This window comes from Diaphorobacter sp. ED-3 (assembly GCF_027625375.1).
GTDB classification, from domain to species: Bacteria; Pseudomonadota; Gammaproteobacteria; order Burkholderiales; family Burkholderiaceae_C; genus Diaphorobacter; species Diaphorobacter nitroreducens.
In genome coordinates, this window is record NZ_CP115182.1 from 1224241 (window position 1) to 1279072 (window position 54832).

56 protein-coding genes, 1 tRNA gene, 1 other RNA gene and 1 riboswitch (2 of these 59 running past the window's edge) are annotated in these 54832 nt (G+C 66.5%); of the genes, 38 read left to right on the top strand and 20 right to left on the bottom strand.

All coding sequences use genetic code 11. The features are described from left to right. The 4 genes from PCQ86_RS05955 to PCQ86_RS05970 form a co-directional block, all read left to right on the top strand. On the top strand, positions 1-490 hold the final stretch of the coding sequence (locus PCQ86_RS05955; protein WP_270175078.1) for a malonyl-CoA decarboxylase. Its footprint begins 977 nt before the window's first position; 490 of the gene's 1467 nt are visible here — the last part of the coding sequence; the start codon falls outside the window, past its left edge; it ends in the stop codon at positions 488-490. 146 nt (positions 491-636) lie between these two features. Beyond that, on the top strand, positions 637-1662 hold the full coding sequence (locus PCQ86_RS05960) for a Bug family tripartite tricarboxylate transporter substrate binding protein (protein ID WP_088887419.1): 1026 nt from the start codon (positions 637-639) through the stop codon (positions 1660-1662). Between the two features lie 67 nt (positions 1663-1729). Next, positions 1730-2557 carry an enoyl-CoA hydratase/isomerase family protein gene (locus tag PCQ86_RS05965; protein ID WP_270175079.1) on the top strand — a complete coding sequence of 276 codons (828 nt, stop codon included), beginning with the start codon at positions 1730-1732 and terminating at the stop codon, positions 2555-2557. A gap of 21 nt (positions 2558-2578) precedes the next feature. Continuing rightward, a complete protein-coding gene (locus PCQ86_RS05970; protein ID WP_270175080.1) occupies positions 2579-4138 on the top strand; it encodes a malonate--CoA ligase in 1560 nt (519 codons plus the stop codon). Between the two features lie 105 nt (positions 4139-4243). Here PCQ86_RS05970 and PCQ86_RS05975 read toward each other — a convergent pair whose 3' ends face one another. Further along, on the bottom strand, positions 4244-4687 hold the full coding sequence (locus PCQ86_RS05975) for a universal stress protein (RefSeq protein WP_011804516.1): 444 nt from the start codon (positions 4685-4687) through the stop codon (positions 4244-4246). Positions 4688-4795: 108 nt separating this feature from the next. Between PCQ86_RS05975 and PCQ86_RS05980 the strand changes: the two genes are divergently transcribed. The 9 genes from PCQ86_RS05980 (at position 4796) to PCQ86_RS06020 (ending at position 12824) form a co-directional block, all read left to right on the top strand. Continuing rightward, positions 4796-7201 carry a heavy metal translocating P-type ATPase gene (locus PCQ86_RS05980; protein ID WP_270175081.1) on the top strand — a complete coding sequence of 802 codons (2406 nt, stop codon included), beginning with the start codon at positions 4796-4798 and terminating at the stop codon, positions 7199-7201. Position 7202: 1 nt separating this feature from the next. Beyond that, positions 7203-7340, top strand: coding sequence for a cbb3-type cytochrome oxidase assembly protein CcoS (ccoS, locus tag PCQ86_RS05985; protein ID WP_011804518.1), 138 nt, complete (start codon positions 7203-7205; stop codon positions 7338-7340). Positions 7341-7405: 65 nt separating this feature from the next. After that, positions 7406-8845 carry a cytochrome-c oxidase, cbb3-type subunit I gene (gene ccoN, locus PCQ86_RS05990; RefSeq protein ID WP_103737280.1) on the top strand — a complete coding sequence of 480 codons (1440 nt, stop codon included), beginning with the start codon at positions 7406-7408 and terminating at the stop codon, positions 8843-8845. A gap of 19 nt (positions 8846-8864) precedes the next feature. Beyond that, the gene (gene ccoO, locus PCQ86_RS05995) at positions 8865-9497 is read left to right on the top strand and encodes a cytochrome-c oxidase, cbb3-type subunit II (protein ID WP_011804520.1); all 633 of its coding nucleotides are present in this window, start codon (positions 8865-8867) and stop codon (positions 9495-9497) included. A gap of 14 nt (positions 9498-9511) precedes the next feature. Continuing rightward, positions 9512-9649, top strand: a complete 138-nt coding sequence (locus PCQ86_RS06000; RefSeq protein WP_011804521.1) for a cbb3-type cytochrome oxidase subunit 3 — start codon at positions 9512-9514, stop codon at positions 9647-9649. 29 nt (positions 9650-9678) lie between these two features. Next, a complete protein-coding gene (gene ccoP, locus PCQ86_RS06005; protein WP_011804522.1) occupies positions 9679-10593 on the top strand; it encodes a cytochrome-c oxidase, cbb3-type subunit III in 915 nt (304 codons plus the stop codon). Between the two features lie 84 nt (positions 10594-10677). Continuing rightward, complete coding sequence (gene ccoG, locus PCQ86_RS06010) at positions 10678-12120, top strand: cytochrome c oxidase accessory protein CcoG (protein WP_270175082.1); 1443 nt, start codon at positions 10678-10680, stop codon at positions 12118-12120. 61 nt (positions 12121-12181) lie between these two features. After that, entirely contained in the window at positions 12182-12460 is a 279-nt protein-coding gene (locus tag PCQ86_RS06015; RefSeq protein ID WP_270175083.1) for a FixH family protein, read from the top strand. A 76-nt stretch (positions 12461-12536) separates the two neighbouring features. After that, entirely contained in the window at positions 12537-12824 is a 288-nt protein-coding gene (locus tag PCQ86_RS06020; protein ID WP_015912721.1) for a hypothetical protein, read from the top strand. Between the two features lie 40 nt (positions 12825-12864). Here the strand turns inward: PCQ86_RS06020 and fnr are convergent, their stop codons facing one another. After that, a complete protein-coding gene (fnr, locus tag PCQ86_RS06025; protein WP_011804526.1) occupies positions 12865-13608 on the bottom strand; it encodes a fumarate/nitrate reduction transcriptional regulator Fnr in 744 nt (247 codons plus the stop codon). A 171-nt stretch (positions 13609-13779) separates the two neighbouring features. Here fnr and hemN point away from each other — a divergent pair, with 171 nt between their 5' ends. Both hemN and PCQ86_RS06035 read left to right on the top strand, forming a co-directional pair. Further along, positions 13780-15162, top strand: a complete 1383-nt coding sequence (gene hemN / locus PCQ86_RS06030) for an oxygen-independent coproporphyrinogen III oxidase (protein WP_011804527.1) — start codon at positions 13780-13782, stop codon at positions 15160-15162. A gap of 3 nt (positions 15163-15165) precedes the next feature. Next, positions 15166-15885: a sulfite exporter TauE/SafE family protein gene (locus tag PCQ86_RS06035; RefSeq protein ID WP_088887414.1), complete on the top strand. Its 720-nt coding sequence runs from the start codon at positions 15166-15168 to the stop codon at positions 15883-15885. 406 nt (positions 15886-16291) lie between these two features. Here the strand turns inward: PCQ86_RS06035 and ssrS are convergent. The 3 genes from ssrS to PCQ86_RS06045 all read right to left on the bottom strand — a co-directional run bounded on the left by ssrS (position 16292) and on the right by PCQ86_RS06045 (position 17106). Continuing rightward, positions 16292-16471, bottom strand: a non-coding RNA gene (gene ssrS / locus PCQ86_RS19835) — 6S RNA. A gap of 54 nt (positions 16472-16525) precedes the next feature. Then, the gene (locus PCQ86_RS06040) at positions 16526-16870 is read right to left on the bottom strand and encodes a cell division protein ZapA (RefSeq protein WP_011804529.1); all 345 of its coding nucleotides are present in this window, start codon (positions 16868-16870) and stop codon (positions 16526-16528) included. Further along, complete coding sequence (locus PCQ86_RS06045; protein WP_015912724.1) at positions 16867-17106, bottom strand: hypothetical protein; 240 nt, start codon at positions 17104-17106, stop codon at positions 16867-16869. The genes PCQ86_RS06040 and PCQ86_RS06045 overlap by 4 nt, the downstream gene beginning before the upstream one ends. A gap of 34 nt (positions 17107-17140) precedes the next feature. Then, a riboswitch (cobalamin riboswitch) is annotated at positions 17141-17384 on the top strand. Positions 17385-17464: 80 nt separating this feature from the next. On the opposite strand from PCQ86_RS06045, the gene PCQ86_RS06050 reads away from it, so the two are divergent. The 10 genes from PCQ86_RS06050 (at position 17465) to PCQ86_RS06095 (ending at position 25974) form a co-directional block, all read left to right on the top strand. Beyond that, complete coding sequence (locus PCQ86_RS06050; RefSeq protein WP_172206543.1) at positions 17465-19345, top strand: TonB-dependent receptor domain-containing protein; 1881 nt, start codon at positions 17465-17467, stop codon at positions 19343-19345. A gap of 22 nt (positions 19346-19367) precedes the next feature. Next, complete coding sequence (locus tag PCQ86_RS06055; RefSeq protein ID WP_270175084.1) at positions 19368-20726, top strand: cobyrinate a,c-diamide synthase; 1359 nt, start codon at positions 19368-19370, stop codon at positions 20724-20726. Continuing rightward, complete coding sequence (locus PCQ86_RS06060; RefSeq protein WP_270175085.1) at positions 20723-21322, top strand: bifunctional adenosylcobinamide kinase/adenosylcobinamide-phosphate guanylyltransferase; 600 nt, start codon at positions 20723-20725, stop codon at positions 21320-21322. Before PCQ86_RS06055 ends, PCQ86_RS06060 begins: the two co-directional genes overlap by 4 nt. Further along, positions 21319-22209 carry an ABC transporter substrate-binding protein gene (locus PCQ86_RS06065; RefSeq protein WP_123675174.1) on the top strand — a complete coding sequence of 297 codons (891 nt, stop codon included), beginning with the start codon at positions 21319-21321 and terminating at the stop codon, positions 22207-22209. Before PCQ86_RS06060 ends, PCQ86_RS06065 begins: the two co-directional genes overlap by 4 nt. Positions 22210-22253: 44 nt before the next feature. Further along, positions 22254-23288 carry a FecCD family ABC transporter permease gene (locus PCQ86_RS06070; protein WP_187148609.1) on the top strand — a complete coding sequence of 345 codons (1035 nt, stop codon included), beginning with the start codon at positions 22254-22256 and terminating at the stop codon, positions 23286-23288. Next, positions 23285-24067 (top strand): ABC transporter ATP-binding protein, encoded by a 783-nt coding sequence (locus tag PCQ86_RS06075; protein WP_270175086.1) that lies wholly within the window; start codon positions 23285-23287, stop codon positions 24065-24067. The genes PCQ86_RS06070 and PCQ86_RS06075 overlap by 4 nt, the downstream gene beginning before the upstream one ends. 72 nt (positions 24068-24139) lie before the next feature. Next, on the top strand, positions 24140-24391 hold the full coding sequence (locus tag PCQ86_RS06080) for a hypothetical protein (RefSeq protein ID WP_270175087.1): 252 nt from the start codon (positions 24140-24142) through the stop codon (positions 24389-24391). A gap of 37 nt (positions 24392-24428) precedes the next feature. After that, complete coding sequence (gene cobO / locus PCQ86_RS06085) at positions 24429-24998, top strand: cob(I)yrinic acid a,c-diamide adenosyltransferase (RefSeq protein WP_220638671.1); 570 nt, start codon at positions 24429-24431, stop codon at positions 24996-24998. Between the two features lie 14 nt (positions 24999-25012). After that, positions 25013-25543: a methylated-DNA--[protein]-cysteine S-methyltransferase gene (locus PCQ86_RS06090; protein WP_270175088.1), complete on the top strand. Its 531-nt coding sequence runs from the start codon at positions 25013-25015 to the stop codon at positions 25541-25543. A 170-nt stretch (positions 25544-25713) separates the two neighbouring features. Next, positions 25714-25974: an MAPEG family protein gene (locus tag PCQ86_RS06095; RefSeq protein ID WP_270175089.1), complete on the top strand. Its 261-nt coding sequence runs from the start codon at positions 25714-25716 to the stop codon at positions 25972-25974. A gap of 284 nt (positions 25975-26258) precedes the next feature. Here the strand turns inward: PCQ86_RS06095 and PCQ86_RS06100 are convergent. The 3 genes from PCQ86_RS06100 to PCQ86_RS06110 all read right to left on the bottom strand — a co-directional run bounded on the left by PCQ86_RS06100 (position 26259) and on the right by PCQ86_RS06110 (position 27599). After that, a tRNA-Ser gene (locus tag PCQ86_RS06100) sits at positions 26259-26346 on the bottom strand. Positions 26347-26418: 72 nt separating this feature from the next. Beyond that, the gene (locus PCQ86_RS06105) at positions 26419-26745 is read right to left on the bottom strand and encodes a hypothetical protein (protein ID WP_047350795.1); all 327 of its coding nucleotides are present in this window, start codon (positions 26743-26745) and stop codon (positions 26419-26421) included. A gap of 167 nt (positions 26746-26912) precedes the next feature. Next, positions 26913-27599 carry a DUF3334 family protein gene (locus PCQ86_RS06110; protein WP_270175090.1) on the bottom strand — a complete coding sequence of 229 codons (687 nt, stop codon included), beginning with the start codon at positions 27597-27599 and terminating at the stop codon, positions 26913-26915. A 277-nt stretch (positions 27600-27876) separates the two neighbouring features. Here PCQ86_RS06110 and PCQ86_RS06115 point away from each other — a divergent pair, with 277 nt between their 5' ends. From PCQ86_RS06115 to PCQ86_RS06125, 3 genes are read left to right on the top strand one after another with little or no spacing between them, the layout of a single operon-like run. Then, on the top strand, positions 27877-28443 hold the full coding sequence (locus PCQ86_RS06115) for a cytochrome b (RefSeq protein ID WP_270175091.1): 567 nt from the start codon (positions 27877-27879) through the stop codon (positions 28441-28443). Between the two features lie 47 nt (positions 28444-28490). After that, positions 28491-29069: a YceI family protein gene (locus tag PCQ86_RS06120; protein WP_270175423.1), complete on the top strand. Its 579-nt coding sequence runs from the start codon at positions 28491-28493 to the stop codon at positions 29067-29069. Between the two features lie 45 nt (positions 29070-29114). Next, positions 29115-29690 carry a YceI family protein gene (locus tag PCQ86_RS06125; protein ID WP_103737267.1) on the top strand — a complete coding sequence of 192 codons (576 nt, stop codon included), beginning with the start codon at positions 29115-29117 and terminating at the stop codon, positions 29688-29690. Positions 29691-29793: 103 nt separating this feature from the next. Here PCQ86_RS06125 and PCQ86_RS06130 read toward each other — a convergent pair whose 3' ends face one another. Beyond that, positions 29794-30519, bottom strand: a complete 726-nt coding sequence (locus PCQ86_RS06130) for a haloacid dehalogenase type II (protein ID WP_270175092.1) — start codon at positions 30517-30519, stop codon at positions 29794-29796. A 143-nt stretch (positions 30520-30662) separates the two neighbouring features. Between PCQ86_RS06130 and PCQ86_RS06135 the strand changes: the two genes are divergently transcribed. Next, entirely contained in the window at positions 30663-31898 is a 1236-nt protein-coding gene (locus PCQ86_RS06135; RefSeq protein WP_270175093.1) for an MFS transporter, read from the top strand. A gap of 73 nt (positions 31899-31971) precedes the next feature. Here PCQ86_RS06135 and PCQ86_RS06140 read toward each other — a convergent pair whose 3' ends face one another. From PCQ86_RS06140 to PCQ86_RS06180, 9 genes are all read right to left on the bottom strand, one after another. Beyond that, entirely contained in the window at positions 31972-33111 is a 1140-nt protein-coding gene (locus tag PCQ86_RS06140) for an FUSC family protein (protein WP_270175094.1), read from the bottom strand. A gap of 4 nt (positions 33112-33115) precedes the next feature. After that, positions 33116-33592, bottom strand: a complete 477-nt coding sequence (locus PCQ86_RS06145) for a MarR family winged helix-turn-helix transcriptional regulator (protein WP_103737264.1) — start codon at positions 33590-33592, stop codon at positions 33116-33118. A 96-nt stretch (positions 33593-33688) separates the two neighbouring features. Beyond that, positions 33689-35998 (bottom strand): NADP-dependent malic enzyme, encoded by a 2310-nt coding sequence (locus PCQ86_RS06150; protein ID WP_270175095.1) that lies wholly within the window; start codon positions 35996-35998, stop codon positions 33689-33691. Between the two features lie 188 nt (positions 35999-36186). After that, entirely contained in the window at positions 36187-37674 is a 1488-nt protein-coding gene (locus PCQ86_RS06155) for a nucleobase:cation symporter-2 family protein (RefSeq protein WP_270175096.1), read from the bottom strand. Between the two features lie 305 nt (positions 37675-37979). Next, positions 37980-39269 carry a M20 family metallopeptidase gene (locus tag PCQ86_RS06160; protein WP_270175097.1) on the bottom strand — a complete coding sequence of 430 codons (1290 nt, stop codon included), beginning with the start codon at positions 39267-39269 and terminating at the stop codon, positions 37980-37982. Positions 39270-39276: 7 nt separating this feature from the next. Then, the gene (gene uraD, locus PCQ86_RS06165; RefSeq protein ID WP_220638678.1) at positions 39277-41046 is read right to left on the bottom strand and encodes a 2-oxo-4-hydroxy-4-carboxy-5-ureidoimidazoline decarboxylase; all 1770 of its coding nucleotides are present in this window, start codon (positions 41044-41046) and stop codon (positions 39277-39279) included. Positions 41047-41116: 70 nt separating this feature from the next. After that, entirely contained in the window at positions 41117-42076 is a 960-nt protein-coding gene (gene puuE, locus PCQ86_RS06170; protein ID WP_047350804.1) for an allantoinase PuuE, read from the bottom strand. Further along, positions 42073-42750 (bottom strand): GntR family transcriptional regulator, encoded by a 678-nt coding sequence (locus PCQ86_RS06175; protein ID WP_011804551.1) that lies wholly within the window; start codon positions 42748-42750, stop codon positions 42073-42075. The genes puuE and PCQ86_RS06175 overlap by 4 nt, the downstream gene beginning before the upstream one ends. Positions 42751-42802: 52 nt before the next feature. Next, the gene (locus PCQ86_RS06180; protein WP_015912748.1) at positions 42803-43717 is read right to left on the bottom strand and encodes a LysR family transcriptional regulator; all 915 of its coding nucleotides are present in this window, start codon (positions 43715-43717) and stop codon (positions 42803-42805) included. Between the two features lie 122 nt (positions 43718-43839). On the opposite strand from PCQ86_RS06180, the gene PCQ86_RS06185 reads away from it, so the two are divergent. From PCQ86_RS06185 to uraH, 4 genes are all read left to right on the top strand, one after another. Next, entirely contained in the window at positions 43840-44937 is a 1098-nt protein-coding gene (locus tag PCQ86_RS06185; protein WP_270175098.1) for a tartrate dehydrogenase, read from the top strand. Positions 44938-44996: 59 nt separating this feature from the next. Further along, the gene (locus PCQ86_RS06190) at positions 44997-45980 is read left to right on the top strand and encodes a tripartite tricarboxylate transporter substrate binding protein (RefSeq protein WP_270175099.1); all 984 of its coding nucleotides are present in this window, start codon (positions 44997-44999) and stop codon (positions 45978-45980) included. Between the two features lie 51 nt (positions 45981-46031). After that, entirely contained in the window at positions 46032-47354 is a 1323-nt protein-coding gene (locus PCQ86_RS06195; RefSeq protein WP_270175100.1) for a glycerate kinase type-2 family protein, read from the top strand. Positions 47355-47677: 323 nt separating this feature from the next. After that, a complete protein-coding gene (gene uraH / locus PCQ86_RS06200; RefSeq protein WP_011804556.1) occupies positions 47678-48028 on the top strand; it encodes a hydroxyisourate hydrolase in 351 nt (116 codons plus the stop codon). Between the two features lie 185 nt (positions 48029-48213). On the opposite strand, the gene PCQ86_RS06205 is transcribed toward uraH, so the two are convergent. Beyond that, on the bottom strand, positions 48214-48687 hold the full coding sequence (locus PCQ86_RS06205) for a hypothetical protein (RefSeq protein ID WP_015912752.1): 474 nt from the start codon (positions 48685-48687) through the stop codon (positions 48214-48216). 160 nt (positions 48688-48847) lie between these two features. On the opposite strand from PCQ86_RS06205, the gene xdhC reads away from it, so the two are divergent. Next, entirely contained in the window at positions 48848-49672 is an 825-nt protein-coding gene (gene xdhC, locus PCQ86_RS06210) for a xanthine dehydrogenase accessory protein XdhC (protein WP_270175101.1), read from the top strand. A gap of 73 nt (positions 49673-49745) precedes the next feature. On the opposite strand, the gene PCQ86_RS06215 is transcribed toward xdhC, so the two are convergent. Beyond that, positions 49746-51203, bottom strand: coding sequence for an aldehyde dehydrogenase family protein (locus PCQ86_RS06215; RefSeq protein WP_270175102.1), 1458 nt, complete (start codon positions 51201-51203; stop codon positions 49746-49748). 117 nt (positions 51204-51320) lie between these two features. Here PCQ86_RS06215 and PCQ86_RS06220 point away from each other — a divergent pair, with 117 nt between their 5' ends. From PCQ86_RS06220 to dcd, 4 genes are all read left to right on the top strand, one after another. After that, positions 51321-52013 (top strand): GntR family transcriptional regulator, encoded by a 693-nt coding sequence (locus PCQ86_RS06220; RefSeq protein WP_041835929.1) that lies wholly within the window; start codon positions 51321-51323, stop codon positions 52011-52013. A 188-nt stretch (positions 52014-52201) separates the two neighbouring features. Further along, on the top strand, positions 52202-53407 hold the full coding sequence (locus tag PCQ86_RS06225) for a urate hydroxylase PuuD (protein ID WP_270175103.1): 1206 nt from the start codon (positions 52202-52204) through the stop codon (positions 53405-53407). A gap of 34 nt (positions 53408-53441) precedes the next feature. Next, entirely contained in the window at positions 53442-54725 is a 1284-nt protein-coding gene (gene guaD, locus PCQ86_RS06230) for a guanine deaminase (protein ID WP_270175104.1), read from the top strand. Between the two features lie 90 nt (positions 54726-54815). Then, positions 54816-54832 carry the start of a dCTP deaminase gene (gene dcd, locus PCQ86_RS06235; protein WP_270175105.1) on the top strand. Its footprint extends 550 nt past the window's final position, so the window shows 17 of its 567 coding nt (coding positions 1-17); the start codon lies at positions 54816-54818; its stop codon lies off the right edge, out of view.

Consider the following 54832-nt stretch of genomic DNA (forward strand, 5'->3'; position numbering starts at 1 on the left):
GCAGGACTTCCCGCGCCTGCGCACCTTCGCCACGCTCTCGCCGATCCCGGGCTTTCGTTCCTGGCTGTCCAAGAACTGCGCCGCGCAGCTGGAGCAGCTCGACGAGAAGCGCCTGGCCGAACTGGGCCGCGCCGTGGGCTTCGAGCCGCCGCAGGCCGCGCATGTGCTGGCCGCGGCCGACAAGGCGCTGGAGCTGCCGCCCAAGTCACCCGTGCGCCAGCTGCTCATGCAGTGCGCGGCGCGCTACCTGGGACGCGAGCTGCACGACGGCAAGCCGGTGGACCCGGTGGCGCGCTTTCACCTGGGCAATGGCGCGCGCGTGGAGCGGTTGAACTGGGCGGGCGACCCGTCGGCCAAGGGGCTCAAGCAGTCCTTCGGGCTGATGGTCAACTACCTGTATGACCTCAAGCGCATCGACAAGCACCACGGCCTGCTTGCGCAGGGGCGCGTGCCCGTGTCGGGCGATATCGACAGCCTGTGCCGTGACTGACGGCGCGCTGCCTCGGCGCCAGCGGGCGCGGCGGGCCTTGTATGCTCGCGCCCAGCTGCCCTCGGCGGCCTTGGCCGAGCGGGCGCGCCGCGCCTGAGCACCTGCCAACCCACCCTTTTCACAACAGAAAGACAGGAGACAACGCCATGCGAGAGAGAGAGAACTTGAGCCAGATCGCCACCGCCGCGCTGCAACGCCGTGACATGCTGCGCGCAGCCGGCGCTGCGGGCCTGGCGCTGGCCACGGGCGGTGCCTGGGCGCAAGGCGCCAGCGGCTGGCCGACCAAACCGGTCAACATGGTGGTGCCGTTCCCCGCGGGCGGCGGCACGGATGCCTTTGCGCGCCCATTGGCTGCGCAGTTTGCCAAATCCACGGGCAAGACGCTGGTGATCGACAACCGCGGCGGCGCGGGCGGCACCGTGGGTGCCAGCGTGGCGGCCAAGGCGCCAGCCGATGGCTACAACCTGTTCATGGGTGGCGTGCACCATGTGATTGCACCGTCCATGTACCCCAAGCTGGACTACGACCTGGAAAAGGACTTCGTGCCGCTGGCCTTGGTGGCCAACGTGCCGCAGGTGCTGGTGGTGAACCCGCGCAACGTGACGGCCACCAACATGAAGCAATTCATGGACTTCGTGAAGGCCAACCCCGCCAAGCTGAACTATGCGTCGGCCGGCTCGGGCACCTCGCACCACCTGGCGGGCGAGCTGTTCAAGCTGCAGACGGGGACTTTCATCACCCACATCCCCTATCGCGGCGCGGGCCCTGCGCTGCAGGACCTGATCGGCGGCAACGTGGACATGCTGTTCGACGGCCTGGGCTCGTCGGCCTCGCACATCAAGGGCGGGCGCATCAAGGCGCTGATGGTGTCGGGCTCCAAGCGCAACCCGGCCTTCCCCGACGTGCCCTGCGCGGCAGAGGTGGGCCTGCCGGACTACACCGTGTCCACCTGGTATGGCCTGTGGGCACCCAAGGGCACGCCGGCCGATCTGCAGGCGCGCATCGTCGAGGAGATCCGCAAGCTCGGCCAGGCCGAGGAGCTCAAGGCCATCTGGGCCGGCAACGGCGCGGAGTTCGGCACGCTGTCGCAGGCGGACTTCGCCAAGATGGTGAGCAGCGAGATCAAGCGCTGGGCGCAGGTGGTGAAGGCCTCGGGCGCCAAGCTGGAGTGATGTAGTCCCCCACTGCGGCGCCCCTCCAGTGGCGCCGCCGCCACCCCCACGAAGAGAGTCCGATCGCATGCCAGGTGAAGTTGTCGCGGCCATGGCCGCAGGAGAGGCCGCTGGCCGCGGCGTGGTGCGCGTGACGCTGCGCCACGAGGGCAGGCTCAACGCCATGTCGCGCGCCATGTGGCGCCAGTTGCGCACGGTGTTCCTGGACATCCAGCGCAGCGAGGGCGTGCGCTGCGTGCTCATCGAGGGGGCAGGGGAGGCGTTCTGTGCGGGGGGGGATATTTCCGAGTACCCCGCCTTTCGCTTCGACCCCGCGCAGCTGCGCGACTTCCACGAGAGCGATGTCTGGGGCGGGCTGGCGGCCATGCTGGACTGCGACGTGCCCATCGTCGCGCGCATCGCAGGCGCCTGCATGGGCGCAGGCGTGGAGATCGCCAGCTGCTGCGACATCCGCATTGCCGCTGCCGGCGCGCGTTTCGGCGCGCCCATCGCCAAGCTGGGCTTTCCGATGGCGCCGCGCGAGGCCGCCTTGGTGGCGGGCGCCGTGGGCGACGTGACGGCGCGCCAGATGCTGTTGGAGGCGGCCACCTTCAGCGCCGCCGAGATGGCGCAGCGGGGCTTTCTGAGCCGCGTGGTCGACGCCGAGCAGCTGGATGCGCAAGCCCTGGGCACGGCGCTGCGCATCGCGGCCTTGGCGCCCGGTGCGGCTCGGCTCAACAAGCAGACCTTGCGCGCTATACGAAAGAATGGGCCGCTAGCGCCCGACCAGCAAGCGCAAGCAGCTTCTGATTTGATAGCAAATAACGCACTGGCCGACCCCTACGCCTATGCCGACAGCGCCGAACACCGCGAGGGCATCAACGCCTTCCTGGCCAAGCGCGCTCCCGTTTTCTGAATCCTTTGTGTGTGCACCACCATGAGCTCCTCCTCCCAGAACCTGTTTTCCGCGCTGCGCGCTGCCTTTCCTGCTGACCTGGACCAGACCGCCGTCGAGGCCGCCTCGGCCGCGGGCGCGCCGCTGCTCTACACCTGGCGCGACCTGGACCGCGCCAGCGCCCGCATCGCCAACCTGCTGGCATCGCTGAAGCTGCCCGAGGGCAGCCGCATCGCCGTGCAGGTGGAGAAGTCGGTCGAAGCCATGCTGCTGTACCTGGCCACGCTGCGCGCCGGCTATGTGTTCCTGCCGCTAAACACCGCCTACCAGAGCGCAGAGATCGAGTACTTCATCGGCAATGCCGAGCCGGCCGTGGTGGTCTGCACGCCAGGCAACTTCGGCTGGGTGTCGAAGATCGCATTCACTGCGGGCACGCAACATGTGTTCACGCTCGGCGACGACCGCACCGGCAGCCTGCTGGAGCGCGCCGCGCACTTCGGCGACGAGCACCGCGCCGTCCCGCGCAAGGCTGACGACCTGGCTGCCATCCTCTACACCAGCGGCACCACGGGACGCAGCAAGGGCGCGATGCTCACGCATGGCAACCTGCTGTCCAATGCCCAGGTGCTCAAGGACTACTGGGGCTGGAAGCCCGGGGACGTGCTGATCCACGCGCTGCCCATCTTCCACGTGCACGGCCTGTTCGTGGCCATCCATGGTGCGCTGATCAATGGCAGCAAGATGATCTGGATGGCGAAGTTCGACCCCAAGGCGGTGATCGCCGCCATGCCGCGCGCCACGGTGTTCATGGGCGTGCCCACGCTCTACGTGCGCATGCTGGCCGAGCCGGCGCTGACCAAGGCCGCGGCCAGCCACATGCGGCTGTTCATCGCGGGCTCGGCGCCGCTGCTCATCGAGACTTTCAAGGAATGGCAGGACCGCACGGGCCACACCATCCTGGAGCGCTACGGCATGAGTGAGACCATCATGCTCACCAGCAATCCCTACGCTGCCGACGCGCGCCATGGCGGGCAGGCGGAGCGCCGCGGCTCCACCGTGGGCTTTCCGCTGCCCGGCGTGGGCCTGCGCGTGGTGGACGATGCCGGTAGGTCGGTGCCCGTGGGCGAGATCGGCAACATCCAGGTCAAGGGCCCCAACGTGTTCAAGGGCTACTGGCGCATGCCCGAGAAGACCAAGGGAGAATTCAGCGCCGACGGCTGGTTCAAGACCGGCGACGTCGGCAAGGTGGATGAGCGTGGCTATGTCAGCATCGTGGGCCGCAGCAAGGACCTGATCATCAGCGGTGGCTACAACGTCTACCCGGCCGAGATCGAGGGCTACATCAACGAGATGCCCGGCGTGGCCGAGAGCGCCGTGGTCGGCGTGCCGCACCCGGATTTCGGCGAAGTGGGCGTGGTGGTGGTCATCCCCAAGCCCGGCGCAAAGGTGGATGGCGACACGGTCATCGCATCGCTCAAGAGCCAACTGGCCAACTTCAAGATTCCCAAGCGCTGCTTCGTCACCACCGAACTGCCGCGCAACACCATGGGCAAGGTGCAAAAGAACCTGCTGCGCGACCAGTACAAGGGGCTGTTCGCCTGAGCCGGCGCGGCATTGCAATACAAAAAGGCGGCCTGGGCCGCCTTTTGCTATTTAGATGATAGCTGCTAGCGCTTGATAGTCGGGCGCTAGAGCCTAATTTGATGCTTAGCGCAGCACCAGCACCGGAATGTGCGAGTGCGTCAGCACGTGCTGCGTCTCGCTGCCCAGTAGCAGGCGCTTGATGCCCTTGCGGCCGTGCGAGGCCATCACGATCAGGTCGCACTTGTGCTTCTTGGCGGCGGCGATCACGGCTTCGGCGATCAGGTCGGACTTGGCGACTACGGTCTTCACAGTCACGCCTTCGTCGGTGCCCTGCACCTTGACCTTGTCCACCAGTTCCTGGGCCGCATCCGCCCACTGCTTCTCGATGCGCTTGATGTCCGCGGCGTCCACGGGCAGGCCACCTTCGAAATAGCTGCGCGGATACCGGGGAACGACCTTCAAGGCGACCACCGACGCACCTGTGAGCCCCGCCAGTGAGAGCCCGCTTTCCACGGCCTTTTGCGACAGGGGGGAACCGTCGGTGGCTATCAGGATGCGTTTGTACATGTGCAGTTCCTCATTTCGTTAAGAACGGTAAAAGCATAGGATAGTTCGTGGTCCATGTCTTGATTCAAGTCAATGAGTCCTTCGCGCAATCCGAATAGTCTTGAGGCTATGTCAAATCCTGATGCCGACCCGTGGGCGTCGCCCCTCTCCACGGCTGCACCGGATGAGGTCGCGCTGCTTGATGACCCCCAGGAATGGTCGGCCTTTGGCAAGCCCTGCACATCTACCCCCGCAGGTGCGGATGCCCAGGCGGGTCCGTGGGAGTCGCATGTGGTGCTCGACGGAATGCACTGCGCCGCCTGCGCCCTGACCATCGAGGAAGCCCTGCGGCGTGTGCCCGGCGTGGCGGAAGCGGACGTGAGCGCCGCCACCCGCCGCGCACGCGTGGTATGGGACCCGCGACGAGTGCGCCCGTCTCAGTTGATGGGCGCGGTCCAGAAGGCCGGTTACCGCGCGCTGCCTGCCCTGGATGCGCTGGCGCGGGAGCAGCGCCAGCGCGAGAACCGCAAGGCGCTGTGGCGCTGGCTGGTGGCGGGTTTTTGCATGATGCAGGTCATGATGTACGCATGGCCTGCCTACCAAGCCATGCCCGGCGACCTGACCATGGAAATGGAACAACTGCTGCGCTGGGCCTCCTGGGTCATCAGCCTGCCGGTGGTGCTGTTCGCCTGCGGGCCTTTCTTCTCCAGCGCGCTGCGCGATATCCGGCAGCGGCGGGTCAGCATGGATCTGCCCGTGGCGCTGGGCATGCTCATCACCTTCGTGGTCAGCATGGCGGGCACGTTCGATCCGACCGGCCCCTTTGGCCGCGAGGTCTACTACGACTCGCTGACCATGTTCGTCTTTTTCCTGCTCACGGGCCGCTGGCTGGAGCTGCGCCTGCGCGATCGCACGGCAGGGGCGCTGGAAGCCGTGATGAACCGGTTGCCCGACAGCGTGGAGCGGCGGGCGGAAGACGGCAGCTTCACGCGCGTGGCCACGCGCCGTCTGCAGGCCGGAGACGTGGTGCGCGTGTTGCCGGGGGAGGCCTTTCCCGCGGATGGCCGCATCCTTTCAGGCGGTACCCAGGCCGACGAGGCGCTGCTCACCGGTGAATCCACGCCTGTGGACCGACCCGAAGGCAGCCGCGTGACGGCGGGCAGCTACAACCTGCGCGCACCGGTCACGGTGGAGGTTTTGGCGCTGGGCAGTGAGACGCGCTTTGGGCAGATCGTGGCATTGATGGAGAGCGCGTCTTTGCAAAAGCCCCGCCTGGCGCAGCTGGCGGACCGGGTGGCCCGGCCTTTCCTGGTGGCGGTGTTGTTGGCCGCGGTGCTGGCGGCAGTGTGGTGGTGGCCGAGCGATCCGAGCCATGCCCTGATGGTGGCGGTGGCGGTGCTCATCGTTACGTGCCCCTGCGCGCTGTCTCTGGCCACGCCGGTGGCCATGCTGACGGCTGCGGGCACCTTGGCGCGGCGGGGCGTGCTGGTGCGCAACCTGCAGGGGCTGGAGGCGCTGGCTGCGGTGGATACGGTGGTCTTCGACAAGACGGGCACGCTGACCCGCGATGGACTTGCGCTGCATAGCGTACATGTGGCGCCAGGGGCCGGCTGGGGCGAAGGCGAGGCGCTGGCCCTGGCTTCGGCGCTGGCGGCGCATTCACTGCATCCCGCGTCGCGCGCGCTGGCATCCGCGGCGCAGTCTGCCGCGGCGCCCGCGGGCTGGACGGTCCATGCCGTGCAGGAGCTGCCGGGTGCAGGCCTGGTGGCCCGTGCATCGTCACCGTCACACGCCCAGGAAACGATACTGCGCCTGGGCTCTGCGGCCCATGCCCGCGTGCCCGCCGTGGACGGCGATGCGGGGCCGCAGGTCGTGCTGTCGATGGAATGCGAAGGCGCGGCAGTGGAAATCGCGCGGTTCGTGCTGAGCGAACAACTGCGCCCCGAGGTCGCGGCGGTGGTGCGCGGGCTGCGCGCCGAAGGCGTGGCGGTCGAGCTGCTGTCCGGTGACCGGGCCGAGTCCGTGCAGCGGGTGGCTGCCCAGGCCGGCATCGGCCAGGCCCGGGGAGACTGCACCCCGCAGGACAAGCTCGCGCATCTGCAGACGTTGCAGGCGCAAGGACACCATGTGGCGATGGTGGGCGACGGGCTCAACGACGGCCCCGTGCTGGCCGGTGCGCATGTCTCGTTTGCGTTCGGCCGCGCCGTGCCCCTGGCCCAGTCACGGTCCGACTTCGTGGTTATGGGCGAAAATCTCGCCCTTGTTGCGCAGGCACTCTGGCTGGCGCGGCGCACCTTGCGCGTCGTCCGCCAGAACCTGTGGTGGGCGGCTGCATACAACGCGCTGTGCGTGCCCCTGGCGATTGCGGGCTACATGCCGGCTTGGCTCGCAGGCCTGGGCATGGCGCTGAGTTCACTGCTCGTCGTGCTCAACGCCGCCCGCCTGGCGCGCCTGCCGGACCCGCTCAGCCACGAGAGTTCCGGCGACTGCGCTGGTGCCGCACGTGCCGTGAGCACGCCCTTGGAGGTCGTCTGATATGGACATCCTGTATTTGTTGATTCCGCTCTCCGTCGTACTGGTGCTGTTTGTACTGGCGGGACTGTGGTGGGCCGTCTACCGTGGCCAATTTGAGAACGTCGATCAGGAGGGGGAGCGCATTCTGAGGGACGGTTGATGTTCGTCAATAGGCCTACTGCGAGCCTGGTTAAAACTTTTTACTGCAAATACTAGAGGTGCCCGATGGATTCTTCACAAACAAGAGTTGCGCACTACGACGACACCGTAGTACGCCAGTTTTCTATCATGGCTGTCGTATGGGGGGTGGTCGGCATGCTGGTAGGCGTGTTCATCGCCGCCCAGCTGACCTGGCCTGAACTCAACTTCGGCATTCCATGGCTGAGCTATGGCCGGCTGCGTCCGCTGCACACCAATGCCGTGATCTTCGCATTCGGCGGCTGCGGCCTGTTCGCCACCAGCTATTACGTGGTGCAGCGCACTTGCCAGGCGGGGCTGTTTCTGCCCAAGTTGGCGGCGTTCACTTTCTGGGGCTGGCAACTGGTCATCGTAGCGGCGGCCATCAGCCTGCCGCTGGGCTATACCTCCGGCAAGGAATATGCCGAGCTGGAATGGCCGATCGACATCCTGATCGCTGCCGTGTGGGTCTCTTATGCGGTGGTGTTCTTCGGAACGATCGGCCAGCGCAAGGTGAAGCACATTTACGTGGCCAACTGGTTCTTCGGTGCGTTCATCATCGCCGTGGCGCTGCTGCACATCGTCAACAGTGCGGCCATTCCGGCGGGCTTCATGAAGAGCTACTCCGCCTACGCAGGCGTGCAGGACGCCATGGTGCAGTGGTGGTACGGCCACAACGCCGTGGGCTTCTACCTCACGACCGGCTTCCTGGGCATGATGTATTACTTCATCCCGAAGCAGGCTGGCCGTCCGGTGTACAGCTACCGCCTCTCCATCGTCCACTTCTGGGCGCTGATCTTCACGTACATGTGGGCGGGTCCGCACCACCTGCACTACACCGCGCTGCCTGACTGGACGCAATCCGTGGGCATGGTGTTCTCGCTGATCTTGCTGGCGCCCAGCTGGGGCGGCATGATCAACGGGATCATGACGCTGTCCGGCGCCTGGCACAAGCTGCGTGACGACCCCATCCTGCGCTTCCTGATCGTGTCGCTGTCGTTCTACGGCATGTCCACGTTCGAAGGACCGATGATGTCCATCAAGACCGTCAACGCGCTTTCGCACTACACCGACTGGACTGTGGGGCACGTGCACGCAGGCGCGCTAGGCTGGGTGGGTCTGATCACCATGGGTTCGCTGTATTACCTGGTGCCTCGCCTGTTTGGCAAGGAGAAGATGCACTCCATCAAGGCAATTGAACTGCACTTCTGGATGGCCACCATCGGCATCGTGCTGTACATCGCCGCCATGTGGATTGCTGGCGTGATGCAAGGTCTGATGTGGCGCGCCGTGAACCCCGACGGCACGCTGACCTATACCTTCGTGGAAAGCGTCAAGGCGACCTATCCGTTCTACGCGATCCGCTTCTTTGGCGGTCTGCTGTACCTCGGCGGTATGTTGGTGATGGCATGGAATGTCTGGGTGACGGCGATCTCCGGACGCTCCGTCAAGGTGGCCATTCCCGCCGTGAAACCCGCTCACGCCTGAAGTTCGGAGGGTCAACTACATGTCCAATACGCATAACAAAGCATCCACCGGCTTCACGCACGAGAAGGTCGAAACCAGCAACTTCCTGATGATCGTGCTGATCTTGCTGGTTGTGGCCGTCGGCGGCCTGGTGGAAATCGTTCCTCTGTTCTTTCAAAAATCGACGACTGAGGCCGTTCAAGGCGTGAAGCCTTACACGGCAGTGCAATTGATCGGACGCGATATCTACCTGCGCGAGGGTTGCTACAACTGCCACTCGCAGATGATCCGTCCGTTCCGTGCGGAAACCCTGCGTTATGGCCACTACTCGGTGGCTGGCGAGTTCGTCTACGACCATCCCTTCCAATGGGGTAGCAAGCGCACTGGGCCCGACCTGCATCGCGTGGGTGGAAAGTACAGCGATGAATGGCATCGCATTCACCTGAACAATCCGCGCGACGTGGTGCCCGAATCCAATATGCCCGCCTATCCCTGGCTGGAAAAGAACCAGATCGATCCTTCCGTCGTCGCTCCTCGCATGAAGGCATTGCGCACGGTCGGCGTCCCGTATACGGATGAGGAGATCGCCAGCGCCGCCGAGCAGGTCAAGGGCAAGACAGAGATGGATGCCGTGGTGGCCTATCTCCAGGTTTTGGGCCGTGCGCTCAAGTAATCGAGGAACTGGTCATGGACATCACCACCATGCGTATCGTGGCCACGCTGGCGTCGCTGGCGTGTTTCGTGGGCATCTGGTTCTGGGCCTTCATGCGCCGCAACCGGGCCCGGTTCGAGGAGGCAGCACAGTTGCCCTTCGCCGAGGACTGAAGAAGTCTCCACAAGAAAAGAGATAACCCATGAGCGATTTCACGAGTAACTTCTGGTCCTTCTACGTGGCCGGAATCACCATCATCGGTATCGTGGCCTGCGGCTTGCTGCTGTGGATCACGTCCCGCAAGAAGGTCGAGGCTACGGCCGACAACACCACCGGTCACGTCTGGGACGAAGACCTGACGGAAATGAACAACCCCATGCCCCGTTGGTGGATGTGGCTGTTCATCATCACGCTGGTATTCGGCGCTGGCTATCTGGCTGCCTATCCAGGATTGGGGACCTTTAAGGGTAAGTTGGGCTGGACGCAGCTGGGCGAGTACCAAGCCGAAGTGGACAAGGCTAACGCAGAGTTGCAGCCTCTGTATGCGCGGTTCGAGGCCATGCAGCCCCAAGAGATGGCGGCCGACGCAGCGGCCATGGCAATTGGTGAGCGTCTGTTCATGAACAACTGCGCGCAGTGTCATGGTTCCGATGCCCGCGGCAGCAAGGGCTTCCCCAACCTGGCCGACGGTGACTGGCTGCACGGCGGTGCGCCTGATCAGATCCAGAAGACCATCCACGATGGGCGCATTGGCGTCATGCCTCCCATGGCGGCCGCCGTGGGCTCGCCGGAAGATGTGCGCAACCTCGCCCACTATGTCCTGAGCCTGTCGGGAAGCCCGCATGACTCCCTGAAGGCGTCTCTGGGCAAGTCGAAGTTCACTGCGTGCGCTGCATGCCACGGGATGGACGGCAAGGGCAATGTGGCCCTGGGTGCCCCTAATCTGACGGATGACATCTGGCTGCATGGCTGGGGCGAAGCTGCCATCACCGCTATGATCAACAATGGCAAGACCAACGAGATGCCTGCCCAAGCGGGCAAGTTGACCGATGCACAGATCAAGGTGTTGACGGCATACGTCTGGGGTTTGTCCAATAAGGCCGGCGCCCCGCGCTGATGCTCCCTGTGCGGCCGGCTCCCCGTCGAGGGGCGCCGGCCGTTTTGCGTTTTGGAAGTTGCACTTCCTTTTTGAGATTCCACCATGAAGCCAGCCGAAGGTCAGCCCCGTAAGGTGATTCCTATCACGCCAGTGGGGGCCGAAAGTTCGCAGACCGAGGTCATTTCGCTCTATGAGGCGCAAAAGAAAATTTATCCACGCTCGATAAGTGGAGTGTTCGCCCGTTGGCGTTGGGCGATGGTGTTTCTGACACAGCTGGTTTTCTATGGCCTGCCATGGCTGGAGTGGGGCCAGCGCCAAATGGTGCTCTTTGACCTCGGAGCACGCCGTTTCTATATTTTTGGTTTGGTGCTTTACCCGCAGGACTTCATTTATCTGACGGGTTTGCTGATTATTTCCGCGCTGTCGCTTTTTCTGTTTACCGCAGTGGCGGGACGCCTGTGGTGCGGCTTCTCCTGTCCCCAGACCGTATACACGGAAATGTTCATGTGGATCGAGCACAAAGTCGAAGGCGACCGCAGTGCCCGTATGCGCCTGGACAATGGTCCGTGGACATTTGAGAAGATCTGGAAAAAAACTGTCAAGCAAGCCATTTGGATTGCGGTCGCGTTCTGGACCGGCTTCACCTTCGTGGGCTATTTCGTTCCGATTCGCGAGCTGGGGGAAGAGTTGCTGGCCCTGCAAGGAGGGTGGCAGATATTCTGGGTGATCTTCTATGGGTTGGCCACGTACGGCAACGCAGGATTCCTGCGCGAGCAGGTGTGCAAATACATGTGCCCTTATGCGCGTTTCCAAAGCGCAATGTTCGACAGGGACACGCTGGTCGTCTCTTACGATCCCGAGCGCGGCGAGCCTCGCGGGCCCCGTAACAAGACCGTAGATCACAAAGCTGCGGGACTGGGTGACTGCATCGATTGCACGCTGTGTGTCCAGGTCTGCCCAACGGGTATCGATATTCGCAACGGACTGCAATACGAATGCATTGGTTGCGGTCTCTGCGTGGACGCTTGCAATACCGTGATGGATAAGATGAAGTATCCGCGCGGGCTGATTCGCTTCTCGACGCAGAACGGCGTCAAGAACCACTGGACCCAATCGCAAATGCTCAAACGCGTGCTGCGACCCCGTGTGTTGTTCTATTCAGCGGTGCTGGTGGTGTTGTGCATTGGCATGCTGGCCAGCTTGGTGGTACGCACGCCGTTGAAGGTGGACATCGTGCGCGACCGCGCTGCGCTCTCGCGCATCGTGGCGGGAGGCAAGCTGGAAAATATCTACCGGCTGCAGATCATGAACGCCACGGAGGGGGCGCAGCGCTACACCATCAGCGCCCACGGTATGGAAGGGCTGGAAGTGGCGTCCGAGACCGTAATTGACATTGGACCGGCGGAATCCCGATGGGTGGTTGTCCGTCTTCAAATTCCGTATGGCTCAGCATCTCCTGGATCGCATACGGTGTATTTCGATATTCAAGCGCAGGGTGATAAAGCCCAAGTGGCAGAGAAATCCGTGTTCCTTGTACCCCGCTGAAGGCGGTCGTGGAATGCAAATGAACAAGCTGTGCTCATAAATGAGCGAGGAGTTGGTATAAATGCCGAGTAATTTCCCCATGAATCTGGAAGACGCAGGAAAGCCTTGGTGGACGTTTGGCCATGTCTGGCTTGTCATCGCGGGGCCGGTGATTGTCATCATTGCGGGCTTCGTGACCCTCTGGCTGGCCGTGAGCCAACCCGACCCCGTCATCGCGGAAGACTATTACCAACGGGGGTTGAACATCAACGAGACCCTGAAGGAGTCAGGAGGCGACATGACGCCTGCCATGAAGGGGCGCAACCATGCAGCTACTCCGCTGGAGGACCAACCGCGTTGACCGGCAGGGCGAGTCCTCTTTGCATGCCGGAGAACAGATGCTAGGCTGTCAACTACACCTGCTAGGAGATGGGCGAATGTGGATGCAACGATTGATGTGGATCGCGTGGCCGGCCTTTTTGATGGCGGGCGTCATGGAAATGGTGGTGTTCGCCTTCGTGGATCCAGAAGCGCTGCAGTGGTTTGATCAACCCCTGCATCTCTCGCGCGAAGGTGTGTATACCATCGCCTTCTTCACGTTCTGGTTCGTACTCATGGCTTCCAGCGCATTGACGACGCTGTTGTCACTCTCGCCCTTTGAGTTGAATCGCTGCCCCGTGCCCAAAGGGGCGCGGCCGGCTGATTGCGCCAAATACGTTTCCTGATCTTTCCGCCGATCAGTTATGAATCAGCAAAAACCCAGGCTTAATGGCAGGCTTGCTGGCTGTTGACAATGCGCTTCAGCGCATCGGTATCGACGATGCGCACATGGCGCTGTTTTACTTCCACAATACCTTCTTCCACGAACTTGGAAAACGTGCGGCTGACGGTTTCCAGTTTCAATCCCAGGTAGCTGCCGATCTCTTCGCGTGTCATGCGCAGCACCAATTCGGATTGTGAGAAACCCCGGGCATGCAAGCGTTGTACGAGATTCAACAGGAATGCGGCAAGGCGTTCCTCGGCACGCATACTCCCCAGCAACAGCATGACCCCATGCTCGCGAACAATCTCGCGGCTCATGATCTTGTGCACATGGTGCTGTAATGCCGTTACTTCGCGCGACAACTCTTCAATACGATCGAAAGGCATGACGCATACTTCGGCGTCTTCAAGCGCTACCGCATCGCAGGTGTGGCGGTCACTCACGATGCCATCCAGGCCGATGATCTCGCCAGCCATTTGAAAACCCGTCACTTGATCGCGACCGTCTTCGGTGGCGACACAGGTCTTGAAGAATCCGGTGCGGATGGCAAAAAGGGATGTGAAGGGTTCACCGTTCCGGAAAAGCGTGCCGCCACGCTTGATCTTGCGTCGTACAGCAACAATGTCATCGATGCGCTTGAGTTGCTGGTCGTCCAGACCCACGGGCATGCACAGCTCACGCAGATTGCAGTTTGAGCAGGCAACTTTGATGGTCTGGAGATTCGTATGCATGGGAACCCTGTTCATGGCTTGAGCTTACCTCTGAACGGCTGGGAGACATGGAATGCCGTAGGCCGCCGGACGACTTTGAGCCGAAGTCAAATTGTCGCCACAAGGACCTCATGGGCGCTTGATCAACGTCAAGGACTCATGGGGGACTCTACGGCACAGTGATATGAAAGTGCAAGGAATCCCGTCATGACCGTTGTTACAACAGAGCTCCTGCGTCGCTTTGACGTCCCAGGGCCGCGCTACACCTCTTATCCGACTGCTGATCGTTTTGTCGAGGCCTTTGGCGAGCGGGAATACATCCTTGCGCTGCAGCAGCGTCGCGTGGGGTCGGTAGCCAAGGCGATGCCGTTGTCGCTTTATGTCCACATCCCGTTTTGTGAATCGCTGTGCTATTACTGCGCGTGTAACAAAATCATTACCCGGCATCCGGAGCGGGCAGAGGTCTACTTGCGTTACCTCAGCCGTGAAATCGACCTGCATACGGCGCACTGCGGTGTGGGTCAGCATGTGAGCCAGCTGCATTTCGGCGGAGGCACGCCTACTTTCCTGACGGATGACGGTTTGCGCGAACTGATGGGCATGCTGAGGCGCAGTTTCGTCCTTGTTCCTGGGGGGGAGTACTCCATAGAAGTGGACCCCCGGACCGTGGATGAAGCGCGGCTGGGATTGTTGGCGGAGCTGGGTTTCAATCGCCTGAGCTTTGGCGTGCAGGATTTCGACCCTGAAGTACAAAAGGCCGTGCACCGCATTCAGCCTGCCGAAAAGGTGTTCGCGTTGGTCGATGCGGCTCGGAAGCTCGGGTTTGAATCGGTGAACGTGGATTTGATCTACGGGCTGCCGCGCCAGACACCGGAGTCGTTTGATCGCACCTTGGAGCAGGTAGCCGAGTTGCGGCCAGACCGGATCGCGCTGTATGCGTACGCTCACTTGCCAGAACGCTTCAAGTCGCAGCGACGCATCATCACGGCCGAGTTGCCCATGGCTTCGGCCAAGGTGTCCATGTTGGCCCGGTCACTTGATGTGTTCCAGGAAGCCGGCTACGTCTACGTGGGCATGGACCATTTCGCTCTGCCAGACGATGCGCTGGCGGTGGCCAAGCGGCAAGGCAGGCTGCACCGCAATTTCCAAGGCTATAGCACGCAGCCCGATTGCGACCTGATTGGTCTGGGCGTTTCTGCCATCGGGCGCGTGGGCGCTACTTACAGTCAAAATGTGAAAACGCTGGACGAGTATTACGACTGCATTAACCAGGGGCATTTGCCTGTGGTGCGCGGGCTGGCGTTGACCAAGGACGACTTGGTGCGTCGCGCAGTCATCATGGCGTTGATGTGCCAAGGTGAATTACTGTTTGAGCCGTTGGAACAGTCCTGGCTGATTGATTTCCGCAGTTATTTCGATGCGGAATTACAGCAACTGCAAGAAATGGCGGCTCAGGGCTTGGTGAAAATCAGTGATGAGGGCGTTGAAGTCACGCCCATGGGATGGTATTTCGTGCGCGGCGTGGCCATGGTGTTCGACAAGTATCTGCAGGCTGACCGTAACCGCGCTCGCTTTTCCCGGATTATTTGATCCATGCTGTGGGCGCTGGCCACGACGGCCTTCCTGATGGGGCTGATGGGAGGGGCTCACTGTTTGGCGATGTGTTCTGTTCCCTGCGCGGCGCTTACGGGGCTGGGTGGCACGCCGGACGCCACCCACACCATTCAATGGGCGTCCCGCCGCGGAATCCTCCAACGGGTAGCGCAGTTTCACGTGGGGCGCCTGATTGGCTACGGCGCCGCAGGGGCGGTGGTTGCGCTGGCTATGGAGCAACTCGCATGGCTGGGGCAAAGCACCTCGGCATTGCGCCCCCTTTGGACGCTGATGCACGTGCTCATCCTCGCGTGGGGCGGGATGATGATGGTGCAAGCGCAGCAGCCCTTGTGGGTTGAGCGGGCGGGGCGTGCTGCCTGGGCGAAGGTCAAGCCCTTGGTCTCTCGGCCTGGCGGGCTCCTGACCGCGGGTGTGGCCTGGGCGCTCCTGCCATGCGGCCTGCTGTATACCGCACTGTTGACTGCCGCTCTCAGCGGAAGCGTGCTCCGCGGAGCCTTGTGCATGGTCCTGTTTGGCGTGGGAAGCGGTGTATGGCTGGTGCTGGGGCCGTGGACATTTGGCCGCATTCGCGCTTGGATCGGCGTGAAGGGTGGGGCGTGGGGGTCTCGGCTGGCAGGTGGTGTGCTTTTTTCCCTGGGTGCATGGGCGCTATGGATGGAGGTTGTCCATGGGCAGCCGGCGCCGTGGTGCGTGCCCTGAAAGCAGCGTTTTGTGGAACCACAGCGGCTCTGCGAAGCATGCCGTGGCAAGCGAATGGTGCAAACTGAGACGCTCAGGCGTGACGTATCGCTGTCAGATCTCTACCAGCGGAAGTGACGAGTCTGTTCTCATCGACGTGGAGAAATCCAGCTACCCATCGCTGCCTTACTGGATGCGCCACCGTACGTCTGGGGCGCGCGCTGCGTATCAGTGAGGTTGCCGAAGGAATGGGAACGCCCGAACCACGCCAGGATATTTGGCATCGGTGCGACGACTACCAAGGTCTGCTCTGTGCCTTGCAGATGGGTGGGTTGCGCGCGCTGGCCGCGGAGCGCCGGATTTTCTGAGCAGGTATTGAGGTCACTGGCACTCACCCGGAGCGAGGGCGCAAGCGATTACCGGAGAAAAGGTGTCTGCGAATGCCACCGGACCGGCATCCTGAACCGGGGGTTCAGGTGGGCGAGGGCAGCCAGGCGTTGGGTTCATCTGACGCGAGATGATCACGCTCACCGGGCGATGTACCAAGCCCGTGCTCAATGAGCATTGGTTCAAGGAAATATAAAGCCCGGCAGCACCGCAGACATGTTCATTGTAGTGGGCTGCCCGTGTGCAGCCAGGGGCCAGGCTTTTACCGTAATGGTTATAGGAGGCGCCCATCCTCGCCCAGCGCCTCGTCCAGGCGCAGGAGCAACTGCTGCACGCGCTCATCGCTGTCGTGCACATGCGGCGCGACCGGGGTGGGGGCGATGCGCGCAGGGGCTGAGGCGGCTGCCAAATCGGCGGCTTCGCGGTCGGCGATCTCGAAAGCCAGGTTGAGGGCCGCCAGCACGGCGATGCGCTCGCGCGCGCGTACCTTGCCCGCGTCACGGATGCGCGTCATGGCGGTATCCACGCGCTCGACCGCCTCCAGCAGGCGCGACTCCTGGCCGTCCGGGCAGGCCAGGAGATAGCTTTGCTGGAGGATCTGTACCTCGATCTGCTTCATGGCGCGTCTTTCGTCTCGGCAGTGCCGGGGAGTTCGGGCTCGGCAGGCAGGCGGTCCAGCAATGCGTTTACGCGGGCACGGGCCGCCTGCAGGCGGGATTGGAGGGAATCGCGCTCCTGGGTGAGCGCCGCGACCTGTTGCGCCAACAGGGCATTGGTGCGCTGCAACTCGGCATGGCGCAGCAGCAGCCGCTCAACGCGCTCGGCGATCTGGTCGATGGAAGAGGGGGAGGCCATACGCTGCCGATTGTAGGGATCGGCGTGCGAACCATCGTAAAATTGCGCAGTTGGTGCTAGCGGCGTGGTTCACATGCCGCAGTTCAACGGGAAGCAGGGAGGGGCCCTCCGCCATGGAGTGCGTCCTGTGCCTGCGCTGCCCCCGCAACGGTCAGCGGATGAGCCGTACCTCGGCTCCCTCTTCATTGACAAGCCACTGAGCGCCTTGAACAAGCGTTTGGGAAGGCGATGCAGAGCGTTCCGCCAGCCCGGATACCGGCCAACGAGGTGGCTCCGCGTTTCCTTTTGTGAAACCTGGGCCGTTATGCCCAGGTGCCGACGGGGAGGTCGGCCGTGGCGATCTCTCTGTTTGCCCCACATGACAAACACCCGTCCGTTCAATGTGCGCTTGAGTGCGCTTTCCGTGCACGCGCGCGTCGCCGTGCTGCCGCTGGCGCTGGCCGCCGCTTTCCCCGCCGTGTCCCAGACCCTGCTGGCCCAGGCAGCCACAGAACCCCAACTGCGTGAAACCGTCATCACGGCAACCCGCGTGGCCCGGCCGCTGGCCGACATCGTGTCCGATGTGTCCGTCATCGACCGTGAAACCATCGAGGCCAGCGGCGCGGTAGGCGTCATTGACGTGATCTCGCGCCTGCCAGGCGTGCAGATCACGCGCAATGGCGGCCAGGGCAGCAGTGGCAGCGTCTACCTGCGCGGAGCGGAGTCGCGCTTTACCGCCGTGTACCTGGACGGCGTGCGCCTGGACTCGCAATCCACCGGCGGCGTGGTGTGGGAGCAAATCCCGTTGTCGCAGATCGACCGCATCGAGGTCGTGCGCGGGCCAGCGGCTGCTGTGTACGGCTCGGATGCCATGGGAGGCGTGATCCAGCTCTTCACCAAAAAGGGCGAGGGTGCGCCGGCGCCCTACGTGGGCGTGGGCCTGGGCAACCAGGGCACGCGGACGGTGCAGGCCGGCGTGAGTGGCGGCACCGAGCAGGTGGACTATGCGTTGGGGCTGTCGCATGAGCGCGCCGATGGCTTCAGTGCCCGCGTAGGCTCCGCCTACAACCCGGACAAAGACGGCTACCGCCGCACCTCTGCCAATGCCCGACTGGGCGTGCAGTTCGACACGACCCATCGCCTGGAGGGCACGCTGCTCGCCAGCAACCTCAACTCGCAGTACGACGGCAGCAAAACGGCCGACGACCGCAATCACCACCAATTGCGCACGGCCAGCCTGGCATGGCTGGCCAAGTGGAGCGACGTGTACAGCACGCGCTTGCAGGTCACGCAGGGGCAGAGTGAATACAGCACCCGGCCCAACTTCTACATGACCGAGACCACGCTGCACAATTACCTGCTGCAAAACGAGTGGCGCCTGGGCGCGCATCTGTTCACAGCCGCGCTGGAGCGCCGCGAGGACGAACTGCACAACCCCGCCACCGAGTTCGTGGGCGACCTCCAGCGTGACCGCTCACAGAACGCGCTCGCGCTGGGCTATGGCCTGAACCAGGGCGCCCATACGCTGCAGGCCAACCTGCGCTATGACGACGACAGCGAGTTCGGCGGCAAAAGCACGGGCAGCCTGTCCTATGGCTACGCCATTACGCCGCAGTGGCGCGTCACCGCAGCGGCCGGCACGTCCTTCCGCGCACCCACGCTCTACCACCGCTTCAGCGAATACGGCGCGCCCGACCTGCAGCCCGAGAAGGGGCGCAACGTGGAACTGGGCGCGCGGTGGACGCAAGGAGAGAGCAGCGTGGGTGTCGTGGCGTACCGCAACCGCGTCAGCAACCTCATCAATTTCGGCGCCGCGGGCCGCTGTGATTCCAGCTTCGGCTGCTACGAGAACGTGGGGCGCGCCGAGTACAAGGGCGTGACGCTGTCGGCCGCGCACCGCATCGCGGGCGTGTCGCTGCATGGCTCCATCGACTGGCAGAACCCGCGTGACCTGGACAGCGGCAAACTGCTGGCGCGCCGTGCCAAGCGCTACGCCACGCTGGGTGCCGACACCCTGGTGGCAGGCTGGACGCTGGGGGCGGAGCTCTACGCATCTGCGCGCCGGTACGACAACGCGGCCAACACCAACGTACTGGGCGGCTACACCACGCTCAACCTCTACACCAGCAAGCGCGTGGCGCGCGACGTGACGCTGCTGGCCCGCGTCGACAACCTGGCCGACAAGGACTACCAGTTGGCGCGCACCTACGCCACCGGCGGCCGCACGTTCTACGTGGGCCTGAAGTGGGCGCCGCAGTAACGCCATCACCGACTGCCACACCATGAGCCGCTGTCCCGCCCTGGTCATCGCCGCGCCCGCCTCTGGGCAGGGCAAGACCACCGTCACCGCCGCTTTGGCGCGCCTGCACACACGCCAAGGCCGGCGCGTGCGGGTGTTCAAGTGTGGGCCCGACTTCCTGGACCCGCACTGGCACCAATTGGCCAGCGGCGCCCCCGTGCACCAGCTCGATCTGTGGATGACCGGCGCGACAGACTGCGCGCAGCGCCTGCGCGCCGCGGCGGCCGAAGCAGACCTGCTGCTCATCGAAGGGGTGATGGGATTGTTCGACGGCGAGCACAGCGTGGGCGACCTGGCGCAGCGCTTCGGCATACCGGTGCTTGCGGTGGTGGATGCCTCTGCCATGGGGGGCACGCTGGGCGCCATCGTGCATGGGCTGCGGCACTACCGTGCGGGCCTGCCATGGGCCGGTGTCTTGGCCAACCGTGTGGCGGGCGACCGCCATGCGCAGATGCTGCGGGACGGCTTGGCCGACGCTGCGGACTGGCTGGGTGCGCTGCCACGGGTCGTGGGTGACGCTGCGGGCGGGAGGGAGCCTGGTGGCCTTCTGCCCGAGCGGCACCTGGGACTGGTGGCAGCGCACGAACTGCCCGATGCCCTGCAGCGGCTGGACGCCGTGGCCGATGCGCTGGCCGGCACGCCCCTGGGCCGCATGTCCGCTGCGGACCTGCAGCGCTGGGCGGTGGACTTCGGCGGCACGCCCGTGGGCCGTGCCGCCATCACGCCGCTGCTGGCGGGCCGCACTGTGGCCGTGGCGGCGGATGAGGCTTTCTGCTTCATCTACGAAGCCAATATCGACACCCTGCAGCAGCTGGGCGCGCGCGTGGTGCGCTTTTCGCCGCTGCGCGACGCTGCGCTGCCAGCCTGCGACGCGCTGTGGCTGCCCGGCGGCTACCCCGAGCTGCACGCCGATGCGCTGGCCACCAATACGGCCATGCGCGGCAGCCTGCAGGCGCACGTGGCGGCGGGTCGGCCCGTGTGGGCGGAGTGCGGCGGCATGATGGCGCTGCTGGAGTCCATCACCCTGGCCGACGGGCGCCGCGTGCCCCTGTGGGGGCTGCTGCCGGGTCATGCCACCATGCAGCGGCGCCTGGCCGCGCTGGGGCCGCGCGCGCTGCGCATGGGCACGCATGAGTTGCGCGGCCACACCTTTCACTACTCGGTCACCGACAGCCCGGCCGCCGTGTGCGCACGCGCCCAGCGTCCCGATCACGCAGGGGCACCGGACGGCGGTGAAGCCGTGTACCGCCACGGCAGCATCCACGCGAGTTACTTTCACGCATGGTTTGCGTCCAGCCCGCAGGCGACCGCAGCCTTGCTGGGCGCGGAGGCGGGGCCATGAACGCGGCGCCGCAGACCATCGCCCGCAGTGAACTCATCCTGGGTGGACAAAAGAGCGGCAAGTCGCGCCGCGCCGAACTGCTGGCGCGCCAGTGGCTGCAGGCCGCGCCGGCACACCGCGCGTTGCTGCTGGCCACCGGCCAGCCGTGGGACGACGAGATGCGTGCGCGCATTGCCCGCCACCAGCGCGAGCGTGCCGAGCGTGTGCCCGGCCTGCAGACCGTGGAAGAGCCGCGCGATCTGGCCCACGCCCTGGCGTGCCACAGCACCCCACAGACCCTCATCGTCGTGGACTGCCTCACCCTGTGGCTCACCAACTGGCTCATGCCGGCCGATCCCCAAGATGTAGAGCAAAAACAGCCTCTAGCGCCCGACTGGAAAGCGCAGGCAGCTCACTTTTTTGAAGCATTGACGCATGCGCCCGGCCCCGTGGTGCTGGTGGGCAACGAGATCGGCCTGGGCGTGATCCCCCTGGGGCGCGAAGTGCGCGCCTTCGTGGACGCGCTGGGCGCCCTGAACCAGCGCGCGGCGGCAGCCTGCCAGCGCGTCACGCTGATGGCGGCGGGTCTGCCGCTTACCCTGAAGGACGCACCATGATGCCTCTTCGCTGGCGCCGCCAGCTTGCTGCCGCCGGCTGGCTGCTGGGCCTGCTGCTGGCCTTGCCCAGCGCCCACGCGGTAACCATCACCGACGACCGGGGCCGCGCGCTGCGATTCGACCAGCCGCCCCAGCGCATCGTGAGCCTGCTGCCGTCGCTGACCGAGAGCGTGTGCGAGCTGCAGCGCTGTGAGCGCCTGGTGGGGGTGGACCGCTACTCCAACTGGCCCGCGTCCGTGCGGCGCCTGCCCCAGGTGGGCGGCGGGCTGGACCCGAACATCGAGGCCATCGTCGCGCTGCGCCCGGACGTGGTACTGCTGTCGGTCAGCAGCCGCGTCAGCGACCGGCTGGAGGCGCTGGGCGTGAAGGTGCTGGCGCTGGACCACAAGACCCATGCGGACGTGCGCCGCGTGCTGGGGGTGCTGGGTGAACTGCTGGCCGTTCCGCCGGAGCACGGCGCGGAGCGCGTGTGGCGCGTGATCGATGCCGCCGTGCAGGCCGCCGCGCAGTCGCTGCCGCAGCGCGCGCGCGGGGCGCGGGTGTTCTTCGAGGTCAGCCGCGGCCCCTATGCGGCGGGGGCCAGTTCGTTCATCGGCGAGACGCTGGTGCGCCTGGGCGCGCGCAACGTGGTCCCGCCCGAGCTGGGGCCCTTTCCGCGCCTCAATCCCGAGTTCGTCCTGCGCGCACAGCCCGACGTGCTGATGGTGGCGAACCGCAGCATGCAGCCCATGACCCAATACCCAGGGTGGAACCACCTGGCCGCGGTCAAGGCGGGCCGCGTGTGCGACTTCGGCCCCGAACTGTCAGACGTGGTGGTGCGCCCCGGCCCGCGCATGGCCGAGGCCGCGCGCATCATGGCCCGTTGCCTGGCGGAGAAGTACGAATGAGCGCGCGCCTCCCGCAGCCCTCTACCATGGTGGCGACCACCGCCATGCCAGCAACCTATGCCACCTCCTTGCACCCCGACGCCAGCGGCCGCCGCGCGCGCTGGCTGGGCCTGTGGCTGCTGGCCGCCAGCGTGGCGCTGCTGCTGCTCGGCGCCAGCGTCGGCAGCACGGGCTTTGGCAGCTTGCTGAACCTGCGCGGCGACCCGCTGGCGCAGCAGATCGTGTGGGACATCCGCCTGCCGCGCACGCTGGGCGCATGGCTGGCCGGCGCGCTGCTGGGGCTGGCGGGCGCCATTGCCCAGGGGCTCTTTCGCAACCCGCTGGCCGACCCGTACCTGCTGGGCAGCGCGTCGGGCGCGGCGCTGGGCGGCGCCGTGGCCATGGCCGTTCTGGGTGTGTCGCCCAGCACGGCGAGCTGGCTGGCGCGACTGGGCGTGACGGGCTTGGCCTTCGCGGGCGCTGCGGGCGCCGTGCTGCTGACGCTGGTGTTGGCGCGTGGTGTGCAGCACACGCTGCGCCTGCTGCTGGCGGGCGTGATCGTGGGCGTGGTGCTTGGCGCTGCGCGCGACCTGATCCAGGTGGCGCAGCCCGCCATTCTGGAGCCGATGCAGGTCTTCACCATGGGCAGCTCGGCCTTCGTGGGCTGGCAGGCCTGCGCCATCATGGCTGGCGGCTGGCTGCTGTGCGCCGCCACGGCCTGGGCGTTGTCGCGGCTGCTGGACGGGTTGATGCTGGGCGAAGCCACGGCCGCCAGCCTGGGCCTGCCCATCGTGCCCATGCGCGCTGGGCTGGTGCTGGCGCTGGCCCTGGCCACCGGCACGGCCGTGGCGCACACCGGGCTGATTGCCTTCGTCGGGCTGGCGGCGCCGCACCTCGTGCGATCGATCGCGCGCGTCACCCACCAGTGGCATGTGTGGCTGTCCAGCCTGATGGGCGCGGTGCTGCTGCTGGCCGCCGACATCCTGGCGCGCTGGGTGGTGGCGCCGCAGGAACTGCCCGTGGGCGTGCTCACCGCCGCGCTGGGCGGCAGCTACCTGCTGTGGCTCATGCACCGCCGGGTGCTGGGAAGCTCGCTATGAAGAACATAGCTGTTAGCGCACGCCAGATAAGCGCCAGCATCGCAAATGCCTCTATATTGCGCGGCGTTGACCTGGACCTGCCCGCTGGCCGCTGGACCAGCGTGGTCGGCCCCAATGGTGCGGGCAAGTCCACGCTGCTCAAGGTGCTGGCAGGCCTGCTGCGCCATGCGCGTGTGCAAGGGCGGGTGCAGTTGCTGGGCCGCGCGCTGGCCGACATTCCCCCGCGCGAGCGCGCCCGCCAACTGGCCTGGCTGGGCCAGAACGAGTCCGCCGCCGAAGACCTGCCCGCCTACGACGTGGCCATGCTCGGCCGCCTGCCGCACCGTGCCTGGATGGCGCCGGCCAGCGATGCCGACCATGCCGCCGTGCAGCAGGCGCTGCACACCACCCAGGCGTGGGACTGGCGCGACCGTCCGCTGTCGGAACTGTCGGGAGGCGAGCGCCAGCGCGTGCTGCTGGCGCGCGCGCTGGCCGTGCAGGCGCCCGTGCTGCTCATGGACGAACCCCTGGCCAACCTGGACCCGCCGCACCAGACCGATTGGCTGCACACCGTGCGCGACATGGTGGGGCAGGGCGGTACCGTGGTCAGCGTGCTGCACGAGGTATCCATCGCGCTGCAGGCCGACGACATGCTCATCATGGCCGCCGGCGGCGTGGTGCACCACGGGCCATGCCAGAGCGCGGCCACGCACGCCGCGCTGGAGCAGGTGTTCGAGCGGCGCATCCAGGTGCGCGAGATCGACGGCCTGTGGATGGCGCTGCCCCGCATGGAGCGGTGAACGCGCTGCTCCCCTTTCCCTTGAACCCCTTGCGGCCGGCGGCCGGCCGCAGAGGGCGTGGAGTGTGAACGCATGAATTTGGACGCCGGTTTTCCCCAGGTCGCGCAGGTGCTGCTGTGGCCCGTGCCCGTGCGGGTGGCACTGGCCTTTCTCCGTGCCCTGTGGATGCGCGGCGCCATGCGCATGCAAGCCTGGCAGCGCTGGCGCCTGCCGCATCACCGTTCGCTGCGCGTGGCGCCGGGGCTGCCGATGGAGGAGCTGGCGCTGCAGTTGGTGCGCCACATGCGGCCTTCCAGGCGCGGCGTGCTCCATCGTTTCCCGTGACGGCTTGTTTTCCCCAGACTTCTTCTTGAGGCACTGCATGCAGATTGAAACTCCCCCCACCGAGAAACGCTACGACAAGGCCGAAGGCGAGCGCCGGGGCCTGGTCATCGTCAACACCGGCGACGGTAAGGGCAAGAGCACGGCGGCCTTCGGCCTGGCGCTGCGCGCGCATGGCCGGGGCAAAGCCGTGAAGGTCTTCCAGTTCATGAAGGTGCCCGGCGCCCGCTTTGGCGAGCACCGCATGTTCGAGCAGATCGGCCTGCCCATCGAAGGCCTGGGGGACGGCTTCAGCTGGAAGAGCAAGGACTTGGACCACTCCGCCCAACTGGCGCGCGACGGCTGGGCCAAGGCCCGCGCGGCCATCCTGTCGGGCGAGAACTTCCTCGTTGTGCTCGACGAAATCACCTATCCCCTGATCTATGGCTGGCTGCCACTGCAAGAGGTGCTGGACACCCTGGCGGCGCGGCCCAAGGACGTGCACGTGTGCCTGACGGGCCGCCGCTGCCCCGAGGAAATCATCGCCATCGCCGACACAGTGACGGAGATGAAGCTCATCAAGCATGCGTTCCAGGCGGGCATTCCCGCGCAGCGCGGCATCGAGGACTGAGGGGGCGCCGCGCCATGCTGTATGCGCAGACCGTGCCTACCCCGCTGGGCGAGATGCTGGCCGTGGCTTCGGACCGGGGGCTGTGTCTGCTGGAGTTCGTGGGGCAGCCGGGTGTGGAGCGTGAATTGGCCCAGGTGCAGGCCGCTCGCGGTAAGGCCCTACAGGAGAAGGGCAATGCGGTCACCGTGCTGCTGGCCAGTGAGTTGGCGGAATACTTCGGGCGCCGCCGCCGCGTGTTCGGTGTGCCGCTGGACCTGGTGGGCACGCCATTCCAGATCGCCGCGTGGCAGGCGCTGCTGGCCATCCCTTACGGCGAGACGCGCAGCTATGCACAGCAGGCACGGACCATCGGCCAGCCCACGGCCACGCGCGCCGTCGCTGCGGCCAACGGGCAGAACAAGGTCTCCATCGTCGTGCCCTGCCACCGGGTGATCGGCAGCAACGGCAGCTTGACCGGCTTTGGCGGCGGCCTGCCGCGCAAGCGTGCGCTGCTGGCGTTGGAAGATACTTCCGCGCAGCGCGATTGGTTGAACGAGACGCCATAACGGCCCCCTCGCCCACACCGCCGCCGAACGCGCGGCCTTTTATCGCGCCATTGGCGCGCACCGCCAGCGCCGTCCAGAACCCCTGCCTGCACCGCGATTGCGGCCGCGTGCCGCTGGCACCGGTTGGTCCATGACGGTGAATGGGGGGTGCCCGGCGACCGGTGGCGTTGATGGCGGTGCGTGCCCAAGGCAACACTGCCGAATATGCAGCCATGCTGGCGCTTCTGATCTACCTGCTGGGTCAGCGGAGTTCGGCGGAATGGGTCAGCTGGGTGATGATGGGCGTGACCGCGTCGCGCTATCTGTTGGTGATGGGCGTGTTGGCTTCTGCCACGTTGGCGCGTCCCAACCCTTTCCGTGCCGTGGGGGCGCTGGGGACCTATGTTGGCGGTACCGTACTCGCATTGGCGTTGCTTTTTGCAGCGGCATAGATGTGGTGCGCAACGGCCTTGGGGCCGTTGTGTTTCGAGAGGGGCCACCACGCACCGGCCATGAAAGAAGTGGTGCCAGGCGCACGCGAACCATGTCACTCGGCACACGCGCGCCTGAAGCTGCTGGAGGCGCTACCGGCGAGTCATTGCGCACCATGCTGTGAACGCAATGCCAGAGGCGATTGGCCCGTCACGGATTGGCATGTGAACCTGAAAACCCGCTTCATCCGCCCCCGAATGGACATAAAAAAAGCGCCCTCGCGAGGCGCTGATTTTTCTGGCGGTGGCGGAGACTGTGAGATTCGAACTCACGGACGGTTGCCCGTCGGCAGTTTTCAAGACTGCTGGTTTAAACCACTCACCCAAGTCTCCGCGAAGCCGCCTATTGTAAGCGGGTGGCGGGGCGGCGCGGTGCTTGTGGTTTGGCGCTGTGGGGGCTCGTCGTCAGCGCTTTAGCGCAGCCTCCAACTGGGCTTTGTTCATCTTGGAACGCCCGGGGATGCCGCGTCGGCGGGCGTCCTCGTAGAGTTGCTCGCGCGTGCGGCCTTGCGGGCCCTGGTGCGACCGCTGGCCTCCGCGTACCGGGGCAGGCGTGTCCTGCAGTGTGTGGGGATCGGCCTGCTTGGCCTCGCCGTGCTGGGCACGTTCCTTGTTCACGGTGCGTGCGGCGATTTCTTCGGCGGTGTCCCGCTTTTCGCCGCGCTCCAGCAGGCTGTCCTTGATGTGCTCGTATTGGCGCTCGCGTTTGGCGCTCCAGGTGCGTTGGGGCATGGTGGCACTCCGCTGTGGAAATGGCTTCCAGCCTAGAAGGCGTGTGCGGGCGCGCCGTCGGCACCAGGCCTCCTTTGTCGTAGGACGCAGGCGGACTATGAGTGAAAATGGCTGTTAGCGCTTTACGGATAAGCGCTAACAGCTATATTTTCAATAGCAAAATGATGCTACATGCCGAGTGACCGGAGCAGCGCCTCGGTGTCGGCATCCGTTGCGCTGGCAGGGGCTGCCGCTGGCGCGGGTGCTGCCGCCTGCGCCATGAGTGCGTCGGGGTCGGGCGCGTCCTGGGGTTCGAAGTCGAAGAGCTTGATGAACTGTGTGCGGTCGATCGCCAGTTCCAGATAGAAGATGTTGTTGCTGCCCGTGTAGAAGGTCACGCGGCGGGCCTCGGGCTGGTCGAGGTTGGCGTCCACGCTCAGCACCACCTGTTGGTTCAGCACCAGCATCTTGGGCTGGTTCTGCGTGATGTGGGTCTGCAGTTCGCGGCGCACCTTGCCGGTGAAGTCACCCACCACCTGGTTCATCAGCTCGCCCATGACGTTGCTGACTTCGTCAGAGGTAAAAGAACTGGCCAGTTCCTGCGCCGACATGCCCATGCTGAGCATGTAGCGCTCGTAGATCTCCATGGCGGCGGCGGCCGAGAAGTTGATGATCACCAGCCCCGAGAAGCCGCCGTCGAACAGCACGAAGCAGCCAATGTCGGGCTTCAGGCAGGTCTTGGTGATGCGCTGCACCATGCCTGAGTAGTGCACGGGGCCCTGGGTGGCGACCGACAGCACACGGGTCACGGAGTTGCACAGCGAGACCAGCACGTCTTCGGTGCCGTAGACGACGGAAGTGGAGGGAGGAGTCATGGGGATGCGGTGAAAGTGCGGCGACGGCGAACGCAAAGGTGGCGAAGGCCAATGCGCGAATCATGACATGCCCTGCTGCGCACGCGGGTGCGCGAGGGCCCCTGTCCAACGTGGTTAACCGCTGTCGTTCATAAATTTTGAATCGAAACATCAATACGGTTGAAACTTACCGCACGGAGTGCACTCTAGACTGCGTCACTTCAACAGAGCGCCGTCTCTGCTGCGGGTCCCATCCGGGCAATCGCCGCGCACTGTTCCTCTACCGCCACCATTCCGTATGACCACCGCTTCCGCACCACGCCCCGCGCGCTACGGCGCCACCGCCATCGCCCTGCACTGGATCCTGGGCCTGTCCATCGTGGCCGTGATTTGTGTCGGCTGGTACATGACGGGGCTGCCGTTTTCGCCCCAGCGCCTGAAGCTCTACAACTGGCACAAGTGGGCGGGCGTGGCCATCCTGGCGCTGTCGGTGCTGCGGCTGCTGTGGCGCCTGACCCACCGTCCGCCCGCATTGCCTGCGGCGGTGCAGGCAGCCATGCCGCGCTGGCAGCAGGCCGCGCACCATGGCGTGCATTACCTGATGTATGCGCTGTTCCTCATCGTGCCGCTGGTGGGTTGGGCCTACAGCTCGGCCGCCGGCTTTCCCATCGTTTTCCTCGGCGTGGTGCCGCTGCCTGACTTTGTGCCGGTCAGCCCTGCCCTGGCGGAGGCCATCAAGCCCCTGCATGCCATCAGCGCCTACGCCTTGACCGCCCTGGTCGTGTTGCACGTGGCGGCAGCCGTCAAGCACCAGCTTATCGACCGTGACGGCCTGGTAGGCCGCATGCTGCCGGCGCGTGGCTGAGCCCGTTTCTCTTCCTGTCCTGATCCATGAATGGAGCATTCACCATGATGCAGTCGTCCCTTCCCCGTCTTGCTGGCATGGCACTGGCCGGCGCCGCGCTGCTGGCCGCAGGCAGCGCCTTCGCGCAGCAGAAGCTCGTGCCCGAGCAGAGCGAGATCGTCTTCGTGAGCAAGCAGATGGGCGTGCCCGTCGAGGGCCGCTTCAAGAAGTTTGATGCCCAGGTCGCGTTCGACCCCGCCAAGCCCGCCACCAGCAAGGTGGCGTTCACCGTGGATACCGGCAGTGCCACGCTGGGCGTGAAGGAAACCGATGCCGAGCTGCCCAAGCCCGTGTGGCTCAACGTGCCCAAGTTCCCGCAGGCCACGTTCCAGTCCAGCGCCATCAAGGCCGTGGGCGCGGGTAAATACGAAGTGGCCGGCAAGCTCAGCATCAAGGGCGCGGCGCAGGACGTCGTGGTGCCCGTCACCCTGACCCAAAGCGGCGCCATCACCACCGCGGCGGGCAGCTTCGCCATCAAGCGCCTGGCGTTCAAGATCGGCGAGAACGAATGGGCCGACACGTCCATGGTGGCCGACGAGGTGCAGGTCAAGTTCAAGCTGGCCCTGACCGGCGTGCCCAAGCTCTAACGCTTGCCCTTTTTAATCACCAACCTCTACTACGGAGAAACCGACATGCGTTCCACCTTCCTGACCATCACTGCCGCCGCTGCCCTGACCGCGGGTGCCGTGCACGCCCAGCCCGCCACGTACGCCGTGGACCCCACGCACACTTTCGCCACGTTCGAGATCAGCCACTTCGGCGCCAGCGTGAACCGCGGCCGCTTCGACAAGAAGGAAGGCACCGTGCAGTTCGACAAGGCCGGCAAGACCGGCAAGGTGGAGCTGACGCTGCACATCGACTCCGTCAATACCGGTACCGCGTCGTTCGACAAGCACCTGCAGAGCGCGGACATCTTTGACGCCGCCAAATTCCCCACCGCCAAGTTCGTGGGCGACAAGTTCACCTTCGAGGGCGACAAGCTCACGGCCGTGTCGGGCAACCTGACCATCAAGGGCAAGACGCAGCCCGTCACCCTGAAGGCCAACCAGTTCGCCTGCTACGACAGCCCGATGCTCAAGCGTGAAGTGTGCGGCGGCGACTTCGAGACCACGATCGACCGCACGGCCTTCGGCGTGGATTACGGCGTGCAGTACGGCTTCCCCAAGAACGTGCGCATCGTGGCGCAGATCGAAGCCGTCAAGCAGTAAGCCGGCAAAAACACGGGCCCGGCTGTCCAGGTCCGTCCTCCTGCCTCAAGGGCTGGTGCCGTCAGGTGCCAGCCCTTTTTTCATTGCGCACGCAAAACAGCCTTTACGCCCCCAACTGGTCCGCCAAGTCCAGCAAATCGCGCGCGTGCAGGTCGTTGCCTGGGCGTGGCGAGACATCCTTGGCGTGGCCCGCGCCGAACTCCAGCGGCCGCTCGATATAAGCCGTGCGCAGGCCGCAGGCGCGCGCGCCCGCCAGATCGTCGTGGTGGGCGGCCACCAGCATCACCTGCTGCGGTGGCAGCTCGAACACGCGGGCCACGCCCAGGTAGGTGGCGGGATCGGGCTTGTAGGCGCGAAAGACCTCGGCGCTCAGGATGCAGTCCCAGGGCAGGCCGGCGCGCTTGGCCATGTGGGTGAGCAACCCGATGTTGCCGTTGGACAGGGTGGTGATGGTGTAGCGGCGTTTGAGCCGCGTCAGCCCCGCCACGCAGTCGGGCCACGGGGAGAGCCGGTGCCACACGCGGTTCAGGTGCACGCGCTCTTCCTCGCCCAGGTGCGCCAGGCCAAAGCGCGGCAGGATTTCGTCGAGGATCTGGCGGTGCAGGGCGTCGATCAGCGTCCAGCCCTGCGCGCCGCTCATCACCCGCGCCATCGCTGGCTGGTAGCCCGCGCGCCAGGCGCGGGCGAAGGCGTCTGCGTCCACGCGGGGGTGGTGCTGCTGCATTTCGCGCACGATGCTGCCGTGCCAGTCCACCACCGTGCCAAAGGTGTCAAAGGCCAGCACCTGCACGGTGCAGGCGATCTCCTGAAGAGCGGAATCAGCGTTCATGGTCGGCCCTGTGATGGCATTGCGCCGCAGCGTAGCACCTGTATCGCGTACGTGCAGCCGCCCCAAGCCCGTGCGCCGGCGGGGAAGGGCCATGCGTGCTATGGTCGCGCGCCCTGGGGTTAACCCTGGTTTCCGAGCCTTCCATGACTGTTTCTGCCACGCCCACTTCCAGCACCGCCACACCCCCCGCCGATGCCGATGCCGCCAGCCCCGCGGACGAGCGCACGCTGGTGCGCGCCGTGCTGGCCATGGGCGTGGGAGGCTTTGCCATCGGCACCGGCGAGTTCGTCATCATGGGCCTGCTGCCCGAGGTGGCGCTCGACCTGGGGGTGACCATTCCGCAGGCTGGGCACGTGATCAGCGCCTACGCGCTGGGCGTGGTGGTGGGCGCGCCGGTGCTGGCCGTGCTGGCGGCGCACTGGGGCCGGCGGGCGCTGCTCATGGCGCTGATGGCGGTCTACGCCCTGGGCAACTTTGCGTCGGCGCTGGCGCCAGGCTATGCGTCGCTGGGGCTGCTGCGGCTGGTCAGCGGCCTGCCGCACGGCACCTACTTCGGCGTGGCGGCGCTGGTGGCCGCGGCACTGTCACGGCCGGGCCAGCGCGCCCGGGCCGTGGGCTGGGTGATGCTGGGGCTGACCAGCGCGACGCTGGTGGGCGTGCCCATCGCGGCGGCGCTGGGCAGTCTGCTGGGCTGGCGCGCGGCCTTCGTGTTTGTGGGGGCCATCGCGCTGGCGGCGGTATTCATGGTGCGGCGCTGGGTGCCCGACATGCCCGCGCCGCAGGGCGCCAGCCCCTGGCGCGAACTGGGCGCGCTGGCGCGGGGCCAGGTGTGGTTCACGCTGGGCATCGGCGCCATCGGCTTCGGCGGCATGTTCGCGGTGTTCAGCTACATCAAGCCCATGCTGCTGGAAGTGGCCGGCATGCCGGCGGCGCTGGTGCCGTTCACGCTGTCGCTGTTTGGCCTGGGCATGGTGGCGGGCAACCTGGTGGGCTCGCGCATGGCGGACCGCGCACTGATGCCGACCGTGGGCAAGCTGCTGTGGTGGTCGGTGGCGGTGATGGTGGTGTTCGTCGCGGCGGCGCACCACCCGCTGACGGCGGCGCTGTCCGTCTTCCTGCTGGGTACGGTGGTGGCCATCGGTCCCGCGCTGCAGATCCGTCTGATGGACGTGGCGGGCGATGCGCAGACCCTGGCGGCCGCGCTCAACCATTCGGCCTTCAACGCTGCGAATGCGCTGGGGGCCTGGCTGGGCGGTGTGGCCATCGCAGCGGGCGGCGGCTGGACTTCCACCGGCTGGGTGGGGGCGCTGCTGGGCCTGGGCGGCCTGGCTGTGTTCACAGCGGCGCTGGCCAGCGAGCGGCGGACACGGGCTCGCTGATCTGTTGTTTTGCTATCAAAAAAAAGCTGCTGGCGCTTGTTGGGTGGGCGCTAGAGGCCTGTTTGACCTTAAGTCACTGCGCGCGGCCATGGTGGCGCGCAAGGTACACCCTCTCGTCCAGCGACGACAGCACCAGCGCCAACACAATCCCTACCGCCGCGCCCAGGGTGGTATCGAAGATGCGTGACAGTGCCATTTCCGCGGCTTCGCCATGGTGCGCCATGTTCGTCATCAGCAGAGCCATCGGCGTCACGAAAATCTGGCCCAGTGCGTAGTTGAACCCGATCACCGCCTCGGTCAGCACCTGCAGCACGGCCACGGCCAGCAGCAGCGTCCAGAACGATGGCTCGGACGAGAGGATCGCCCAGGCGATGCCGGCGCCCACCACAGTGCCCAGCGTGCGCTGCCAGCCGCGGTGCACCGTGCCCGGCAGGTGCGCACCTTGCAGCACGGCCACCGCGCCAATCGACGCCCAGGCCGGGTGCGCCCAGCCCGCGGCGTGTGCCAGCAGGGCGGCCAGCGCGGCGCACAGCGCCACGCGTGCCGACTGCACGGGTGCGTAACCCGGCGTGAGGGGCTTCGGGGCGCGTGCCCCCGCCGCTGCCTGGACGGGTGTTGCGGCAGGCGGTGCCACTTCCAGGTCGCGCAGGCGGTCGGTCAGCAGGCACAACAGCCAGGCGGCGGCCACGCCCAGGGCGGTGGCGCCGGCGCGCCCGGCCAGTGCCAGCGCGCTGTCAACCGGACTGATCGCGGCGCTGGCCGCGAAGATGAAAATCACCGCTCCCGGCGCGCCCATCTGCATGCGATGGGCCAGTGATGCCAGCAGCCCTGCCATGCCCGACAGGGCCAGCAGCATGGCTACCGGTCCCAGCCCCGACCAGGCCAGCAGCGACAGCAGCGCCACGGGCATGACCAGCAGCGCCCCGGCCTTGAGGACGACGCCGCGGCGGCGGGCCAGCGGCGCGAAGCGCCCGAACAGTGCCGCCAGAGCGCCCAGGCCGCCGAAGCCCGCCACCTGTGCCCAGGGCGAGACATGCAGCAGCCCGGCAACCAGGATCACCGCCAACGCCACCTGCGCGCCGGCAATCGTGGCGTTGCGCAACGAGGCGGGGCGCTGCAGCGACAGGCTCTCCCGCAGCCGCGCGGATGCCAACGCCTGGCGCAGAGCGTGGCCGTGGGAGCTGGGAAGAAGAGGGCCGGTTGGCAACGCCATGGCATCAGTCCTCGTGCTGGGCGCTGGCAATGCGCGCCTCGATCTGCTCGAAGGCCTGCAGCAGGGTGCGGGCGGTGGCCTCGTCCAGATCGGCCAGCAACTCATCCTCGATGGCGGCAAGGCGCTTGCGGATGCCGTTGGCCGTGCGCTTGCCAGCGGCAGTGAGGCGCACGAGCTTGATGCGGCGGTCGCTCGCGTGCGCCTGGCGCTCGACCAGTCCCTGGGCAGCCAATGCGTCCAGCAGCCGTACCAGGCTGGAGCCGTCCAGCCCCACGGCGGCTGCCAGCTCGGTCTGCGAGATGCCGTCGCCCAGGCGGTGCAGGTGCACCAGCGGTGTCCAGACGGCGTCGCTCAGGCCTTCGGCGGCCAGTTGTGCGTCCAGCGTCTTGCGCCAACGCCGGCCCAGGCCCACGAGCCGCACGCCCAGCAGGCGCTTGGGGTTGGCGGGGCGGGCGGCATCGGACGATGAGGCAGCAGACATTTTGTTATTCTAACAAATCATTTGAATTCAAATGATTTGTCAAAAAACAAGGGCCGCGCACCATGGCCTGGCGGGCGGCCCTGCTGTGCGCTGCGCTTACTTGCGGCGCGCGGCGCTGCTGGCGACGGCCAGTGCGGTCATGTTCAACACCCGGCGCACGGTGGCTGCGGGCGTGAGGATGTACGCCGTGGCCGAGGTACCCATGAGGATCGGGCCCACGGTGACACCGCCGCTGGTCGTGGTCTTGAGCACGTTGTAGAGGATGTTGGCCGAGTCGATGTTCGGGCAGATCAGCAGGTTGGCCGAGCCGGTGAGCGTGGAGTCCGGCAGGTAGTTGTTGCGGATCTTGGGCTCCAGCGCGGCGTCGCCATGCAGCTCGCCATCGCATTCGATCTCGGGATGGCGGGCCACGAACAGGTCGCGTGCTGCGCGCATCTTGCGCGCCGAGGCGCGCTTGGACGAGCCGAAGCTGGAGTGCGACAGGAACGCCACCTTCGGCGGAATGCCAAAGCGCTGCACTTCCTGCACCGAGGACCAGGCGATGTCGGCCAGTTGCTCTGCCGTGGGGTCTTCGTTGACGTAGGTGTCGGCGATGAACAGCGTGCCGTTGTTGGTCGTCATCAGCGCGTTCAGCGCGGCGTATTGCTGCACGCCGGGTGCATGGCCCAGGATGCTGTGGATGCGTTCCAGGTGCGTCTCGTAGGTGCCCACCAGGCCGCAGATCATTGCGTCGGCATCGCCCAGCTTCACCATCAGCGCGGCGATGATGGTGTTGGAGCGGCGCACGGCTGCCTTGGCCACCTCGGGCGTGGCGCCGTCACGCTTCATGAGCTGGTGGTAGGCCTCCCAGTACTGGCGGAACCGCGGGTCGTCCGAGGGGTCGCAGATCTCCACGTCCTTGCCCGGCTGCATGCGCAGGCCGGCCTTGGCGATGCGTGCGGCGATCACCGCCGGGCGTCCGATGAGGATCGGGTGGGCGATACGGTCGTCGATCGCAAACTGCGCGGCGCGCAGCGCACGCTCGTCCTCGCCGTCGGCATAGGCCACGCGTTTTTGCGCGTCGGGCAGCGTCTTGGCGGCGTTGATCACCGGGCGCATCAGGATGCCGGTCTGGTACACGAAGCGCGACAGGCTCTCCTTGTATGCCTCCATGTCCTCGATGGGACGGCTGGCCACACCCGACTCCAGCGCGGCCTGCGCCACGGCGGGGGCGATCTTGAGGATCAGGCGCGAATCGAACGGCGTGGGGATCAGGTAATCGGGGCCGAAGGTCAGCTCCTGGCCGGCATAGGCGGCAGCCACTTCCTCGCTGATGTTTTCCTTGGCCAGCGCGGCGATCTGGCGCACGCAGGCGAGCTTCATGGCCTCGGTGATCTTGGTAGCGCCGCAGTCCAGCGCGCCGCGGAAGATGTAGGGGAAGCACAGGACGTTGTTGACCTGGTTCGGGTAGTCCGAGCGGCCGGTGGCGATGATGCAGTCCGGGCGCACGGCCTTGGCCAGTTCGGGGCGGATCTCGGGCTCGGGGTTGGCCAGCGCCAGGATGATGGGCTTGTCCGCCATGGTCTTGACCATCTCGGCCGTGAGCACGCCGGGGGCCGAGCAGCCCAAGAATACGTCGGCGCCGTCGACCGCATCGGCCAGCGTGCGTGCATCGGTCTTCTGTGCGTAGCGGGCCTTGGATTCATCGAAGCCGCCGGGGCGACCTTCGTAGATCACGCCCTTGGAGTCGCACATGAAGATGTTTTCCGCCTTCACGCCCAGGCCCACCATCACGCCCACGCAGGCAATGGCGGCGGCACCCGCGCCCGAGACGGCGACCTTGACCTGGTCGATCTGCTTGCCCACCAGTTCCAGGCCATTGAGCAGCGCGGCGCTGGAGATGATGGCCGTGCCGTGCTGATCGTCGTGGAACACCGGAATGTTCATGCGCTTGGACAGCTCGCGCTCGATGTAGAAGCACTCGGGCGCCTTGATGTCTTCGAGGTTGATGCCGCCCAAGGTGGGCTCGAGTGCTGCCACGATCTCGATGATCTTGTCGGGGTCGCGTGCGTCCAGTTCGATGTCGAACACGTCCACGCCGGCGAACTTCTTGAACAGGCACCCCTTGCCCTCCATCACCGGCTTGCCGGCCAGCGGGCCGATGTCGCCCAGGCCGAGCACGGCCGTGCCGTTGGTGATCACACCGACCAGGTTGCCGCGCGAGGTGTAGTCGAACGCCTTGGTCGGGTCGGCCTGGATGTCCAGGCAGGGATAGGCCACGCCAGGCGAGTAGGCCAGCGACAGGTCGCGCTGGTTGGACAGGGGCTTGGTGGGCGTGACGGCGATCTTGCCGCGCGTCATGTTGCGGTGGTATTCGAGCGCGGCTTCGCGCAGTGCCGCTTCAGCGGCAGACAGGGGCTGGGTCATACGAAATACGAATGGTGCGGTGCACGAAAAAACAGGCCAACACGGGCCGGACAAGCTTACTGCATGCTGACGCAAACAGAGGGCCTGCACGGCAGCCTGCGTGGACGACAACAAACCTTCCGCGCCCCGTGCGCATACGGCACGCGGGGCGCGATCCTTCGGGTGGAAGGCGCGGGGCAGGGCGACGTTCAGTGGGCGTCGGCCTGCCGGGCGGCGAGCACGGCCGCAGAGGTGTCGCGGCTGGCTCCATTGAAGAAGATGTTCAGGACCACGGCAGTGATCGAGGCCAGCAGAATACCGGATTCGATCAGCGGATGGATGGCATGGGGCATCCACTGGCGGAAGTTGGGTGCGATCAGCGGGATCATGCCCACCCCGATGGACACCGCCACGATCATCGCGTTGTTGCGGTTCTTCTGAAAGTCCACGTTCGACAGGATGCGGATGCCCGTGGCCGCCACCATGCCGAACATCACCAGCCCCGCGCCGCCCAGCACCACGGTGGGCAACGACTCGATCAGCGCCGCCATCTTGGGCAGCACGCCCAGCACGATCAGGATCATGCCGCCCGCCACGCACACCCAGCGGCTCTTGACGCCGGTGACGGCCACCAGCCCCACGTTCTGCGAGAAGCTGGTGTACGGGAAGGTGTTGAAGAGGCCGCCGATCAGCGTACCCAGGCCGTCGGTGCGCAGGCCGCGCGTGAGGTCGTCGCGCGAGATCTCGCGCCCCGTCATCTCGCCTAGGGCCAGGAACATGCCGGTGGACTCGATCATCACGACGATCATCACCAGCGTCATGGTCAGGATCAGGATGGGGTCGAACACCGGCAGCGCGATCTCGAATGGCAGCACCATGTCGAACCACTGGGCCTGGGCCACCTTGTGAAAGTCCATCAACCCCATGGACGCGGTGACCACCCCGCCCACGATGATGCCCAGCAGCACCGAGATGTTGGCCCAGAAGCCCCTGCCAAAGCGCGCCACCAGCAAGATGGTGAGCAGGACGACGCCCGAGATGCCCACGCCTGTCAGGTCGGCATAGCGCGGGTTGGGCAGCGTGGGCACCACGGCGAAGCCCTTGGGCACTGGCGGCAGCGAGGAGCCGGGCGCGCCGGCGGCGGCCTGGGCCTCGGCCAGCCACTTGAGGTGCTCCGGGTTGGGAACGGCCGGGGCCGTGGGCCCCACGGGGTTGCCGAAGATCCAGTTGATGCCTACGCGCATCAGGCTGATGCCGATCACCGCGATGATGGTGCCCGTGACCACCGGCGGAAAGAACCGCAGCAGGCCGCTGATGACCGGCGCGATGAGCATCGGGACCACGCCCGCCCCGATCACCGCGCCAAAGATCAGCCCCGCGCCCGCCTGACCGCCCGTGGCTTGCGCCATGGACACCATGGGCGCCACGGCCGCGAAGGTCACGCCCATCATCACCGGCAGCTTGATGCCGAACCACTGCGTGGCACCCCAGGCCTGGATGAGCGTGACCAGCCCGCAGACGAAGAGGTCGGCAGAGATCAGGTGCGCCACCTGCTCGGGCGGCAGGTTGAGCGCGCGCCCCACGATGAGCGGCACCGCCACCGCGCCTGCGTACATCACCAGCACATGTTGCAGACCCAGCGTGGCTGCGCGGCCCCAGGGCAGTTTTTCGTCAACCGGATGAACGTTCGTGGACATGGGTGTTCCTTGGAATCCTGGCTTGCTGTTCAAGGGGTTTCTGCCTGGCGGACAGGGCTGCCATTGCGCACAGCAATCCATACAAAAACTGTATACAAAGTATGCGGAATTGCCTGTCGTAAGGCGACCCCGATCAAGGTCGAATTGCTAGGGGTTTGCCCTTGCTGCTTGCCAAGCGGCGGTGTCGGCTACCAACGGCGCAGCTACGCCCGGCGGTTGCTCGCCACCAGTCGGCGCGATGGGATCGGCGCAGGGCGTAAAAAAGCCCGGCATGGGCCGGGCTGGAGCATTGGTGCGGCTGTGCGTCAGGCCATCAGGTCTGCCAGGCTGCGCGCTATGACCTTGGTGGCGCGGCGCAGGTCTTGCAGCACCACGCGCTCGTCGGCGCGTTTGGCATGCGATTCAAGCACCGTGCGCGGGCCCGCGCCGTAAATCACGCCGGGGATGCCGCGCTCCACATAGAGGCGCACATCGGTGTACAGCGGCGTGCCCACGGCGGGAGGCTTCTCGCCAAAGACTGCCTCGCCGTGTTGCTGGATGGCCTCCACCAGCGGCTGATTGCCGGGCAGCGGCGTCATGGCGTTGGCCAGCAGCAGTCGTTTGACGTCCACGCGTAGGGCGTCTGCGCTCCCGTAGCCGCGCTGGGTATTGAAGCCTTCCACCGCCTGGGTGATCACGGCGCGGATGCGCGCCTCGACCTCGGCGGGGTTCTCCTCCGGGATCATGCGGCGGTCGAGCTTCAGCACCACCTTGCCGGGCACCACGTTGGTGTTGGTGCCACCTTCGATGCGGCCGATGTTCAGGTACGGGTGCCGGATGCCCGGCACCTTCGACGTCACCTGCCGGTACTGCACATTCTCGGCATACAGCGCGTTCATGATGGCCACCGCGCCCTGCAGTGCGTCCACGCCCGTGTGCGGCACCGCGGCATGGGCCATCTTGCCGTGCACGGTGACCTCCATCTGCAGGCAGCCGTTGTGCGCGGTGACCACCTCGTAGCTGAAGCCCGCGGCGATCATCAGGTCGGGCCGTGTCAGTCCCTGCGCCAGCAGCCAGCCGGGGCCGAGCAGGCCGCCGAACTCCTCGTCGTAGGTGAAGTGCAGCTCGATCGCGCCCTGCGTGGGCTTGGCCACCGCCTCCAGCGCGCGCACGGCGAAGGTGAAGGTGGAGAAGTCGCTCTTGCTCACCGCGGTGGCGCGGCCATACATGGCGCCGCCTTCGATCTGGGCGCCGTACGGGTCCCTGGTCCAGCCTTCGCCCGGCGGCACCACGTCGCCGTGGGCGTTGAGGGCGATGGTGCGGCCCGAACCCGCGGGCCCATAGGGCCGGCGCACGATCAGGTTGGTGATGGACTCCATGCCGTAATCCTTGACCTCCTGCGCGGGAACGGCGTGCTTCTCGGCCTCGAAGCCGAAGGCCTGGATCAGTTCAGCGGTGCGCTCGGCATGCGGTGCATTGTTGCCGGGCGGCGTGTCGGTGGGCACCTGCACCAGTGCTTGCAGAAAGCGCACCTGCTCGTCGAAGTGCTGGTCGATCCACGCATCCAGTGCGGCGTAGGTGGCTTGGCGGTCTTGGTTCATGGCGGAGCGTTCCATGGAGGGGTTATTCGGCGGCCAACTGCTGCAGCACATGGCTGAAGGCATCCACCGCCAACTGGATGTCGTCGGCGGTGCTGGATTCCAGCGGGTTGTGGCTGATGCCGCCGTGCAGGCCGCGCACGAACAGCATGGCCTGCGGCATGATTTCGTGCAGTTTCATGGCGTCATGGCCGGCGCCGCTGGGCATGCGGTAGACGGGGACGCCCAGGGCGTCGACGGCCTTCTCCCAGCGGTGCTGCCAGGCGGGGGCGCTGGGGGCTGCGGCGACCTTCATGGCCAGCTCGGCCTTGTACTGCAGGCCGCGGCGTTGGGCGATTTCCTCCAGCTGGGCCAGCACGTCGGCCACCATGGCATCGCGCTGCGCATCGGTGGGCGCGCGCATGTCCATGCTGAAACTGCACTTGCCCGGCACCACGTTGATGGAGCCGCCTGGCACCTGCAGCATGCCGATGGTGGCGACGCTGTCGCCATCGCGCGCGGCGCGCTGCTCCATGTACAGCGCCAGCTCGGCCACGCCCAGGGCGGCGTCGCGGCGGCGGTCCATGGGCGTGGTGCCCGCGTGGCTGGCCATGCCCAGCATCTCGCAGACGTAGCGCACGCCGCCGTTGATGGACGTGACCACGCCCAGCGGGATGTCCAGCTCGTTGAGCACCGGGCCCTGCTCGATGTGCACCTCGATGAAGCCCAGGTAGCGGGCGGCATCGCGCCGCAGCTTGGGGATGTCGCCAATGCACAGACCGGCGTGCTGCATGGCCTCGCGCATGGTGATGCCGTCGGCGTCCTTCTGGTCCAGCCATTCGTTGCGGAAGTCGCCGATGAGCGCGCCCGAGCCCAGGAAGGTGGCCTTGTAGCGCTGGCCTTCCTCCTCGGCAAACGCCACCACCTCGATGCCGAACGGCAGGCGCCTGGCCTGGCGGTGCAGCTCGCGCACGCAGGCCATGGGCACGAAGATGCCCAGACGCCCGTCGTACTTGCCGCCGTTGCGCACGGTGTCGTAGTGGCTGCCGGTCATCAAATACTTGCCGTCGGGTGTGGCCGGCTTGTAGCGGCCGACCACGTTGCCCACGGCGTCGATCTCGACCTCGTCAAAGCCGCAGTCGCGCATCCAGTGGCTGATGCGCTGGGCGCAGGCGCGGTGCGCATCGGTGAGGTAGGTGACGGTGAGCTGGCCTTTCTCGGCATAGCCCGGGTCGCTGTGCTGGGCCAGGCGCTCGTGCCAGTCCCAGACGTCGTTGCCCAGCACCGGCTCGGCGCCGAACTTGTCGTTCAGGCGGATCTCGGCAATGCGGTGGATGTTGCGCAGCGCCTCGGCGCGCTCGAAGTCGGGGTGGTTGGACAGGCGACGTGCGAAGGTGGCGATGATCTCCTGCCTCGACAGTCCCGTGCCGCGCGGCCCGCGCACCGCCAGGATGAAGGGAAAGCCGAAGCGGGCGTTGTAGTCGGCATTCAGTTGCTGGATGCGCGCGAACTCCTCGGGCGTGCAGTGGGTCAGGCCCGCCTGGCTTTGCTCGTTCGTGGACTCGGCCGTGAGCGCCTGCGCCACCATGGCCTTGCCCGCCAGCTCGGGGTGGGCGCGGATCAGCTCCAACTGCCTTTCCACGCCGGCGCCGTTCAGCACCTGCACCATGGCGTACTTGAGCTGCGCCAGCGAGCGGAAGGGGCGCTGCTGCAGCGCCGCCTCGGCGATCCAGGGCGAATGCTCGTACAGGCCGTCGAGCATCTGCAGGGCCTCGGCGGGGGAGGCGGCGTTGAGTTGTTCCAGGGTCCAGGCCATGGCGGTTCCTATAGCTATCAAAAAAAGAGCTGCTCGCGCTTATTGGATAAGCGTTACAGCCCGATTTGGCTTAAATGGCGGGTACGGGAAAGCGCTGCGCCCAGTGGCGCGCGAGGTCGATGCGGCGGCACACCCAGACGTGGTCGTGGTGCTGGATGTGGTCCAGGAAGCGCTGCAGCGCCCTGATGCGGCCGGGACGGCCGAGCAGGCGGCAGTGCATGCCGATGCTCATCATCTTGGGCGCGTTGTCGCCGGCCGGGTCGCCCTCGGCGTAGAGCGCATCGAACGTGTCCTTCAGGTACTGAAAGAACGGGTCGGCGTGCGAGTAGCCCTGCGGCAGCGCAAAGCGCATGTCGTTCACGTCCAGCGTATAGGGCACGACGAGCTGGTGGTGCGCGCTGCCGTCGCTCTTGGCCACCTTCATCCAGAACGGCAGGTCGTCGCCGTAGTAGTCGCTGTCGTAGGCAAAGCGCCCGTCATCGGCCACCAGGCGGTGGGTGTTGGGGCTGTCGCGGCCGGTGTACCAGCCCAGGCCGTGGTCGCCGCCCTGGCCGTAGAGCGTGTCGAAGATCTCCAGGCACTGCGCCATGTGGGCGCGCTCCACCTCCTCGGGCACGTTCTGGTAGTGGATCCACTTCAGGCCGTGGCAGGCCACCTCGTGGCCCAGCTCGGCGAAGGCCTGGGCCAGCTCGCGGTGGCGTTGCAGCGCGGTGGCCACGCCGAACACCGTGAGCGGCAGGCCGCGCCTTTCGAACTCGCGCAGGATGCGCCACACGCCGGCGCGCGCGCCGTATTCGTAGATGCCTTCCATGCTCATGTGGCGCTCGGGGTAGGCGGCCGGGTTGAACATCTCGGACAGGAACTGCTCGCTGGCGGGGTCGCCGTGGAGCACGCAGTTCTCGCCGCCCTCCTCGTAGTTCAGCACGAACTGCACGGCCACGCGGGCGTTGCCCGGCCAGTGCGGGTGCGGGGGTGTGCGGCCGTAGCCGATCAGGTCGCGGGGGTAGGGCGCCGTCGTGTCATAGGTCATGGCGATACGGAGGAAAGGGCCATCGAAAGGTCGTTGGTCGGCAGGTCGCGATCAAAGGTCAGGCCCGCCTCCACGTTGTCCAGGTGCTGCTGCATCAGCTGCACGGCCTGCGCCGCGTCGCCCGCGGCCAGCGCCGCGACGATGGCGGCGTGCTCCTCGTGCGAATGCTCGGCGGCGGTGGTGGACTGGTACATCAGCGTGATGAGGGCGCAGCGCGAGATCAGCTCGCCCAGCAACTGGGCCAGCACGTCGTTGCCCATGAGCTCGGCCATGCGCACGTGGAAGTCGCCCAGCAGCTCGGTGCGCTGGCCCACGTCGTTGCCCTCCATGGCCTTCTTCTCGGCCGCCACATGGGCCTTCAGCGCGCGGATTTTCGCGGGCGTGCTCTGCGCCAGGAAGGCGCGCACCATCTCGGCCTCCAGCATGCGGCGCACCGCGAACACCTGGCGCGCTTCCTGGACCGAGGGCGCGGCCACGAAGGCGCCGCGCGCGGGCTCCAGGCGGATCAGGCGGTTCTGCGACAGCTGGAACAGCGCCTGGCGCACCAGCGTGCGCGACACGCCGAAATGGTCGGCGAGCTTCTGCTCGGCCAGCTTGGTGCCGGGCAACAGGCGGTGCTCGACGATGGCGCGCGTGAGGCTTTCGACGATGAAGCCGGTGGTGGAGGTTTCCATGCGGCCATCATAGTCGTGAAAGACAATTTTTGTATACAGTTTCTGTGGACTGTTAAATACCTGGTGCGCTGCCGTTGAAGTGCTGTGCCACGAAATCAACGAAGGCCTTGACCCGCGCGGTGGCCGCATGCCGCTGCGGGTACACGGCGTGGATGTCCGCCGGCGGCGTGTCGTAGTCCCGCAGCACCTGCACCAGCCTCCCGCTGCGCAGGTAGCGAGCGATGTCCCATTCCGCGCGCATGACGATCCCCATGCCCGCCAGTGCCCAGTTCACAGCAATCTCGCCGTCGTTGGTGCTCAGGTGGTTGCGCAGCCGCACCGTCTCCTGCTTGCGGTGGCCGTTGAAGCGCCACACGCCGTGGGCGTCGTCGCCCTGGCGGATGTCGATGCAGTCGTGTTGCGGCAGCTCGGCCGGCCGCGTGGGCGTTCCGCGGCGCGCCAGGTAGGCGGGTGCGGCGCACAGCAGCCGCCGATTTGGGGCGAGGCGCCGCGCAATCACGCGCGCATCGGGCGGCTCGCCGAAGCGGATGCACACGTCGAACCCATCGTCCGCCAGCGGCGGTGGCTGCACCGACAACTGCAGCTGCAGTTGGATCTGCGGATGGCGGCGCACGAAGGCAGGCACCAGTGGCGCGATGTGGCTGCGCCCGAAGCCCAGGGTGGCGTTCACACGCAGCAGGCCCTGCGGCTCGGCCTGCATGTCGCTCACCAGTTGCTCCATGGCGTCGATCTCCGCCAGGATGCGGCGCGCGTGCCGCAGGTAGGTATTGCCCTCGGCCGTCAGGTGCAGTCGCCGCGTGGTGCGGCTGACCAGCTGCACGCCCAGGCGCGATTCCATCTGCGCCAGGCGCTTGCTGGCCGCCGCCGTGCTGATGCCCAGCTCTCGCGCGGTGGCCGACAGGCTGGCCCAGCGCGCCAGCAGGCTGAAGAAAGCCATCTCTGACGGGGCGGTGGAGGGGGTGCTCATTGTTGAATGAAAGTAAACAATGGCATCACTTTAACGCGGTGATATGTGGGCATGGCATCGCTAGATTCAGGGCCATGCCACGCATGTTGCGCGGCCTTCTGATTTGAGGAGCGAGCATTTCCATGAGCAAGACCTATCGCATTGCCTGCATCCCCGGCGACGGCATCGGCAAGGAGGTGATCCCCGCCGGCCAGGCCGTGCTGGAGGCATTAGTGGCATCCCAGCCGGGCCTGGGCTTTGCGTTCACCAGCTATGGCTGGGGCGGAGACTGGTATCGCGCGCACGGCGAGATGATGCCGGCCGACGGCCTGCAGGCGCTCAGGGACAAGGACGCCATCCTGTTCGGCTCGGCCGGCGACCCGCATATCCCCGATCACATCACGCTGTGGGGCTTGCGCCTGAAGATCTGCCAGGGGTTCGACCAGTACGCCAACGTGCGCCCCACGCGCATCCTGCCGGGCATCGATGCGCCGCTCAAGCGTTGCGCGCCCCAGGACCTGGACTGGGTCATCGTGCGTGAAAACTCCGAAGGCGAATACGCCGGCGTGGGCGGCCGTGTGCACCAGGGCCATCCGCTGGAGGCCGCGACCGACGTGAGCATGATGACCCGCGCCGGTGTGGAGCGCATCATGCGCTTTGCGTTCAAACTGGCGCAGTCGCGTCCGCGTAAGCTGCTCACGGTGGTCACCAAGAGCAACGCCCAGCGCCACGCCATGGTGATGTGGGACGAAATCGCGGTGCAGATCAGCCGCGAATTTCCCGATGTGCGGTGGGACAAGGAACTGGTGGACGCGGCCACCGCGCGCATGGTGAACCGCCCCGCATCGCTGGACACCATCGTCGCCACCAACCTGCATGCCGACATCCTGAGCGACCTGGCCGCCGCGCTGGCGGGCAGCCTGGGGATAGCGCCCACCGGCAACATCGATCCCGAGCGCCGCTACCCCAGTATGTTTGAGCCCATCCACGGCTCGGCCTTCGACATCATGGGCAAGGGCCTGGCCAACCCGGTGGGCACGTTCTGGAGCTGCGTGATGCTGCTGGAGCACCTGGGCGAACACGCCGCCGCGCAGCGCCTGATGCGTGCCGTGGAGCATGTCACCGCCAACCCTGCGCTGCACACGGGCGACCTGGGCGGCCAGGCCACCACGCAGCAGGTCACCGATGCGGTGTGCGCCCAACTGGCGCAGCCGGTGGGACAGCAGGCAGCGCTGGCCTGAGCCGGTGGGCGGCACGCACCGCCCATGCGTTTTCATCACGACAACACAGGAGACAAGAGATGAGGAACCTTCGCAAACGCGCCCTGCTGGGTGCTTTGGCCGCCGCCGCGGCGCTCGCGTTGCCCGGCGCCTGGGCCCAGACCTGGCCCAGCCGCAGCGTGAGCATCATCGTGCCGTTCCCCGCGGGCGGAACTACCGACGTGCTGGCACGGGCGCTGGGGCAGGAGCTCTCCAAAACCCTAGGCCAGCCCGTGGTGGTGGAGAACAAGCCCGGCGCCGGCGCCACGCTGGGCGCTGACTATGTGGCCAAGGCCAAGGCGGACGGCTACACGCTGCTCATGGGTGCTGTGCACCACACCATCGCCACCAGCGTGTACCGCAAGCTGGGCTACGACTTTGAAAAGGACTTCGCTCCCATCACTACCGTGGCCCTGGTGCCCAATGTGCTGGTGGTGAATCCGCAGGTACCTGCCAAGACGGTGCAGGAACTGCTGGCACAGGCCAAGGCGCAGCCCGGCAAGCTCACCTACGGCTCTAACGGCACGGGCACGGGACAACACCTGATCGGCGCGCAATTCGAAGGCATGGGCGGCGTGCAGCTGCTGCACGTGCCCTACAAGGGCAGCGGCCCGCTGACCACCGACCTGCTGGGCGGGCAGATCAGCATGTCGTTCGACACCGTCACGCCGGTGCTGCCGCACATCAAGGCCGGCAAGCTGCGCGCGCTGGCCGTGACCACGGCCAAGCGCTCGGTGGCACTGCCCGACGTGCCCACGCTGGAGGAGGCGGGCCTCCCGGGCTTCGACATGGGGACGTGGTTCGGCATGCTGGCGCCAGCGGGCACGCCCAAGGGCATCGTGGCGCGGCTGAACGCCGACATGGTGAAGATCATCCAGTCGCCCGAGTTCCGTAAGAAGATGGACGACATCGGCGCAGATCCCATCGCCAACACGCCCGAGCAGATGGCGCGTCAGATCAAGGACGATACGGCGCGCTTTGCGCGACTGGTCAAGGAAGCCAAGGTTTCGCTGGATGGACGGTAGGGCTTGTGCCGGCCGCGTGCTTTGGATAATGCGCGGCGGAGACAACGACCCATGACCATGACTGACCCAGACCCCTTGCGCGACCCTCAGGCCTTCCTGCTGCACCTCTACCGCGTGGCGGTGCAGCGCGCCCAGCCCTTGCACAGCATGGCGCAGCATCTGCCGCCGCCACCCAAGGGGCGCACCGTGGTGCTGGGCGCGGGCAAGGCGGGTGCCTCCATGGCGCAGGCGCTGGAGGCGCTGTGGCCGCAGGACGCGCCGCTGTCCGGGCTGGTGGTCACGCGCTACGGCCACATACCGCCGCGGCCCGAGGGGCTGGCGCAGCGCCTGGGAGTCGTCGAGGCCGCGCACCCCGTGCCCGACGCGGCGGGCCTGGCTGCGGCCGAGGGCATCCTGGCGCTGACCCGCGGGCTGACCGAAGACGACCTGGTGCTGTGTCTCATCTCGGGCGGTGGCTCGGCGCTGCTCACGCTGCCGGCCGAAGGCATCACGCTGGAGGAGAAGCAACGCATCAACCGCGCACTGCTGGAAAGCGGCGCGGCCATCGGCGAGATGAACTGCGTGCGCAAGCACCTCTCGCGCATCAAGGGCGGTCGCCTGGCGGCAGCCTGCGCGCCGGCGCGCGTCGTCACGCTGACCATCAGCGATGTGCCGGGGGACGACCCCTCCGTGATCGCCAGCGGCCCCACGGTCCCCGACGCCAGCACCTGCGCTGACGCGCTGGACATCCTGGCGCGCTACCGCATCGACATTCCCGCCGCCGTGCACGCAGCGCTGCAGGCCGGTGCGCTGGAAACCCCCAAGCCCGGCGATGTCCGCTTTGCCGGCCATGCGGTGCACATGATCGCGACACCCCAGCAGTCGCTGCAGGCAGCGGCGGATGCGGCGCGCGCGGCGGGGGTGGCGGCGTACATCCTGTCCGACGAGATGGAGGGCGAGTCGCGCGAGGTGGGCAAGGTGCACGCCGCGCTGGCGCGTGCGGTGGCGCGCCACGGCCAGCCGTTTGCGCGGCCGTGCGTGATCCTTTCGGGCGGCGAGACCACGGTCACCGTGCGCCCGCGCGCCCCGGGCGCGCCGAAGGGGCGCGGCGGCCGCGCGGGCGAGTTCTGCATGGGCCTGGCGCAGGCGCTGCAGGGGCAGGAAGGGGTGTGGGCGCTGGCGGCCGATACCGACGGCATCGACGGCGTGGAAGACAATGCCGGCGCACGCGTGGCACCCGACACGCTGGCGCGCGCGGCGGCGCGGGGCGCACGCATCGGCGACCATCTGGACCGCAACGACGCCTACGGCTACTTCGAGCGGCTGGGCGATCTGGTCGTCACCGGGCCCACGCACACCAATGTGAACGACTTCCGCGCGCTACTTGTTTTGTAGCTTGCCACGCCTGCTGTTGCTGGATTTCTGATGCAAATGCATCTGAATGCGGCTTCTATCAAGCGCTGGCTGCTCACTTTTTTGATCTGCTGGCGCGGGCGCGCCCTGCCTGAGTACGCGCGGCCTGCCGGCTGTTCCCCATCAGGCGATCCGCGCGGGAACTGTCCTGGATGGCGCACCACAGGACGTGGCGTTTATCGCGTACAAAAGTTGTATACACTTTGTTCGTGGGGACGGGGAGCGTATCACTTGCCTGCCCATTCGCCAGCGCATTCCTCATCACCATCGGCGGGCCGCGGCTTGCCATTGCAGGAGACTTCACCATGGGCCTCAGCACCCACGTTCTTGACACCATGCACGGTTGCCCCGCGGCGGGCATGGTGGTGGCGCTGTATGCCACGCAGGGTGACCAGGCCACGCTGGTCAAGCGCCTGGTACTCAACCCCGATGGGCGCACCGATGCGCCGCTGTTCGACAACGCCAGCCTGCGCACCGGCACCTACCGGCTGACGTTTGATGTGGGGGCGTATTTCAAGGCGAAGGGCGTGATGCTGCCCGAGCCCTCATTCCTGGACCGCGTGAGCCTGGACTTCGGCATCGCCCACGCCGACCAGCATTACCACGTGCCGTTGCTGGTCAGTCCCTGGAGCTATTCCACCTACCGCGGGTCCTGATGCTGCAAGCCCGCGCCGCGTGCCGCGCGGCGCAGGGCAACGCGGAGCCAATTCTTGCGAGTCGCGCATGCCTGCTTTGGGCGGGCTGCGGCGGTGCAGGTGCCCGCAGTCGCTACGGCTATTGCTGTGATTCGCGCCTTGCAAACCAGGGCGCGCGCCATCGCGGGGGCCTGTGCGGCGGCGTCTTAGAGCTGGCCCTCGGTCAGCGTGTCGAGCTGGAAATTCCCGGACTTGTCCCACAGCCAGGTGTCGGTGTAGGTCACGCGCGCCATGCGCGTGGGCACGGGGAAGGGCGCTGCCGCGCGCACCGTGCGTTCGATCTCGGCCACCACGTCGGGCGCATGGCGGGGCGCACGCATCCAGCGCAGCGAAGTCACGCGGCCCGCGCGGTCGATGTCCACCTCCAGCACGCCAATGGCATGCAGCAGCGGCGGCAGCTTGCCCTTGTAGATGCGCGCTGCATTCAGGCCATAAATGTGGCTCGCGGCATCCTGCCGGTAGGCGCGCGGGGTGGCCGCGGACGACGCGCGTGCCGAGCCCTGGGCGGCCGGCACCGGACCGGTGACGCGCGCGTCGCTGCCCGGTAGGCGCGAGTCCTGGGCGGAGGGCGCCTCGGGCCCCGACTTGCAGGCCGAGACGATCGCCGCGACCAATGCCATCACCCCGGCGGGCAGCCACCACGTTCGGCGCGCACGGGATGCACGCTGGGCCGAAGAGGACGGGGCGGAAGGCAGCTGTGGCATGGTGTTTGTCGCTATGCTGTACCGCGGCCACGACCAAGGCGGTGGCGCGCATGAATCAAGCTGGAGGAATCAGCGAGTGAAGGCATTGGACTGCCTGCTGGAGCGTATCAAGACCGCACCCGCCTGCCTGGTGACGGTGGAGTCTACCCAAGGCTCGGCGCCGCGGGAAGCCGGGGCATGGCTGGCGGTGTTCGCGGTGGGCGACGACTTCGTCGGCACCATCGGTGGCGGCCATCTGGAACTGCAGGCGCTGCGCGAATCGCGTGAACGCCTGGCGGAGCACCTGGCTGGCAACCCTTCGCGCATGCCGCTCGTGCGACATGCGCTGGGCCCCAGCCTGGGGCAGTGCTGCGGCGGCGTGGTGCAGTTGCGGTTTGAATGCGTGGGGGCTGCTGACGCGCCGGCCTTGCGCGAGCGCCTGGCGCCGCGGCTGCAGCCGGTGGCGCTTTTCGGCGGCGGCCATGTGGGGCATGCGCTGGCGCGGGTGCTGGCGCCGCTGCCGTTTGCGCTGCATTGGATCGACAGCCGCGATGGCGTGTTCCCCCCGCAGGGGGACGGCGCGTCCGTGGTCTGTGAGCAGTCCGACCCGGTACAGGCGGCCGTGCCGGGTGTGGCACCGCAGTCCTTCGTGCTCATCATGAGCTTCAGCCACGCGGAGGACCTGGACATCGTGGCGGCGTGCCTCGCACGGCAGCGGGCGCGCGGCGATCTGCCGTTCATCGGCCTGATCGGCAGCCGCACCAAGTGGGCCACCTTCCGGCACCGGCTGGCGGCGCGGGGGTTCTCGGATACCGAGCTGGCGCAGGTGACCTGCCCGATCGGCGTGCCCGGAATCGCCGGCAAGCAGCCCGAGGTGATCGCCGTGGCCGTGGCCGCGCAGTTGCTGCAGCGGCTGGCCTGAGATTGCGTATAAAAATGGCTGCTGGCGCTTGTGGAGCGAGCGCCAGCAGCTATTAATACAGGAGTTGCGTGGGTCACGCCAGCGTATAGGCCGTCTTCACCGTCGTGAAGAACTCCTGCGCATAACGGCCCTGTTCCCGCGGGCCGTAGCTGGAGCCCTTGCGCCCGCCGAAGGGCACGTGGTAGTCCACCCCGGCGGTGGGCAGGTTCACCATCACCATGCCCGCCTGTGCATGGCGTTTGAAGTGCGTGGCGTATTTCAGGCTGGTGGTGGCAATGCCGGCGGACAGGCCGAATTCCGTGTCATTCGCCACGGCCAGGGCTTCGTCGTAGTCGCGCACGCGGATCACGCTGGCCACGGGGCCGAACACCTCTTCGCGGTTGATGCGCATCGCCGGCGCCGTGTCCACGAACAGCGCGGGCGCCATGAAGAAGCCTTCGTTGCCGCTGCCCGTGTGGCAGGCCACGCGCAGGCCGCCGGCCGCCAGCACGCCGCCCTCGGCCTTGGCGATCTCCACGTACGACAGGTCTTGCTCCAGCTGCGCCTGGCTCACCACAGGGCCCACGTCGGTGCCCGTGGCCAGCGCATCGCCCACTTTGATTTTCGCCATGCGTGCCTGCAGCGCCTCGATGAACTTCGGGTAGATGCCCTGGGTGACGATCAGGCGGCTGGACGCCGTGCAGCGCTGGCCCGTGGAATAGAACGCGCTCTGTGCGGACAGCTCCACCGCCTGCGCGAGGTCGGCATCGTCCAGCACCACCTGCGGATTCTTGCCGCCCATCTCCAGCTGCACCTTCTTGCCGTTCTGCACGCACGCCTGGGCGATGCCGCGGCCCACGCCGACCGATCCGGTGAAGCTGATGGCGGCCACGCCGGGGTGCTGCACCAGCGCCTCGCCGATCACGCGCCCGCGGCCCATCACCAGGTTGAACACGCCGGCGGGGATGCCCGAGCGGTGGATGATCTCGGCCAGCGCCCACGCACTGCCGGGCACCAGGTCGGCGGGCTTCAACACCACGCAGTTGCCGAACGCCAGGGCCGGCGCGATCTTCCAGGCGGGGATGGCCATGGGGAAGTTCCACGGCGTGATCAGACCCACGACGCCGATGGGCTCGCGCGTGACCTCCACGCCGATGCCGGGGCGCACCGAGGGCACGGTCTCGCCCGCCAGGCGCAGGCATTCGCCGGCGAAAAACTTGAAGATCTGCCCGGCTCGGGCGACTTCGCCGATGCCTTCTGCGCGGGTCTTGCCTTCCTCGCGCGCCAGCAGTGCGCCCAGCTCCTCGCGCCGCGCGAGGATTTCATTGCCGATCTTGTCCAGCGCGTCGTGGCGCGCCTGGATGCCCGACGTACTCCATGCGGGGAAGGCAGCGGTGGCGGCCGCCACGGCGGCGTCCACGTGCGAGGCGTCGCCCTGGGCGTATTCGCCCACCACATCGGCCAGGTTGCTGGGATTGGTGTTGGGCGCGGCCTGGGACGTGGAAACCCATTCGCCGTTGATGAGCAAGCCATGGGGGGAGGAAGCAGACATGGGAATCCTTGGGAAGTGTGTGGACAGAGAAAAGGAGAGGCGGGCACGGCCGTGAAGGCGCGCCATTTGAAATATTGGAACACTAATATATTAGTGCACGAATGCGAGAATCCACGTATGCCCATACTGACCAAGTTCCGCCTTGACCGTTCGCGCCTGGCCGCCCCGCAGGTCTTCGAAAGCCTGCGCGAGGCCATTCTGACGCTGGAGCTGGTGCCCGGCGCGATGCTGGTGCGCAGCGACCTGGCCGGGCAATTCGGCGTGAGCCAGACGCCCATCCGCGAGGCGCTGCTGCGCCTGGAAGAGGAGGGCCTGGTGGAAGTCTTTCCCCAGCACGCCACGCTGGTCAGCCGCATCGACGTGGCGGCTGCGCGCGAAGCGCACTTCCTGCGCCGCTCCATCGAGCTGGAGATCGTGCGCACGCTGGCGCTGCAGCCGCCCCCCGGCCTGGTGGTGCAATTGCAGGCGCAGTGCGCACTGCAGGAATCGCTGGCGGCCGCGCAGCGTTATGACGACTTTCTGGGGGCGGACCATGGCTTTCACCGCCTGATGTATGAGGCGGCCGGCGTCATGGGCCTGTGGGCGTTGGTGCGCCGCTACTCCGGCCATGTGGATCGCTTGCGCCGCCTGCACCTGCCCACTGCAGGCAAGACGGGCGTCATCATGCGCCAGCACCGGGCCATCCTCGACGCCATTGACCGGCAGAACGCTCCCGCGGCCCAGGAGGCGTTGCGCGAGCACCTGTCGGGCACGCTCAGCGCGGTGGACGATGTATGCGCCCAGCATCCGGATTACATCCTGCAGGGTTAGGGACAATCCCTGGGCCATTCCAGCGGCCGTTGCCAAAAAAGTGCATACACTTCCTGTTCACAAAACGGGTCGCAGCGGTGCCCCGGCAGCTTCCTGCCACGGTGCGCGGCCCCTCTTTTTCTGCTCAGAGCGCCCGCAGTGGTGAGCAGCTTGCAGGCGGCCCGCCGGGCCGCCAAGGTTGAAACACGATGGAAAGCTACTTCCTCGACTGGGCCAATCTGCTGCTGCGCTGGCTGCACGTCATCACTGCCATCGCCTGGGTGGGCTCCTCGTTCTACTTCGTCTTTCTGGACAGCAGCCTCACGCCGCCGGTCGACGAGGACCTGAAGCGCCAGGGCGTGAACGGCGAGCTTTGGGCTGTGCATGGCGGGGGCTTCTACCACCCGGTCAAGTTCAACGTGGCGCCCCCGAAGCTGCCGGACCATCTGCACTGGTTCTTCTGGGAGAGCTACACCACCTGGCTCAGCGGCTTTGCGCTGCTCACGGTTTCGTATCTGTGGAACGCGGGCATCTACCTGGTGCATCCGGCCGACCCGCTCATGTCGCCCGCCATGGCCATCGCGGCGGCACTGGCCTTTCTGGTGGTGTTCTGGCTGCTGTACGACGGCATCTGCCGCGTGTTCGGCCAGAAGGCCAACGGCGATGCCACCGTGGGGGCGCTGGTGCTGGTCCTGGTGTGCATCGCCGCGTGGCTGGCCTGCCGCATCTTTCCCGGCCAGGCGGCTTTCCTGCTGATGGGCGCAATGCTCGCCACCTCGATGAGTGCCAACGTGTTCTTCTGGATCATTCCCGGCCAGCGCAAGGTGGTGGCGGCACTGAAGGCCGGCCAGCCGGTGGACCCGGTGCATGGCAAGCGCGGCAAGCAGCGCAGCGTGCACAACACATACTTCACGTTGCCGGTGCTGTTCGCCATGCTCTCCAACCACTACGGCTGGCTCTACAACCATGGGCAGAACTGGCTGGTACTGATCCTCATGATGTTCGCAGGCGCGGCCATTCGCCAGTTCTTCGTGATGCGCCACGGCTACAAGCTGGGCCGCAACGGCCATCCCTGGCCGTATGCGGCCGTGGGCGTGGTGGTGCTGCTGGGCGTGGTGGTATGGCTCAAGCCGGCTGCGCCGGCCGTGTCCGCCGCCGCGCCGGCCGCAGCAGGCTACGAACAACTGCACGCCGTCATACAAAAACACTGCGTGGTGTGCCACAGCGCCAACACCATTGCGCAGAAGAACGTGAAGTTCGACACCCCGCAGGACGTGAAGAGCCACGCGCAGCAGATCTACCAACAGGTGGTGCAGCTGCGCAAGATGCCATTTGGCAACCCGGGCGCACTGTCCGACGAAGAGCGCGAAACCTTCAAACGCTGGTACGAGAACGGCGCCAGCATCGCGCCCTGACGCCCCACCGGTATTGCGGGCATCATCCGGGGCCATGCACCTTTACCGATCTGCGCTCCTGCGCTTTGCCGACGACGGCACGGCCCTGTACGAAGAAGACGGCCTGTTGGCCACCGCGCCCGATGACCGGGGCGTGCAGCGCGTGCACGCCGCCGGCGCGTGGCGCGCGCTGGCGCCCCTCTATCTTCCTCAGGCCTCGCAGCCGGTGACCCACTGGCCCGGCCGCATCATTGCACCGGGCTTCGTGGACATGCATGTGCACTACCCGCAGCTGGACGTGATCGGCTCGCCCGCCGAAGGCCTGCTGCCCTGGCTGGAGAACTACACCTTCCCGCACGAGTCGCGATTCGCCGATGGCGGCTACGCCGTCGGGGTGGCGGGCTTCTTCCTGGATGAGTTGCAGCGCAACGGCGTGACCACGGCGCTCACCTTCGCCACCTCGCATCCGGGCTCGGTGGATGCGCTGATGGCGCAAGCCCAGGCGCGGCGGCTGCGCCTGATCGCCGGCAAGGTGCTGCAAGACCGCCACTCGCCCGACGGCGTGCGCGACGCGACCGAGCAGTCGCTGATCGACACCGAGGCGCTGATCCAGCGCTGGCACGGCAAGGGGCGGCTAGGCTATGCGATCACGCCGCGTTTTGCCCCCACCAGCACGCCGCAGCAGCTGAGCGGCGCGGGTGCTCTGGCCGCGCGCTACCCCGACGTATGGGTGCAGTCCCATGTGGCGGAGAACCAGCAGGAGATCCGCTGGGCGCAGGAGCTGTTCCCCGGCGCGCGCAGCTACCTGGATGTGTATGCCCGAGCCGGCCTGCTGCGTGAGCGCGCGGTGTACGCGCATTGCATCCATTTCGACGACGAGGACCGCGCCGCCATGCGCGAGAGCGGCGCGGTGGCTGCCGTGTGCCCCACGAGCAACCTGTTCCTGGGCAGTGGCCAGTTTGACTTTGCGGGCGCGGACCGCATGGGCTTCGGCTACGGCTTGGCCAGCGACGTGGGCGGCGGCACCAGCTTCAGCCCTTTTCACACGATGCTGGCCGCGTACTACGTGGGCCGGGAGGGGCAGACCAAGACGGGACTGAGCCTGGCGCCGCAACGGCTGTGGTGGCTGCATACCGCCGGCGCCGCGCGGGCGTTGGGGTTGGATGGCGTGGTGGGCAACCTGCAGCCGGGTTGCGAAGCCGACTTCGTGGTGCTGAATCCTGCAGCGACCCCGCTGCTCGCGCGGCGCACGGCGGGCGCCGCCCACCTGGACGAACTGCTGTTCGCGATGATCGTGCTCGGCGACGACCGTTTGATCGAGCGCACAGTCATTGCATGAAATATTTGCCTCTGACGCTTATGTATCAAGCGCCAGCAGCTATCATTTAAGTAGCTTTCATTCGCCTAGAATACGCGCCAGGAGTACCCCATGAGCATCAAGAGCGA

Bases quoted from the DNA above. Each gene is read 5' to 3' on its own strand.
- hemN (WP_011804527.1), top strand. From the start codon at position 13,780: ATGACCGTTGTTACAACAGAGCTCCTGCGTCGCTTTGACGTCCCAGGG.
- PCQ86_RS06175 (WP_011804551.1), bottom strand. From the start codon at position 42,750: ATGGAAACCTCCACCACCGGCTTCATCGTCGAAAGCCTCACGCGCGCC.
- PCQ86_RS06065 (WP_123675174.1), top strand. From the start codon at position 21,319: ATGATGCCTCTTCGCTGGCGCCGCCAGCTTGCTGCCGCCGGCTGGCTG.
- PCQ86_RS06040 (WP_011804529.1), bottom strand. From the start codon at position 16,870: ATGAAGCAGATCGAGGTACAGATCCTCCAGCAAAGCTATCTCCTGGCC.
- PCQ86_RS06070 (WP_187148609.1), top strand. From the start codon at position 22,254: ATGCCAGCAACCTATGCCACCTCCTTGCACCCCGACGCCAGCGGCCGC.
- PCQ86_RS05980 (WP_270175081.1), top strand. From the start codon at position 4,796: ATGTCAAATCCTGATGCCGACCCGTGGGCGTCGCCCCTCTCCACGGCT.
- ccoG (WP_270175082.1), top strand. From the start codon at position 10,678: ATGAAGCCAGCCGAAGGTCAGCCCCGTAAGGTGATTCCTATCACGCCA.
- PCQ86_RS06045 (WP_015912724.1), bottom strand. From the start codon at position 17,106: ATGGCCTCCCCCTCTTCCATCGACCAGATCGCCGAGCGCGTTGAGCGG.
- PCQ86_RS06115 (WP_270175091.1), top strand. From the start codon at position 27,877: ATGACCACCGCTTCCGCACCACGCCCCGCGCGCTACGGCGCCACCGCC.
- ccoO (WP_011804520.1), top strand. From the start codon at position 8,865: ATGTCCAATACGCATAACAAAGCATCCACCGGCTTCACGCACGAGAAG.
- PCQ86_RS05965 (WP_270175079.1), top strand. From the start codon at position 1,730: ATGCCAGGTGAAGTTGTCGCGGCCATGGCCGCAGGAGAGGCCGCTGGC.
- PCQ86_RS06180 (WP_015912748.1), bottom strand. From the start codon at position 43,717: ATGAGCACCCCCTCCACCGCCCCGTCAGAGATGGCTTTCTTCAGCCTG.
- guaD (WP_270175104.1), top strand. From the start codon at position 53,442: ATGCACCTTTACCGATCTGCGCTCCTGCGCTTTGCCGACGACGGCACG.
- PCQ86_RS06105 (WP_047350795.1), bottom strand. From the start codon at position 26,745: ATGCCCCAACGCACCTGGAGCGCCAAACGCGAGCGCCAATACGAGCAC.
- ccoS (WP_011804518.1), top strand. From the start codon at position 7,203: ATGGACATCCTGTATTTGTTGATTCCGCTCTCCGTCGTACTGGTGCTG.
- PCQ86_RS06195 (WP_270175100.1), top strand. From the start codon at position 46,032: ATGACCATGACTGACCCAGACCCCTTGCGCGACCCTCAGGCCTTCCTG.
- PCQ86_RS06120 (WP_270175423.1), top strand. From the start codon at position 28,491: ATGCAGTCGTCCCTTCCCCGTCTTGCTGGCATGGCACTGGCCGGCGCC.
- PCQ86_RS06205 (WP_015912752.1), bottom strand. From the start codon at position 48,687: ATGGCATTGGTCGCGGCGATCGTCTCGGCCTGCAAGTCGGGGCCCGAG.
- PCQ86_RS06215 (WP_270175102.1), bottom strand. From the start codon at position 51,203: ATGTCTGCTTCCTCCCCCCATGGCTTGCTCATCAACGGCGAATGGGTT.
- PCQ86_RS06145 (WP_103737264.1), bottom strand. From the start codon at position 33,592: ATGTCTGCTGCCTCATCGTCCGATGCCGCCCGCCCCGCCAACCCCAAG.
- PCQ86_RS06000 (WP_011804521.1), top strand. From the start codon at position 9,512: ATGGACATCACCACCATGCGTATCGTGGCCACGCTGGCGTCGCTGGCG.
- PCQ86_RS06080 (WP_270175087.1), top strand. From the start codon at position 24,140: ATGAATTTGGACGCCGGTTTTCCCCAGGTCGCGCAGGTGCTGCTGTGG.
- PCQ86_RS06075 (WP_270175086.1), top strand. From the start codon at position 23,285: ATGAAGAACATAGCTGTTAGCGCACGCCAGATAAGCGCCAGCATCGCA.
- puuE (WP_047350804.1), bottom strand. From the start codon at position 42,076: ATGACCTATGACACGACGGCGCCCTACCCCCGCGACCTGATCGGCTAC.
- PCQ86_RS06055 (WP_270175084.1), top strand. From the start codon at position 19,368: ATGAGCCGCTGTCCCGCCCTGGTCATCGCCGCGCCCGCCTCTGGGCAG.
- PCQ86_RS06130 (WP_270175092.1), bottom strand. From the start codon at position 30,519: ATGAACGCTGATTCCGCTCTTCAGGAGATCGCCTGCACCGTGCAGGTG.
- uraD (WP_220638678.1), bottom strand. From the start codon at position 41,046: ATGGCCTGGACCCTGGAACAACTCAACGCCGCCTCCCCCGCCGAGGCC.
- ccoP (WP_011804522.1), top strand. From the start codon at position 9,679: ATGAGCGATTTCACGAGTAACTTCTGGTCCTTCTACGTGGCCGGAATC.
- PCQ86_RS06060 (WP_270175085.1), top strand. From the start codon at position 20,723: ATGAACGCGGCGCCGCAGACCATCGCCCGCAGTGAACTCATCCTGGGT.
- PCQ86_RS06125 (WP_103737267.1), top strand. From the start codon at position 29,115: ATGCGTTCCACCTTCCTGACCATCACTGCCGCCGCTGCCCTGACCGCG.
- PCQ86_RS06050 (WP_172206543.1), top strand. From the start codon at position 17,465: ATGACAAACACCCGTCCGTTCAATGTGCGCTTGAGTGCGCTTTCCGTG.
- PCQ86_RS05960 (WP_088887419.1), top strand. From the start codon at position 637: ATGCGAGAGAGAGAGAACTTGAGCCAGATCGCCACCGCCGCGCTGCAA.
- PCQ86_RS05975 (WP_011804516.1), bottom strand. From the start codon at position 4,687: ATGTACAAACGCATCCTGATAGCCACCGACGGTTCCCCCCTGTCGCAA.
- ccoN (WP_103737280.1), top strand. From the start codon at position 7,406: ATGGATTCTTCACAAACAAGAGTTGCGCACTACGACGACACCGTAGTA.
- PCQ86_RS06110 (WP_270175090.1), bottom strand. From the start codon at position 27,599: ATGACTCCTCCCTCCACTTCCGTCGTCTACGGCACCGAAGACGTGCTG.
- PCQ86_RS06090 (WP_270175088.1), top strand. From the start codon at position 25,013: ATGCTGTATGCGCAGACCGTGCCTACCCCGCTGGGCGAGATGCTGGCC.
- PCQ86_RS06015 (WP_270175083.1), top strand. From the start codon at position 12,182: ATGCCGAGTAATTTCCCCATGAATCTGGAAGACGCAGGAAAGCCTTGG.
- PCQ86_RS06095 (WP_270175089.1), top strand. From the start codon at position 25,714: ATGGCGGTGCGTGCCCAAGGCAACACTGCCGAATATGCAGCCATGCTG.
- fnr (WP_011804526.1), bottom strand. From the start codon at position 13,608: ATGAACAGGGTTCCCATGCATACGAATCTCCAGACCATCAAAGTTGCC.
- PCQ86_RS06035 (WP_088887414.1), top strand. From the start codon at position 15,166: ATGCTGTGGGCGCTGGCCACGACGGCCTTCCTGATGGGGCTGATGGGA.
- cobO (WP_220638671.1), top strand. From the start codon at position 24,429: ATGCAGATTGAAACTCCCCCCACCGAGAAACGCTACGACAAGGCCGAA.
- PCQ86_RS06155 (WP_270175096.1), bottom strand. From the start codon at position 37,674: ATGTCCACGAACGTTCATCCGGTTGACGAAAAACTGCCCTGGGGCCGC.
- PCQ86_RS06220 (WP_041835929.1), top strand. From the start codon at position 51,321: ATGCCCATACTGACCAAGTTCCGCCTTGACCGTTCGCGCCTGGCCGCC.
- PCQ86_RS06185 (WP_270175098.1), top strand. From the start codon at position 43,840: ATGAGCAAGACCTATCGCATTGCCTGCATCCCCGGCGACGGCATCGGC.
- PCQ86_RS05970 (WP_270175080.1), top strand. From the start codon at position 2,579: ATGAGCTCCTCCTCCCAGAACCTGTTTTCCGCGCTGCGCGCTGCCTTT.
- PCQ86_RS06140 (WP_270175094.1), bottom strand. From the start codon at position 33,111: ATGGCGTTGCCAACCGGCCCTCTTCTTCCCAGCTCCCACGGCCACGCT.
- PCQ86_RS06160 (WP_270175097.1), bottom strand. From the start codon at position 39,269: ATGGAACGCTCCGCCATGAACCAAGACCGCCAAGCCACCTACGCCGCA.
- PCQ86_RS06225 (WP_270175103.1), top strand. From the start codon at position 52,202: ATGGAAAGCTACTTCCTCGACTGGGCCAATCTGCTGCTGCGCTGGCTG.
- PCQ86_RS06135 (WP_270175093.1), top strand. From the start codon at position 30,663: ATGACTGTTTCTGCCACGCCCACTTCCAGCACCGCCACACCCCCCGCC.
- PCQ86_RS06150 (WP_270175095.1), bottom strand. From the start codon at position 35,998: ATGACCCAGCCCCTGTCTGCCGCTGAAGCGGCACTGCGCGAAGCCGCG.
- PCQ86_RS06190 (WP_270175099.1), top strand. From the start codon at position 44,997: ATGAGGAACCTTCGCAAACGCGCCCTGCTGGGTGCTTTGGCCGCCGCC.
- PCQ86_RS06020 (WP_015912721.1), top strand. From the start codon at position 12,537: ATGTGGATGCAACGATTGATGTGGATCGCGTGGCCGGCCTTTTTGATG.
- uraH (WP_011804556.1), top strand. From the start codon at position 47,678: ATGGGCCTCAGCACCCACGTTCTTGACACCATGCACGGTTGCCCCGCG.